Consider the following 56,178-nt stretch of genomic DNA (forward strand, 5'->3'; position numbering starts at 1 on the left):
TCAGCCACCGCATCAAGAAATGCGCCTGGAATGACGACTATCTCATCAATGCCATCACTCATATGCGATAGCCCTGCACAAGAAGGGGGAGATTGGCAACTTTAACGCTGGCTCAAATCCAGCGCCGCACCCGCTTGGCATAGTCGCGGTATTTCTTGCCGAATTTCGCCGCCAATATCTTTTCCTCGCCCTCGATCGCGACCTTCTGGGTGACGAAGGCGGCGACGAAGGCAAGCAGGAAAAACCAGGCGATGCCCGAGAGGAAGGCAACGCCGATCAACAGCAGCGTATTGGCCAGGTACATCGGGTTGCGGGTGATGCCAAAGGGGCCGGTCGTGACGAGATGATCAGGCACGGCGTTGGGATTGAGCGTTGTCCTGGCCCGCATCATGGTGCGGATCGCGGTGAACCAGAGTACGGCGACGGCGAACAACGCCACCCAACCAGCGGCGAACAGAATGTCGCCCAGGAGGTCTCCGATCCAGGGCAAGGGATAGAGCATGCCGAGGATGATGCTGATGGCGATCGCGGCAGCGTAGATCACCGGCGGCCACGGTATCATGCCAGGCTTCGGCTCGGTCATTGTGTTCCTCCCTCGGTCATCTTGTCGTCCGTCTTGGCGGTGCAGGTTGCGGCAAGATCGGACAGATGCGCCCTGAAGTCCGCAGTCTGGTCGTTGTTGAAGAGCCGATCAAGAGATCCTTCGCCTTGCAGCGTATCAAGCATGCAGCCGCAATAGCTCGAACAGAAGGTTGCGTTGCGCATCTGCTCGCACGAGCGCTGGCAGGTTTTCAGGAAATTGACCTGCGGGGGCTCGACTTGCGCCGGCATCAGTTGCGAGAACAGCCAGATGCAACCGATCAGCAGCGGCTGGTGGATCAGGTAGAAGGCCAGGCTGTGGCGGCCGATGAAGACCAGTGGATTGGCCCAGCGGCCCGGCACGAGGCTCGCCAGGCGTGCCCGTATGCCGGAAGCGGAAGCGAGTTTCGCCACTCCGAGGCCGAGAAGCACCGCGCCGAACCAGGGGAACAGCGGCACGTAGTCGTTGGAGCGCGGATTGACGGCGGAAAGGCCGATCCACCACAGCCAAGGGTGATCGAGTGCCTCGAAGCGCAGGTAGACGGGCGCCGCGATGACCAGCGCGGCGGCGACAAGCGTCAGCAGCGCCGGCAGGCGCAGGAAGGCGAGGCCAAGAAGGCTGGCGAGCCCGATCTCATGCAGGATGCCGAAAAAAATGAATCCGTCAGGCGTGGCGATGCGGGTGACGACCGAGATGGCGACCGCCGCACCGGCGACCATGGCGAACCGTTTCCAGAAGGAGTTCCAGCGGATCTGTCGGCCATGGGCGAGATAGAGGCTGACGCCGACAAGGAACAGGAAGGTCGAGGCGATGCAGCGGGCGTAGATCTTCCACCAGCCGAAGGCGGTGAGACCGGGGTCGGTGTAACCGAAGAATTCCAGGTCCCAGGTGAAATGGTAGCTTGCCATCGCGATCAGCGCGATGCCGCGCAAAATATCGATGGCAACGATGCGCTTCGATAGCTGCGGAACGGGTGCGGTCGGCGTGTGGATGCTCATGGTCTCGCGATCTGATTCAGCCCTCCAAGACGACTATCACGGTTGCACTGGATAGAAGAAGACCGGTCGCCTTGGCCTGACCGCGGGGCGGAGCCCGCGCCAGCCGCCGAATTGGGCCAGCGCGGGAAAGCCTTTGACCGGCTTCGCTTTTTGCCGGGTGTGCGTCGGTTTCCTCTTAATGGGCCTGAAATGTCCACGGCAGATTTGACGCCGCGATTCTGCTTTGGGGAAGCAATGTCCACGCATGTGCGCCATCCGATCTGGCTTCCGGCCCTCAAGGCCGCGGATGCGCGCACCTTCGCCTCGCTCTACGCGGTCGAGTCCTTCGCCCGCGCCATGGTGTCGAGCGTCATCCCGATCCAGGCCTACGAGATACTCCACAACGAGCAGATCGTCTCGATCCTCTACACCGTCGTATCCATGCTCGGCCTCTCGGTGACCTTGTTCATGCCGATGCTGATCCGCCGCTTCGCGCGGCGCTGGGTCTACACGGCAGGCGCCTGCCTGCTCGCCATCGGCTCGCTGTTCTTCGTCACCCACACGCTCGCTGGACAACTCGCCGGCATGCTGTGCCGCGTCATGGGCGCCAGTGCGCTGTCGATCACACTCAACCTCTACATCATGGACCACATCCGCAAGACCGACTTCATGCAGGCCGAATCGCTGCGCATGGCGTGGTCGATGGTTGCCTGGACGGGCGGGCCGACGCTTGGCATTTTCCTTTATGCGCATTTCGGCATCTATGCCGCGCATGGCGCGGTGGCGGTTTTCGCCATGGCTTTGCTGGCGCTGTTCTGGACCTACCGGCTGGGCGACAACCCGTCGATCCGCCCGGGCAAGACGCGGCCGGCAAATCCGCTCGCCAACATCGGCCGCTTCGTGGCGCAGCCAAGGCTCAGGCTCGCCTGGCTGATCGCCTTCGGCCGGTCGTGCTTCTGGACGACGTTCTTCGTCTATGGACCGCTGTTCATGGTGATCACCGGCGAGGGTGAACTGGCGGGCGGCCTGCTGGTCTCGGCCGGCAATGCGCTGCTGTTCATGGCGATCTTCTGGGGCAAGGCAGGAAAACGCTTTGGCGGCCGACGCACCATGACGTTTGCCTATTTCGCCATGTCGGCGTCGCTGCTGGCGGCGGGCACGGTCGGAGCGGCAGAGCCGTTGCTGACCGGCGCCTTCCTGTTGTGCGGCGCCTTCTTCACCATCGCGCTCGACGCGCTGGGCTCGACCGCCTTCATGCGCTCGGTGCGCTCCTATGAACGCGCGCAGATGGCGGCGGTCTACCGCACATATCTCGACTTTTCCGAATTGACGCCGCCGCTGGTCTATTCGGTGGTGCTGGCCTTCTTCGGATTGGGATCGGTGTTCGTCACGCTCGGCCTGCTGGCGGCGTTTTGTGGCCTCATGACCTGGCGCTACCTGCCTAAATCCCTCTAAAAAATCAGAGCGAAAGCTCAGCATGGCGCTCGCGCACCCAATTGTGGAAGCGGTGCAGCTCATATTCCTCGGGCATCAGCACGCCGGCTGTATGACGCATCGAGCGCAGGCCCTTCTGGTTGACCTCGCAGATCGCGGCATCCTCCTCCAGCACCTGTGTGCCGAAGGCGACGATGTTGTCGATATCGGTGGCGGCGAGCGCCTCGGGCGCGAACAGCCATTCGGCGGTCAATTCGGTCTGTTCGGGACCGAGCGGCACCAGCCGCACGGTCCTGACATAGTCGACATGGCCGACGATGAACATCGAGGGCAGGCTGGTGGCGTAGGTCTGGCCGGCGGTGCGTTCCGCCTGCGTCAAGCCGGGGAAAACCGGCCCATGCGTCTGCCCATCACGCGACCATGTTTCAGCCCCGGCGCGCAGGCCGCCGGAGAATTCCGGCGCATCATTGTCTGCATGGCGCGTCCATTCGGGATCGTCATGCCGGCTCATCAGGCCGCGGCCATAGATCGGCACCAGCCGCGACAGGTCCTTGTGGACGCCCGGGCAGTGCAGGCACTCGTTGAAGTTTTCCCAGAAAATCTTCCAGTTGCAGTTCATCACCTTGCGCAGCACATGGCCTGACACCAGCGTGTCCAGCGGCCAGTTGCCGAGGTCGCCGGAGGCCGGGTCGAAGGATGACTGCACTGAGCCGGCGGCATCTTCAGCAAGATTGACGAAGACGAAGCCCCGCCGCACCGAGAGTACAACGCGGTAAAGCGGGTGGTCGGCCTTGTCGAAGCCGTCAGGCAGCGATTTCGACGGTACACGCACCAGATCGCCACGCAGCGAATAGGACCAGGCATGGTACGGGCAGGTGATCAGCCGCGCCTTCAGGCGTCCTTCGCTTTCCTGGCAAAGCTGCGAACCGCGATGCCGGCACGTGTTGTGGAAGGCATGCAACTCGCCGGCGTCGTCGCGCAGCACAAGGATTTCCTGCGTGCCGACGCGGAAGGTGCGGAATGCCAAAGGCTGGGCAAGGTCGGTCTCGCGGCAGACGAGCAGCCAATTTCTGTACCAGATGGCATCGAGATCACGCTGATAGTTCTCCTGGTCCCAATAGGCCGATGACGGCAGCGTCTGCTCGGTTCGGGTCAGGCCGTTATAGGGCTCGCGCTCGCTGGCATTGGGCTGCATGGCTGGCTTCCTGTGAGGGTTGCGAACCGACACCCGACTAGAAAATTTGTCAATCAGGACGGGATGGAGCGGCTTCGCCGATACGACGCTCCTGCGCTGGCGACTGTCGGAATTTGGTTTGCCGCGCGCGGCGAATTTCCCTATAGTCACCAACGTCGTCGGTTCCTTTTTGGAGCCAAGAGGGAATGCGGTGCGGGCAGGAATTCCTGTCCAATGCCGTGGCTGCCCCCGCAACTGTGTGCGGTAGTCCTCTCCATATGCCACTGAGGGTTTTCCTCGGGAAGGTGGGGAAGGGCGCTTATCCGCGAGCCAGGAGACCTGCCGGCGACAGGAAACTGACTTCGATGCCCTCGGGTGGAGGGCGAAAGGACAAGACATGACTACCGCTTCCGTCTCCCTCGGCGCCTCCGTCTCCTCGCAGTCGCGCTTCATGCAGCTCGCGCTCGCGGCGCTGCTCGGCATGTTCGTCGTCGGCTTTGTCGGTTTCTCGCATATCGATGCGGTCCACAATGCCGCCCACGACTATCGCCACTCGATGGCGTTTCCCTGCCACTAACGAGGATCTGACATCATGAATCTGTTTCGCAACGTCGTGTTCGTCGCGGCGATCGCGGGGCTCGTGGCGGGTGTCGTTCTCGCCTGCATGCAGGCCTATGCGACAGTGCCGCTGATCCTCAAGGCGGAAGTCTACGAACAGGCCGGCGGCGGCCATCACCATGACCACGCGGCTGCACCGGCGGCGAGCAACGATGCGGTGAGCACGGTCGCGCCCGCTGGGAATGCGATGAGTTCTGCCGCGCCAGCACCCGCCGCAGTCACGGCACCGGCGGAGGAAGATGAAGGCTGGGCGCCGGCCGACGGTGTCGAGCGTTTTGCCTTCAGCGTGGTTGCCAATATCGTCACCGGCATCGGCTTCGCGCTGGTCCTGGTCGCGATTTCCGAGTTTGCCGGCGGCGTCGGCAATTGGCGCCAGGGCGTATTCTGGGGGCTGGCCGGCTTTGCCGTGTTCACGCTGGCACCAGGCCTCGGCCTGCAGCCGGAACTGCCGGCGATGCCGGCGGCCGATCTGCTTGCGCGCCAGATCTGGTGGACGGCAACGGCCGCGGCGACCGCTATCGGCCTTGGCCTGATCGTGTTTCGCAGATCGCTACCATTGACCATCTTCGCCGTCTTGCTGATCGTCGTCCCGCATATCGTCGGCGCGCCGCAGCCCGACAGTTTCGAGACGCCTATCCCGGAAGGCCTGCACCATCAGTTCGTGGTGGCGGTGACGGTGACCAATCTGGTGTTCTGGCTGGTGCTCGGCGCGGTCGTGGGCGTGGTGCGCAGGCGCTTCACCGGCACGGCGACCAGCTTGCGCGACAGCTTTGCCTGATCGCGGCAAGCTGACTTTCATCATCGGTGGCGCGCGCTCCGGAAAGAGCGCGCACGCCGAAACCCTGGTGACGGCATTCCCCCCGCCATGGGCGTATGTCGCCACGGCGCAAACCTATGACGATGAGATGCGCGAGCGCATCGCGGTGCACCGCTCGCGGCGCGGTGAGGGCTGGTCGACCATCGATGCGTCACTCGACCTTGCCGAAGCGCTGGAGGCCTTGCCGGATGATCGGCCGGTGCTTGTCGACTGCCTGACGCTATGGCTGACCAATCACATGCTGGCCGATTACGACGTCGAGGCGGAGTGCCGACGGCTGGCCGACTTGCTGTCGCGGCCGCGCGGACCGTGGTTCGTGGTGTCGAACGAGGTCGGGCAAGGCATCGTGCCCGACAATGCGCTGGCGCGGCGTTTTCGCGACGACGCCGGCCGGCTCAACCAGCGGGTCGCCGCGGTTGCCGACACGGTGCTGCTGATGGTGGCGGGGCTACCGCTCAAGGTGAAGTGAAATGACCGATATCGACGACAAGGATGAAGAGCGCCATCGCGCCAAGATGGCCAAGCGCAAGGCGGTGCAGGACGCCGAGGTTGCGAGCAAGACGGTCGAGAAGGGGTTGCTGATCGTCAACACCGGTCCCGGCAAGGGCAAGACCACGGCCGCCTTCGGGCTGGCGCTGCGGATGCTCGGCCACGGCAAGCGCGTCGGCGTCGTGCAATTCATCAAGGGCAAATGGCACACCGGCGAGAAGGATGCGTTTGCCGCCTTCGGCGACCGCGTGGTCTGGCATGCTATGGGCGAGGGTTTCACCTGGGAGACGCAGGACCTGAAGCGCGATATCGCCGCCGCCGAAGCCGCCTGGGCCAAGGCGCTGGAATTGATCGACGATCCCTCGATCAGCCTTGTCGTGCTCGACGAGCTCAACATTGCGTTGCGCTACGACTATCTCGATCTCGACAAGGTGGTTGCGGCGCTGAAGGGCCGGCGCGAGGGTCTGCATGTCGTCATCACCGGCCGCAACGCCAAGCCAGCGCTGGTCGAGGCTGCCGATCTGGTCACCGAGATGGGCGTCACCAAGCATCATTTCTCGGCGGGCGTGAAAGCTCAGCAGGGCATCGAGTTTTAAAAAACCAGAACAGCGATTACCGCGACCAGGCCGAACAAGCCAATCAGCAGGAAATCAGCGACACGGTAGAGTTGCAGCGCGCGCCTTATATCGCCGCTGTCGACATCGCTGCGGCCGCCTTCGCCCATGAAGATGTCGTCGACCATGACACCGCCATAGCTGCGTGGTCCGGCAAGCGCGAGCCCAAGCGCGCCGGCCATGGCCGCTTCGGGCCAGCCGGCATTGGGCGAGCGGTGTTTTTTCGCGTCGCGCCGTACCGCTTGCCAGCCGCAGTGGGGGTCGGCGCCCTCGACCAAGAAGGAAGCGAGCACGATCAGCAGCGCCGTCAGCCGCGATGCCGGCAGGTTGATCCAATCGTCGAAGCGCGCCGCCGCCCAGCCGAACGCCTCGTGGCGCGGGGTGTGGTGGCCGATCATCGAATCGGCGGTGTTGGCCGCCTTGTAGGCGGCGCCGCCGGCCAGCCCGCCAACGCCGGTCCAGAAGGCGGGGGCGACGATGCCATCGGAAAAATTCTCCGCCAGGCTTTCGATCGCCGCACGGCAGACGCCTGCCCGGTCCAGCGTTTCGGGATCGCGGCCGACGATCCGCGAGACGGCGGCGCGGCCCATGTCGAGGCCTCCACTGTCGAGCGCGTCGGCGACGGCTTCGACATGTTCATGCAGGCTCTTCTGCGACAGAAGCGATGTTGCCAGAAGGACGGCAATGATCCATCCCAAGGGGACGAACCAGAGCAGAACGAGCTGCACGCAAAGACCTGTCAGCGCCGGCACCAGCACGATGACCAAAAGCGCCTGGACACCACGTTGACGACGCAGTGCGTCGGGATCAGTGGCGCGGTTGAGCCTCAAGTCGAGAAAGGATATCAGCCTGCCGAACCACGTCACCGGATGGCCGATGGCGCGAAACAGCCAGTCGGGATAACCAAGGGCGAATTCGACAACCAATGACAGGAAAGCGATCAGGACAGACATGAAGCTTCTTGAAGGAGCGGTGGACCATGGTGGAAGTCTTGGCCGGGCAAGGGCGCTTTTCCCCAATGCCGTGCTGCCTTTCGTCGACCTCTCGACCGGTATCAATCCGCACTCCTACCCGCTTTTCGACCTGCCCGCCACCTCCCTGTGGCGGTTGCCGGAGGCCGCGCGTGGGCGCGAACTGATAGAGATCGCGGCCAACACCTATGGCGCGCCTTCCGCGGGAAACGTGGTGGCGGCGCCCGGGACCCAAATCCTGCTGCCGCGCGTGGCCTCGCTGGTGAGGCCCGGCCAGGCGATGGTGCTGGGGCCGACCTATGCCGAACACGCCCGGGCGGCGGCGATTGCCGGGCATGAGGTGGTGGAGGTCAGCGATTTCGCGGCGCTGGCGGACGCTGACCTCGCCATCATCGTCAATCCGAACAATCCGGATGGGCGCATCATCGAGCGCGACCGGCTGCTGATGCTGGCTGACGGACTTCGCGCCAAGGGCGGGCTGCTGGTCGTCGACGAGGCGTTCATGGATGTCGGTCCACGCGAACACAGCCTCGCCGCCGACGTCGGCCAGGCCGGCATTGTCGTGCTGCGTTCCTTTGGCAAGTTCTTTGGTCTGGCCGGCCTGCGGCTTGGGTTCGCACTTGCCGATGCGCCGACGGCTGAACGGTTGCACATGCAGTTCGGGCCGTGGGCCGTCGCCGGACCGGCGCTGGAATACGGCATCCGCGCGCTCGCCGATCTCGGCTGGCAAGATGCGATGCGGGCGTCGCTGGCGGATGAGGTGGTGCGGGTTGATGCGCTGTTTGGCCGGTTCGGCGTTCGCGTCGCGGGCGGCACCATATTGTTCCGCTATCTCAGCCTGCCCGATGCCGGCGGCCTGTTTTCCGCGCTTGGCGAGAGTGGCGTCCTGCTCCGGCATTTCTCCGACCGGCCGCATGCCCTGCGCGCCGGCCTGCCGGCAAACGAGGAGGAATGGCGCAGGCTTGAATCCGCCCTTGCCGAATGGGCGTCGCGGCGTGAGGATCGGTCGAAAGGTTCGAAACAATGATCCATGTCTGCTCGCTGGCGAAGATCGAGGAAACCGTTGCCAGGACCGGCGCCGACCGCATGCTGTCGCTGCTTGCCGCCGGAACGGACGTAATTCGACCAGCCTCGATCCCCCGGGAAAACCATCTGCATCTGGTCATGCACGACATCGCCATGGCGCAGGAGGGGATGACCATGCCGGGCGAGGAGCATGTGCGCGACCTGCTCGATTTCGCGCGCCGCTGGGACCGCGCAAAGCCGATGGTCGTGCACTGCTATGCCGGCATCAGCCGCTCGACCGCCTCGGCCTATATTATCGCCGCGGCTTTGGCGCCGAAACGCGACGAGGTGGAACTGGCGCAGACGCTGCGCGCGCTGTCGCCTTCGGCGACGCCCAATCCACGGCTGATCGCTGTGGCCGACACGCTGCTCGAGCGCAATGGCCGCATGATCGAGGCGATCGAAGCGATCGGGCGCGGCGCCGACGCCTTCGAAGGCACGCCGTTCGCCCTCAAGATCGACGGTTAGCTATCTCAGCCACTCCGCGAGCTTGGCCTTGCGCACATCGCGCACCAGGTTGATGAATCCGTCAGCCTGATATTCCGCGGTCAACCGGCCTTTCTCGGCTGTCGCGATGCTGGCGTCGCCGACCACGCCGTTTGCGTTGAGATCGCTAGCGATCCAGGCGAAGGCATGCGTGCCGGTCTGGCGCAGAAGCGCGAATTCCTTCTCCGCGTCGGCGACGTTGGAAACGAAACTGTCGGCCTTGCCCATGTCGACGAGGTCCGGCCGGAAATGCAGCATCAGCGAAGTCTCGACGTCGCCCCCATGGATGCCGTGGCGGTCCTCAAGTTCGGTGTACATGCCGGCCGGACGGCCAAAGCGCTGCCAACTGGTCTTCACCGCCAGCATCTTTTCGCGCACGCGCAGTTCGCGCGTGACGATACCCATGATCTCTTCATTGCCGCCATGGGAATTGACGACGATGAGCTTGCGCACGCCGGCGCGCGCTATCGACAGGCCAAGCTCGGTCCACGCCTCGATCAGCGTCGTTGCCGGCAGGGTCAATGTGCCCGGCGCGTGCAGATGCTCGTTCGACTTGCCCACCGCCTGGACCGGCAGGATGCGGATATCGAGGTCCTCGGGCAGGCGTGCGATCACCGTGTCGAGCATGCCGTTCATGATCGACGTGTCGGTCGAGACGGGCAGATGCGGCCCATGCTGCTCGATCGCCGCGACCGGCAGCACCGCGATCGTCATCTCGGGATCGATCGAGGCATACTCGGTTGTCCGGTAATCGCCCCACCAGACGCGTCTTTTTGCTACGGTCATGTCACGCCTCTTCAAATGATCAGGGCAGACCTAGCGCGGTGTGCCCGGCCTGTCGATCACCCGGCCGCGATCGCCTCGACCTCGACCTTGAATTCGGGCCGGGCAAAGCCGGAAACGATCATCAGCGTCGAGGCCGGCGCCGGGCTCGAAAACAGCCGGTCGCGGACCTCCATATAGGGCCGCAGATGCGCACGGTCGGTGACATAGGCGTTGATGCGCACGATGTCGCCAAGCCCCAGCCCGGCCTCGCTCAGGATCGCCGCGATGTTCCTGAAGCAGAGTTCGGCCTGCGCGCCGGCGTCGTCCGGTATCTGGTCGTCCGCCGTGATGGCGACCTGACCGGAGCACAGCACCAGCCGCTTGCCGGCCGCCACCTCGACGCCGTGGCTGTAATGGGCAAAGGGCGGCTTGATCGACTTCGGGGTGAGGAACTTGAACATGGCAATCTCCTGGATATCGCCAGCCTAAGACCAGATGCATTGCACCATCAAGATGGCGGTGCATGTCGCCGGTGCGATTGTGGACAGGCGTTCAAAAAATAGGCACGATGCCCTTCGGTGCAGCACGACCTTTCCGGATTTCGCAGATGGCTGTGGTGCAGGCGGGCGGGTCCCGGCGCGCGACGCCGGTGGCATGTGTCTTGCTTCTCGAATCTTTGGTGTCAAGCACGGCGCGCAGCGCGCTGGTGCAAATAAAGGGTGGTGGTCAATGTACGTGAAACAGAAGATTTCGGTCGCGGTGGTGGCTCTCCTTGCGGCCAGCACATTGGGCGCGGCGGCGAATGAAAAAGTGACTTTCGGCACCAACTGGCTCGCCGAGCCGGAACATGGCGGCTATTACCAGGCCGTGGCGGATGGCACCTATGCCGCCTGCGGCCTCGATGTCACCATCATGCAGGGCGGCCCGCAGGTCAGCGGCCGGCCGATGCTCCTTGCCGGCAAGATCGATTTCTACATGGGCGGCAATTTGCTGTCGGCCTTCGATGCCGTCCAGCAGGGCATTCCGATGCGTGTCGTGGCCGCCGATTTCCAGAAGGATCCGCAGGTCATCATGTCCCACCCCGGTGAGGGGCTCGACAAATGGGAAGACCTGAAGAACGCCGAGCAGTACATTCTGGGCGATGAAGGTGCGCAGACCTTCTTCCAGTGGATGGTCATCGAACTCGGTTTCGACGCTTCAAAGCGCGCGCCCTACACCTACAACACCGCTCCTTTCCTCGCCAACAAGAAGTCGATCCAGCAGGGCTACGTCACTTCGGAGCCGTTCGCGGTCAAGAAGGAAGGCGGCTTCGTGCCGAACCAGTTCCTGCTCGCCGACTATGGTTGGGATACCTATTCGACCACGATCGAGGTGATGCAGGACACGATCGACAAGAAGCCCGAGGTGGTCCAGTGCTTCGTCGATGGCTCGGCCAAGGGCTGGTACAAGTACCTCTACGGCGACAACAAGGCCGCCAACGATCTGATCAAGAAAGACAATCCTGACATAAGCGACGAGCAGATCGCTTTCTCGATCGACCAGATGAAGAAGTTCGGCCTTGCCGATTCCGGTGACACCGAGAAGCTCGGCATCGGCGCCATGACCGATGCGCGGATCAAGAGTTTCTACGACAAGATGGTCAAGGCCAAGGTCACGCCTGCAGGCATCGACATCACGAAGGCCTACACGCTGGCCTTCGTCAACAAGGGCGTCGGGCTCGAGCTGAAGAAATAGGCCGGCCCGGCATGATGCGGGAAAAGGTGGCGCAAACGCCCGCCTCGGACATGGCTCCGATCTTGCTGGCGCTGCGTGGCGTCGGCAAGGTCTTTTCCAATGGCGTGACGGCGCTCAGCGATGTCGACCTGACGATCCGGGAAGGCGATTTCCTGAGCCTGCTCGGACCATCGGGCTGCGGCAAGTCGACGGCGCTGCGGCTGATTGCCGGCCTGTCGACGCCGACATCAGGTGTGCTCGACTGGCGTGGCGGCGGTTCGCTCGACCGCGCGAATATCGGCTTCGTTTTTCAGGAGCCGACGCTGCTGCCCTGGGCCAGCGTCTTCGACAATGTCTGGCTGCCGCTCAGGCTGAAAGGCATTTCCCGCGCCAAGGCAGCTCCAGCGATAACGGAGATGCTGGCGCGTGTGCACCTGACCGGTTTCGAAGACGCTGTGCCGCGCGAACTGTCGGGCGGCATGAAGATGCGCGTCTCGATCGCGCGCGCCATGGTGACCAAGCCGCGCGTGCTGTTGATGGACGAGCCGTTCGCGGCGCTCGACGAGATCACCCGCTTCAAGCTCAACAACGACCTGCTGGAACTGTGGCAAGACGAACGCTTCACCGTCGTCTTCGTCACCCACAGTGTGTTCGAAAGCGTGTTTCTGTCCAACCGCGTCGTCGTCATGGCGGCGCGGCCGGGCAGGGTGTTCGACGAACTCGCCATCGAGGCATCCTATCCGCGCGACGAGGCGTTTCGCACCTCGCCGGATTATGCGGCCCTTTGCCGGCAGGCCTCGGATGTGCTGGTCAATGCCATCAATTCAACTGCGGGCTCGCATCATGACGGTCATTGACGGCACGTTGAAACTCGACCCCGAGGAGGCGCGGCGCGTGCGCCAGGAGCGGCTGGAGCGGATCGGCCGCTGGGTGCTGCCGCTGGCAATCATGATCCTGGCGATCTGGCTGTGGGACCGTATCTGCGTGTGGAACGAGATTCCGCAATACATCCTGCCGCGCCCCGGCGTGGTGCTGACAACGCTCTACAACGATGCCGGCCTGCTGTTTTCCGCACTGCTGGTCACCTTGCGCATCACCTTCCTCAGCCTGCTCCTCGCGGTTGTCGGCGGCGTCGGCCTGGCGGTCTTGTTCGCGCAGTCGAAGTGGGTGGAGATGTCGTTCTTCCCGTTCGCCATCGTGCTGCAGGTGACGCCGATCGTGGCGATCTTTCCGCTGATCAACATCTATGTCGACAATCAGACGACCAAGCTTCTGCTGTGCGCCTGGATCGTCGCCTTCTTCCCGATCCTGTCAAACACCACGCTTGGCCTGAACTCGGTCGACCGCAATCTGCGCGACCTGTTCAAGCTCAACGGCGCGACGCGGTGGCAGCAGCTGCGCTATCTCAGACTGCCGGCGGCGATGCCGTATTTCCTCGGCGGGCTGAAGATCGCTGGCGGCCTGTCGCTGATCGGCGCCGTGGTGGCCGAGTTCGTCGCCGGCGCCACCGGCCAGTCGTCGGGGCTCGCCTCGCGCATTATCGAGGCCGGCTACCGGCTGAATGCACCCAGGCTTTTCGCGGCGCTATTTTTGATTTCACTTACCGGCATCCTGATCTTCCTCGTACTGTCGCTGATTTCGCATCTCATTCTGCGGCGCTGGCACGAGAGCGCACTGAAGCAGGAGCGTTAGTGCCTTGATACCAACCTCCGGTCCCTATCACCTCGCCAATGTCCGGCTTCACGCGTCGCTGACGCCGGGCCTTGCCGCGGCTTTCGACAGAGATGGTTTTGCGCTGACCGATATCACCGTCGCGGGCGGCAAGATTTCCAGCATCGCCGCTGCGCATGCCGCATCGAAGGTATCGGCCGGCGCCATCGACCTTGGCGGCCGTGTCGTGCTGCCGTGTTTCGTCGACTGCCACACGCATATCGACAAGGGCCATATCTGGCCGCGAAAGCCCAATCCTGACGGTACGTTCATGGGCGCTCTGAACGCTACGGGCGCCGACCGCACTGCCCGCTGGAGCGCCGAGGATGTGGCGCGCCGCATGGATTTCTCGCTGCGCTCGGCCTATGCGCATGGCACCCGGGCGCTCAGAACTCATATCGACAGCGTCGCGCCGCAGGAGGAAATCTCCTGGCCGGTGTTCGAGACGATGCGCGAGGCATGGCGTGGTCGCATCAAATTGCAGGGTGCCTGCCTGCTCGGCATCGAGGGCGTGCGCGACAAAAAATGGTTCGACAGGCTGGCGAAACGCGTGGCCGCCGCCAAGGGCGTGCTTGGCGTCGTCACCTATATGGTGCCAGACCTGGAAGAGCTGCTCGACCACGTTTTCGTGCAAGCGATCAAGCATGGGCTCGATCTCGATTTCCATGCCGACGAGACCGACGATGTCGCCGCAATCTCGCTGAAGAAGATCGCCGAGGCGGCACTGTGGAACGGCTTCGAGGGAAAAATCCTCGTCGGCCATTGCTGCTCGCTGGCGCGGCAGCCGGATCTCGAGGTGCTGGACACGCTGGACAAGGTGGCGAAGGCTGGGCTCGCAATCGTGTCGCTGCCGATGTGCAATCTCTATTTGCAAGATCGTCGCACTGATCAAACCACACCGCGCTGGCGTGGCGTGACGCTGCTGCACGAGATGAAGGCGAGGGGCATTCCGGTGGCCGTCGCTTCAGACAACACGCGCGATCCCTTCTATGCCTATGGCGATCTCGACATGCTGGAGGTCTACCGCATGGCGACACGTATCCTGCATTTCGATCATCCCGTCGCCGACTGGCCGCAGGCGGTCACCGCGACGCCGGCCAAGGTGATGCGGCTCGATGGCTTCGGCACGCTTGCCGCCGGAGGCGATGCCGACTTCGTGCTGTTTAAAGGTCGGAGCTGGACGGAATTGCTGTCGCGGCCCGAATCGGATCGCATCGTCGTACGCGCCGGACGCGCGATCGACCGGCAATTGCCCGACTATGCCGAACTCGACGAGTTGATGGTGGAATGATGGATGTTTCGGCGCTGAAACGCGATCTCGATGGGATGAAGCTCGATGACAATCCGGCCATCGTCCAGCAGAAGAGCCGCGACTTCTACTGGTACAGCCCGGTTCTGAAACAGCAGCTCGACCATGTGACCGGCGACCTGATCGTGACGCCGAAGACCGAAGCCGAGCTGATCCGCGTGCTTGCCGCCTGTCACCGCCATGGCGTGCCGGTGACGCCGCGCGGCAGCGGCACCGGCAATTACGGCCAGGCGATGCCCCTGTCGGGAGGCGTGGTGCTCAATCTTGCGGAGATGAACGAGATCAAGTCGATCGGCCCAGGCCGCGTGGTGACCGGACCCGGCGCGATCCTGGCCGACATCGACAAGGCGACACGGGCGCATTCCGGACAGGAATTGAGGCTGTCGCCCTCCACCTACAACACCGCTTCGATCGGCGGCTTCATCGCCGGCGGTTCTGGCGGCGTCGGCTCGATCAATTTCGGCGGATTGCGCGATTTCGGCAATGTGCTGCGCTTGCGCGTGGTGACGATGGAGGCCGAGCCGAGGGTGCTCGAACTGACAGGCGAAGACCTGCACAAGGTGACCCATGCCTATGGCACCAATGGCATCATATCAGAGGTCGAGATGCCGCTGACGGCAGCCTATGAGTGGATCGACGTCATCGTCGGCTTCGACGCATTCATGGATGCGGCCCGCTATGGCAATGCGCTGGCGTGCCAGGATGGCATCCTGACCAAGCTGATCACGCCGATCGCAGCACCCGTTCCGCAGCTTTACTTCAAGCGGCACCAGAAATTTTTCAGGGAAGGCCAAAGCATCTGCGTCGTCATGGTGGCGCGGCATGGGCTGGATGCCTTTCTTGCCTTCACGCGCCGCGCCGACGGTGAAGTGATCTTCAACGCCGCCCTTGCCGCGCCGGAGGAGAAAAAGGGCCTGCCGCCGGCCTATGAATTGGCCTGGAACCACACCACGCTCAGGGCGCTGCGCGTCGACCCAGCCATTACCTATCTGCAGTCGCTCTATCCCTTTCCCAACCAGCTGGCGCTGGTCGAGAAAATGGATGCGATGTTTCCCGGAGAAGTGTTCTCGCATCTCGAATTCGTGCGGCTGGACGGCAACATCACCTGCTTTGGCCTGCCACTGGTCAACTTCACCACCGAGGCGCGGCTCAACGAGATCATCCGTCTGCACGAGGACAATGGCTGCCCGATCTTCAACCCGCACCGCTACACGCTGGAAGAGGGCGGCATGAAGCAGACGGACGCGGTGCAACTCGCCTTCAAGCGTGAGACCGACCCGCAAGGCTTGCTCAACCCTGGCAAGATGATCGCCTGGGAAAACCCGGACTATGATTATCGTTCGGGCCGGACTTTTCTGTTCAAGGGGCTGCAAAAGGCAGGCTGATAACGATGAAGCGTTGGCGCCAAGCCACCCCCCTCTGCCCTGCCGGCCATCTCCCCCTCAAGGGAAATTGGATGTCGCCTGGGCTTTCGCCAATTGCCAACGCCGCAACGGATTGGGGACGTCGAAACTGCCAATCTCCCCCCTGGAGGGGGAGATGCCCGGCAGGGCAGAGGGGGGCGCCTCGCGCTGACCTGCGGGATGTCCTCCCATGAACATCCTCGTCCTCTACGCCCATCCGGTCGAGACCAGCTTCAATGCCGGCCTGCACCGGATGATCGTCGAGCGGCTGACGGTGGCGGGCCATACAGTCGATGACTGCGACCTCTATGCCGAGGACTTCGACCCGCGGCTGACGCGGGCCGAGCGGCTCGGCTATCACGACCAGCGTGGACCAGGCGATGCGGTTACCGGCTACATTCAGAGGCTACAGGCAGCCGAGGCTCTGGTGCTGTCGTTTCCGGTGTGGAACTACGGCTATCCGGCGATCCTGAAAGGGTTTTTCGACCGCGTCTTCCTGCCTGGCGTGTCGTTCAAGCTTGTCGACGGCAAAGTGCAGCCGACGCTACACAACATCCGCAAGCTGACGGCTGTCACCACCTATGGCGGCAGCCGATTCCGCGCCATGCTGATGGGCGACCCGCCGCGCAAGGTTGTGAAGCGCATGCTGCGCGCCACGATCAAGCCTGGCGCTCCGGTCTCCTATCTCGCCCACTATTCGATGAACCTGTCGACCGACGAGACGCGGAAGTCCTTCACGGCGAAGGTCGCGGCCAGCATGGATGCATTTTGATGCGTGCGCTTGTGGTCTATTGCCATCCGGTGCCGGAGAGTTTTTGCGCCGCGGTCCGCGATACCGCCGTGGATGTGCTGACGCGGCGAGGCTGGGACGTGCGGCTGCTCGACCTTTATGCGGAAAAGTTCGATCCGGTGATGAGCTGCGAGGAGCGGCGTTCCTACAACGATCAGGCGCCGCGGGATCCGGCGCTGAAACCCCATTTCGAACTGCTCAACTGGGCCGAGGCGATCCTGTTCGTCTATCCGACCTGGTGGTACGGGCTGCCGGCGATGTTGAAGGGCTGGCTCGACCGCGTGTGGGCGACCGACATCGCTTTCAAGCTGCCGGCTGGCAAGGGAGGGATCAAGTCGCTGATGACGCATGTGACCAAGGTCGGCGTCATCACCACCTGCGGTGCGCCGACCTGGTGGAGCGTCGTCGTCGGCCAACCCGGACGCAAGACCTTGCTGCGTGGCATGCGGGCGCTATGCGCCAGACGCTGCAAGACGTTCTTCCTGGCGCATTATTTGATGGACGCGTCGACGCCGGCGACGAGGGCGGCGTTTCTGGTGAAGGTGCGGGCGAAGCTGGAGCGGTTTTAAGCGCGGGACTTGCCTTCTCTCCTTGTGGTTAGAAGGTGGCCTCGCGAGGCGAGGTCGGATGAGAGGTGTTCCAGAGAACACCGACGTCTCACTCCGCTGGAACACCCCTCAACGGTTTCGGCGCTACGCGCCGATCCACCGCCCTGGGCGAGTCATGGGCCTCGCCCGCCCTTCGGGCCCCACAAGGGGAGAAGGAAGAGGGCGCTACATCTTCGTTCGTTCCGCCTTCGGATCATACATAGGCTTCAGCGATGCCTCCGCCGCAAACCGCTCGCCGGCGATTTCGATTTCGTAGGTCGAGGCCAGCACATCTGCCTCGCTCTCGCCCTGGCAAGGCACATAGCCCAGCCCGATCGCCCCGCCGAGATGGTGACCATAGTTGCCGGAGGTGATCGGACCGACGATCTTGCCGTCGCGCAGGATCGCCTCGTTATGGAAGAGCAGGGGCTGCGTATCCTTCAGGCGGAACTGGACCAGACGGCGGTCCAGTCCGGCTTCCTTCTTCTTCAGCACGGCATCTCGGCCGATGAAATCGCCCTTGGCCGTCTTCACCGCGAAGCCGAGGCCCGCCTCCAGCACGTTGTCTTCATCGGTGATGTCATGGCCGAAATGGCGGAAAGCTTTTTCGATGCGGCAGGAATCCAGCGTGTGCAACCCGCACAGCTTCAGCCCGACATCCGCGCCGGCATCGTCGATCGCCTCGAAAACGTGGGCGGCCTGGTCGCTCGAGACATAAAGCTCCCAGCCGAGTTCGCCGACATAGGTGACGCGATGCGCCCGGGCGAGGCCCATGCCGATTTCGATCTCCTGGAAGGTGCCGAACGGATTGTTCTCGTTGGAGAAGTCGTTGGGGCTGACCTTCTGGATCAGTTTTCGCGCATCCGGGCCCATCAGGCAAAGCACGCTTTCGGCGGCGGTAACATCGGTGATGACCACGAACTGCTCGCCGGCATGCCGGCGCAGCCAGGCGAGGTCGCGCTGCAGCGTGGCGCCCGGCACGACGAGGAAATAGGCAGTCTCCGAAAGCCGCGACACGGTGAGGTCGCTCTCGATCCCGCCGCGCTGGTTGAGCATCTGGGTATAGACGATCTTGCCCGGCGCCACGTCCATGTCGTTGGCGCAGAGCCTTTGCAGGAAGGCGCAGGCATCGCTGCCCTCGACGCGGATCTTGCCGAACGAGGTCATGTCGAACAGGCCGACCTTATTGCGGACGGCTAGATGTTCCTCGCGCTGGTTGTCGAACCAGTTCTGCCGCTTCCAGGAATAGCGATATTCGCGTTCCTGTCCTTCGCGCGCGAACCAGTTGGCGCGCTCCCAGCCGGCGACTTCGCCGAACACGGCGCCACGCGCCTTCAGATGCTCATGCAGGGGCGAGCGGCGCACACCACGCGATGTCGCCATCTGGCGGTAGGGGAAATGGTCGGCATAGAGCAGGCCGAGCGTTTCGGTAACGCGTTCCTTGAGATAGCGGCGGTTCTTCTGAAACGGCTGGGTGCGGCGGATGTCGACTTCCCAGAGGTCGAACGGCGCTTCGCCATCGTTGATCCACTGCGCCAGCGCCATGCCGGCGCCGCCGGACGAGACGATGCCGATCGAATTGTAGCCGGTCGCCATCCAGTAGCCGCGCAGCTCCGGCGCCTCGCCGAGATAGTAGCGGTCGTCGGGAGTGAAGCTTTCAGGGCCGTTGAAGAAAGTGTGGATGCCGGCGGTGGCCAGCACCGGCATGCGGTTGACGCCCATTTCGAGGATCGGCTCGAAATGGTCCATATCCTCGGGCAACTGATCGAAGCAGAAATCCTCGCGAATGCCCTCCATGCCCCATGGCTTTGCCACCGGTTCGAAGGCGCCGAGCATCATCTTGCCGGCGTCTTCCTTGTAGTAGGCGCACTCGTCCGGCACGCGCAGCACCGGCAGCCGGCCGAGGCCGGGGATCGGCTCGGTGACGAGATAAAAGTGCTCGCAGGCGTGCAGCGGGATGTTCACGCCGTTCCGGGCGCCGAGGTCGCGCGCCCACATGCCGGCGCAGTTGACGACGATGTCGGTTTCGATCGTGCCCTGGTCTTCGCCTTGCGCCCAGGACACGCCGGAGACGCGGCCATTTTTCGTATGGACTTTTGTGACCTTCACATTCTCGGCGATGGTGGCGCCGCGCTGACGCGCACCCTTGGCCAATGCCATGGCGATGTTGGCGGGGTCGCACTGGCCGTCGAGCGGCAGATGCACGGCGCCGACCACGTCGGAGACGTTGAGATGCGGGTACATCTCTTTGACTTCGTTGGGAGAAATCTCACGCACGTCGACATCGAAGGCGCGGGCGAGCGACGCCTGCCTGTAGATCTCGTGCTTGCGCTCTTCGGTCAGCGCCACGGTGATCGAGCCGACCTGGCGCATGCCGGTGCCAACCTCGGTCTCGGCTTCCAGCTTGACGTAGAGGTCGGCCGAATATTTCGCCAGCCGGGTCATGTTCTGCGAGCCGCGCAACTGTCCGATCAGCCCGGCGGCATGCCATGTCGTGCCCGAGGTCAGCTGCTTGCGCTCTAAAAGCACGATGTCGGTCCAGCCGAGCTTGGCCAGATGGTAGGCGACCGAACAGCCGGAGACGCCGCCGCCGATGATGACGGCCCGCGCTTTGGTGGGAAGGGTCCTGGCGGTCATGCGGCCTCACGGCGGTAGCTGGAAACGAAACGGCGCAGCCGGGCGGCTGCTTCCTGCAATACGGGCTCGGGCTGGCACAGGCTGATTCTGATATGGCCGGCTGCGGCTTCGCCGAAACTCGAGCCCGGCATGACGCCGACCTTCTCCTTGTCGAGGAAGGCGAAGGCGAATTTCTCGTCGTCGGGTTCGACAGCCGAAATGTCGAGCATGACATACATGCCGCCTTCGGAACCGCGCACGGTGACATCGTTCATGCCGCGCACCGCATCGAGCAGGACGGTGCGGCGTGCGGCGTAGCGTTCGGCGATGTCCTTGACGCCATAGTTCTGCTCCAGCGCCTCGGTGCAAGCGATCGAGATGAAGGCGGGCAAGCCGTAGGTCGTTACCAGGTTGAGGTTGATCAGCAATGTGATCATTTTCTCAGGACCGGTCAGCCAGCCCATGCGCCAGCCGGTCATGCCGTGGCTCTTGGACATGGAATTGATGACCAGCGTGCGCTCGGCCATGCCTGGCAGCGAGCGCGGCGAGATGTGCTCGCCGCCGCCCAGCGTCCAGTAGACCTCGTCGGACAGCAGCCACAGGTCATGCTCGCGGCAAACCTCGGCCAATTGTTCCAGCCGCTCGCGCGAATAGACCGCACCGGTCGGGTTGTTCGGCGTGTTGATCAATATGGCGCGCGTGTTGGGCTTGAGTGCCGCGCGGATCATGTCCGCGCGGGGTTGGAAACCATCCTCGGCCGGTGTCTCGACAACGGTGAAACTGGCACCCGCCGCACTGAAGGTGTTGGGATAGGTGGCATAATAAGGGGCGACGACGATGGCGTGGTCGCCCGGGTCGAGAACAGCCTGCACGGCCGCGTAAAGTGCGGCCTGGCCGCCTGGCGTGGCGATGACCTCTTCCGGCATCGTCTCGACGCCGGTGCAGGCGCTGGAGGCCGCCGCCATCGCCTTGCGCAGGCGTGGCAGGCCAGGCAGCGGCGTGTAGTGATGGTTGCTGCCACGGACCGCTACCACACAAGCTTCGATCGTTTCCGAAGGCGTGTCGAAATCATGGTCGCCGGCCGACAGCATGATGATGTCCTCGCCGGCTTCCTTGCGGTTCCAGGCGGCGAAATGAACCTCCCAGCCGTCCTTGCCCGATGGCACGATGCCGGTAATGCGCGATGATGGTCTAGGCATGTGAGACTCCCGAGATCGCGTAGCCGTTCCGTTGCAGCCGGTCGCGCAAGGCGGCGATATGGGCAGGACCGACCTCGCAGCAACCGCCGACGATGTCCGCACCCGCTTCCACCCAGCCGACAGCCTGTTCGGCATAAGCGTCCGGACCGAGGTCGTGGCGGGCATGCAGTACATCCACCGTGCCGCCATGCTTGAGCGCTTCGGTGGAGGTGAAGCCATTGGCATAGGCGCCGACTGGACCGCCCAGCTCGATCAGTTCCGGCAAGGCCGCCGCGATCGCTTCCGGGCGGCAGCAGTTGAGCAGCCGCGCCGCCACCGGCAGATTGCCAAGCGCCTCCGCCGCCGACGCAATCGTCTCGCCACTGCGCAAGCGTGGCGTGCCGTGATCGGCCAGTGTCCATGACACCCAGACAGGCTTGCCGCTTTCCGATGCCGCGGTGACCGCGGCCCGCGCTTCCTCTGATGACGCCATGGTCTCGCACAGGAACAGGTCGACACCGTCCGCCTGCTCGGCGACGATACGGCGGTAGATGTCGAGCGTGTCCTGGTAGGAGATGGTCAGCGCCGGCGCGTAGCTGCCGAAAAGCGGCGACAGGCAGCCGGCGATAGCCGCATCGCCCGCCTCGTCGCGCGCTTGCCTGGCCAGCTCGATGCCACGCTTCTGCAATGGCTTGAACAAGTCTTCCGCGCCTTCGCGCGCCAAGCGTTCGGGCGTCGCCGAATAGGTGTTTATGGTGATGACACGGGCGCCGGCGCGGATGAATTCGGCATGCAGGCCGCGCACGAGGTCCGGTTCGTCCATCAGCACCCTGGCCGACCACAGCGGCGTCGGCTCGGACTTGCTGCGCCGCACCAGCTCCTGACCCATGCCGCCATCGGTGAGGATAACGCTCTTCATGCCCGCAGCCTTTCGTTCCTGGGATCCCACAAGGGCTCGTCCTGCTGCACGACCGCCTTGAAGCGATCGCCGAAGATGTCGACCTCGACGGCGGTACCGGGTTCGGTCAGGTCGGCGCGCAGCATGCCGAGCGCGATCGACTTGTCGACGCGATGGCCCCAGCCCCCCGATGTCGTCTCGCCGACGATCTGGCCGTCATGCCAGAGCGTCGACATGTAAGGCGCGTCGCAATCGCCGGGACTTTCGACCACGAGCGTGACGAAGCGTTTCTTCACGCCTTGCTGTTTCTCGTTCTGGAGCGCCGACTTGCCACGGAAGTCGGGCTTTTCCCATTTGACGAAACGCTCCAGCCCGCCCTGCAGGATAGAGTAGTCCGTCGACAGGTCGCCCTTCCAGGTGCGGTAGCCCTTTTCCAGACGCAGCGAATCCAGCGCGTACATGCCGAACGGCTTCAACCCATGATTCTGCCCGGCGGCGCAGATCGCATCGAAGATCGCGGCGGTGTCGTCGACCCTGGTGTGGATCTCCCAGCCGAGCTCGCCGGCGAAGGAGACACGGACCAGCTTGGCCCAGCGGCCGGCAATCCTGGTCTCCTGGTGGGTCAGCCATGGCAGGGTCAGGTCGGCATCACAGACATCGGCAAGGATTTTTCGCGAATTGGGACCGGCCAGGATCTGCGTGGAGAATTCCTCCGTCCGGTCGATCAGCTTGAGCGCCGCATCACCGGGCATGTGCGATTTCAGCCATTCGAAGTCATGCCACTGCGCCACCGCCGCGGTGATCAGCGTCATGGATTCCTCGCCATGGCGTACCACCGACATTTCGGTGACGATGCGGCCCTTGTCGTCGGAGAAATAGACGAGGCCGATGCGGCCAGGCTTCGGCACCAGGCCGGTCACTTGCCGGCTCAACCACTCGGCGGCACCTGGGCCCTCGAGGTTGAAGCGCGAGAAGCCGGGCAGGTCGAGGATGCCCGCGGCGTCACGCACGGCCAGGCACTCTTCACGGACGCGATGCTGCCAGGGTCCGTCGCGGCGGAAGGTCAACGTGGCTTCCTCGGAGACGTCGTCGCCGTCCTGCGCGTACCAGATAGCGCGCTCCCAGCCATTATAGGCATCGAAGCGGGCACCGAACGCCTTGATGCGATCGTGGATCGGCGACAGTTTTCTGTCACGTCCTTCCGGCCAGGCGTGACGCGGGAACTGGATGGCATATTCATTGCCATAGATTTCCATGCCCTTGGCCACGCAATAGTCCGGCGCGGAAGCAAAGGAAGTAAAGCGGCGCGGATCGCACGACCACATGTCCCATTCGGTCTGGCCTTGCGTCACCCATTCGGCCAGCACCTTGCCGGCGCCACCGCCCTGGGCGATGCCGAAAGTGAAGACGCAAGCCTCGAAGGCGTTGGGAACGCCCGGCATCGGACCGATCAGCGGATTGCCGTCCGGCGCATAGGGGATCGGGCCGTTGATGACCTTGGAGAGGCCGGCGGTGCCGAGGATCGGCACGCGGGCGACCGCATCGGCCAGGTAATACTCCAGCCGGTCGAGATCGTCGGGGAAAAGCTGGAAGGAAAAATCCTCGGGCATGGGATCGTTGTGGGTGGCCCAATGCGCGCGGCAATTGCGCTCATAGGGGCCAAGATTCATGCCGGCCTTTTCCTGGCGCAAATAGTATGAGGTGTCGACGTCGCGCAGCAGCGGCAGCTTCTTGCCCTGTTCCTTCGACCAGGCGGCGAGTTCGGGGATTTCCTCGAACAATATGTACTGGTGGCTCATCACCATCATCGGCACGTCGCGGCCGAACATCCTGCCGACTTCGGCGGCACGGTAGCCGGCTGCATTGACGATGATCTCGCAGCGGATCTCGCCTTGCGCTGTTACGACCACCCATTCGTCCTTCTCGCGTCGCACGCCGGTGACGGGGCAGAAGCGGATGATCCTGGCGCCCATGTCGCGCGCGCCTTTAGCCAGCGCCTGCGTCAACTGTGCCGGGTCGATGTCGCCGTCGCTCGGATCGTAGAGCGCGCCCTTCAACTCGTGCGTTTCGAGGAAGGGGTAGCGGCGCTTGATCTCGTCGAGCCCGACCACGTCTATGTCCATGCCCTGGTGGCGGCCCATGCCCTTGGCGCGCTGGAATTCCTGCATGCGCTCGTTGGAGTGGGCGAGCCTCAGCGAGCCGGTGACATGGTAGTTCATGGGATAGTCGACTGCGTCGGCGAGCCCACGATAGAGCTCGGTCGAATAGCGCTGCATGTTCATCAGCGACCAGGAGGAGGAGAAGGTCGGCACATTGCCGGCAGCATGCCAGGTCGAGCCCGAGGTCAGCTCGTTCTTTTCCAGGAGCACGCAGTCGGTCCAGCCGGCCTTGGCCAGATGATAGAGCGAGGAGGTGCCGACAACGCCACCTCCGATGATCACCACGCGCGCCGAGCTCGGCAAACCCGCCATGTTCTTCTCCCAATCTTCAAGCGCGCCGCGCTTTATTTTTGTTTGATGCATGTCGTTATCCCAAAACCGCTCCACGGGTTTGGGGCGACATGCACTCAATAGACTGGTGGCGAAACCACCCAGATGACGACCGCCGGCTCGCTACCCGGATTGCGCCAGCGGTAAGGCTTGCCTTCGAAGCGGAAGGAGTCGCCTTCGCCAAGCCGGTGCCAGACCCCGGCTATTTCGATGTCGAACTGCCCGGACGAGATGTATCCGGCCTCCTCGGTCGGCCGGCGTGCCTCGCTCTTCAACTCCGCGCCCGGCGCGAAGACCGACCGCACCATCTCGAAGCTACCACCGAGGTCCGGTGACAGAAGCTCCTCCACCAGGCCGGATTCGCTGGTGCCAAGCGTGCGACGCTTGCCGGCGCGCACCACCACGCCGCGCTCGCTTTCCACGGGCACGTCATGGCTGAAGAACAGGCTGATCGGCACGCCGAACAACTCGGCGAAGGCCCTGAGGTCACTGAGCGATGGCGTCGACAGGCCGCGCTCGACCTGGCTGACCCAGCCGACCGACCGGCCGAGTTTCAGCGCGATCTCGGCCAGCGTCAGCCCGCGCACCCGGCGCAAGGCCCTGATATCGCCGGCCAGGACTCGTTCGTCAGCTCCCTGTAATGTTCGTGCGGTAGGGGAGGCCAAATCGCTCACTTCATGAAAAATTGCAGTCGAATTTCATGAGAAATGAAGCTCATGAAAAAATCAAGTAGATTTTCACCAATGCTCAAGATTTGCTTGCAGGATTTTGACGGTTCATGCAAAGGCTCCGCCGCGAGCGGCGAGTGGGGACGTCCGATCGACATAATGGCTAAGGGACGGCCCATGCTGGAAAAGAAGGCTCGAATCGCGGTTGATGCCGAGATCGTCGACGATGCGATCATGTCGCGCCGTTCGGTGCGCGCATTTCTGCCCGACATGGTCGACGACGAGACGATCCGAGACATACTGACTGTTGCTGCGCGGGCTCCCTCCGGCACCAACATGCAGCCGTGGCGGGTCTATGTCACCAAGGGCGGGACCAAGCAACGGATCACGGATGCCATCATGAATTCCGGCATCCGCGCGGAAAAAGCCGACTGGGACGAATACCGCTATTATCCCACCCAGTTCTTCGAGCCTTATCTCACCCGCCGCCGTGCCAACGGGTTCGGCCTCTACGGCGCGCTCGGCATCGGCCGCCGGGAAGTCGACAAGATGCGCGCCCAGCACGACCGCAACTTCGTCTTCTTCGACGCGCCGGTCGGCATGATCTTCACCATCGACCGCCGGCTCAACCAGGGTTCGTGGATCGATTACGGCATGTTCCTGCAGAACATCATGGTCGCGGCGCGCGGCAGGGGGCTGCATAGCTGTCCGCAAGCGGCCTTCGCGCCCTATCACCGGCAGATCCGGCCGGTGCTCGACATTCCCGACGAGGAGATCGTCGTCTGCGGCATCGCGCTCGGCTATGAAGACACGTCCAAGCCCGAGAACGCCTTCCGCACCGACCGTGAGCCGCTCGAGGAATGGGTGACGTTCAGCGAATAGGTTTCGTCCGGCGCAGCTCCGCTATTCCGTATTCATGTGCGCGCCGTGGCCGCTGACATGGGCGCCGTCCTGCGGCGTCAGTTTGAGATAGGCTGATAGCGCGCAGAGCGTGATGATGCCCTCGATCACGAACAGGATCCGGAAATCGCTGGTGGCGGCCGGCCCGCCGCCGGCGAGAAACGACAGCATCGCAGCCGCCAGGCCGACGCTGATCGCGACCGCCAGCTGCCAGAGAATATAGTAGAGCGCGCTGAAGCGGGCGAGTTGTTCGGGCGCGATGTCGGAATAGGCGAGGTTGCCGGTCGAAGCCCATTGCACCGAGCGAAAGACGCCAAAGACGAAGATGTAGGTGAGCGTGATCCAGACCGGAGTCGTTGCTTGCATCAAGGCGAAGCCCGCGACCATGGCGGCAACAACGGGTGTGTTGAAGACCAGCACGCGGCGAAAACCGAAACGGTTGAGGACGCGTGGCATGAAGACACGCATACCCACCGAACCGACCGCCGCCACGAAGGTCAGCGATCCCGCCTGCACCGCGCTCATGCCGAAGCCGAGCTGGAACATCAGCGGCAGCAGGAAGACGACGGAGCTGAGACCGATCGTGTCGAGCCCGCCGCCAGTAAGGAAGGAGATGCGGAAGGTGCGGATGCGCAGGAGCTTGAGATCGAGCAGGGGATTGCGCACACGCAGGCAGTAGAAGGAGGCGGCCGTCAGGATGATGAGCGCCAGCGCAAGCTCGGCGGCGATCATGCTGCCGGCGGCGTCTTTCGCCGCGAGCGAGTCCATGCCGAAGACCAGCAGGACCATGCCGCCGCCGACCAGCACAAAGCCTGGAAAATCGAACCGCGTGCGCACCGGCTTGGTCATTGTCGGAAACAATGAGGCGGCAAGAATAGCCGCCGCGAGCGCGAACGGCACGTTGATGAAGAAGATCCAGCGCCAGGAGATGTAGGTGGTCAATGCGCCGCCGACGAGCGGACCGACCAGCGGCCCGGACTGCCCGGCCAGTGAGATATACATGTTGATCTTCAAGGTCCGGCTGCGCGGGAAGGTCGACAGGATCACTACCTGGCCGAGCGTGCCCATCAGAGCGCCACCGAAGCCCTGCAGCGCGCGGGCGCCGACCAGCATCCAGATGTCGTTCGACAGCCCGCACAGGGCCGATGAAGCGGCAAACACCAGCAGGGCAAAGCAATAGACATTGCGCAGGCCGAAACGGTCGGCGGCCCAGCCGCCGAGCGGCATCGAGATGATCAGGCTGGCGACGTAGACGGTGATCAGCAGGCCGAGCTGGCTTGGCGGACGGCCAAGGCTTTCGCTGATGCCCGGCAGCGCCGTCACCACGACATTCTGGTCGAGGCTGGTCATGAACACGCCGCAGGCAACGGTCAGCGGCAGCAGGAGCAAGGCTCTGGCCGACACATCGGCGCGATCGGTGGCGCCGGCGGATAGTTCAGCGGTCATGGGGATGTTCGAACCAAATATGCCGACTCTGAGATGGGATTTTCATCCCCTTGGACCGGTTGAACGGGCCACGTTTCCATCATGGGCGCCCGCGGCGGGATTCTCTAGCGGCAGAACCAGCCGGCATTGAGGCCAGAGGCAGCCGCTCTAAGGCCACACCGCTTACTGTGCCTCGTAGCCGACCTCCTCGCTGGCGTGGCAGAGCGCCTTCCAGAACGAGCGGGCGAAGGAGCGGAAGACATAGATGTCGAACTGGTCGGTGCCGGTGCGCTGGATCTGGGCGAAGACATCGTGATGCGTTGTCGAGCGGCCGGCGCCGACCGGAAAGGCGGGCAGGGCGAAGTCGATGGCGAAGAATTTCGACAGCACCCATTCGGCTTTCGGCCCAGCGATGCGGATGGCGGTGCGGCCATGCGACAGGTCCGTCACCGTGCCGATGGCCGGCGTCACCGACTTGGCGAAGGCCGCGGCCAGTCCTTCGGCCTCATCGGTTACCGTGAATTTTCCCGGTGCGAAGCCGAACACCGATTTCACGCCGTCGCTCAAGCCGCCGCCAGCGCCGTCGGGCAGCGCAAGCCCGGTGACGCCGCGGATGGCCGCGATCAGTTTCTTCTCTTCGCCCGGCCATGCTGCGAGTTGCACGATCGAGCCCGGCCGGGTTTCGGTGAGCAGTATCTCGACGCCATGTTCGAAATTTCCATGCGAGCCGACATGGAACTCCGGCTCGAGGGGCGATTGACGCTCAGTCATGCATGCGGGTCCCTTCCGGATCGTAGAAGTGGTTGGAGACGATCTCCACGGGGCCGAAGCGGTTGCGCAAGGGATCGGAGACATGGGCGCGCGTGCCGTGCCTGGCCTTGCCGCCCTTGACCAGCGCCAGCGCGATATGCTTGCCGAGCGCCGGCGAATAGCAGGAGGCGGTGATGTGCCCGACCGAGCCGTGCGGATTGGCTTCGTCGACCTCCTCGACAATGTGCGCGCCGCCATTGAGCGGCCGGTTGTCGAGCGCGACCAGGCCGACCAGTTCCAGCCGCTCGGACGCAACGAGACCTTCGCGGTCCATCATCGCCGAGCCGATGAAGGGCTTCTTCTTCGACAGCATCCAGTCGAGATGCAGGTCGCGCGCCGTGGTGCGGCCGTCGATCTCGGCGCCGGTGACATGGCCCTTCTCGATGCGCATCGTGCCCAGCGCCTCCAGCCCGTAGGTGACCAGCCCGAACGGCTTGCCGGCTTCGATCAACGCTTCCCAGACATGGGTGCCGTGGCCGGCGCCGCAATAGACCTCGAACGCCATTTCACCGGAGAAGGATAGCCGGCAAATCATCACCGGCACAGCTGAAATCTCGCCGTGCACGATGCCCATGAAGGGCAGCGTCGCATTGTCGACAGCCGTGCCGGTGACACAGGCGGCCAGAATCTGCCTCGCTTTCGGCCCGCCGATCGCGGCTCCCGCCCATTCGTCGGTCACGGAGGTGACGTGGACCTTGAGTTCCGGCCAGATCACGTCGAGGAAATATTCCAAATGCTGCATCACCTTGCCGGCATTGGCCGTGGTGGTGGTCATCAGGAAATCCTGTTCGCCGAGCCGCCAGGTGGTGCCGTCGTCGAAAGCGAAACCATCCTCTCGCAGCATCAAACCGTAGCGCGCCTTGCCAACGGCGAGGGTCGAGAACATGTTGGTGTAGACACGGTCGAGGAACGTGGCGGCGTCGGGGCCCTGCACGGCGATCTTGCCCAGCGTCGAGACATCGACGATGCCCGCACTTTCGCGCGTCGCCTTGGCTTCGCGCACGTAGGCCTGTTCGATGGTTTCGCCTGAAAGCCCGTAGATCATCGGCCGGTACCAGAGGCCGGCCGAATACATGGTCGCGCCATTGGCGACATGCCAGTCATGCATCGGCGTCAGCCGTTCGGGCTTGAGGTCGCCGAAGCGCTCGGCTGCCAGCGAGCCGATCGACACCGGTGCGAAAGGTGGGCGGAAGCGCGTCGTGCCGACTTCCGGGATTGGCTTGCCGAGCGCTTCCGCCATGATGGCAAGACCGGGGACGTTGGAGCTCTTGCCCTGGTCGGTGGCCATGCCGAGCGTGGTGTAGCGCTTCAAGTGCTCGACAGAGACGAAGCCTTCGCGATGCGCCAGGCGGACATCCTCCGCCGTGACGTCGTGCTGGAAGTCGACAAAGCTCTTGCCGCTGCCCTTGATTTCGAACACGGGCGCGGGATCTGGATCTCCAGGGGTTGCCTCGACAGCGGGCAATGCTACAGCCGCGGCGGTTCCGCCAGCCGCGGCAGTGCCTGCGGCGCGCCCTTCGGCGATCGCCTCGACCGTCGAAAAGCTGCCGGTGAAGGCGCCCGCGCCGATCCAATTTTGCGTCGGCTTAGGCGGCAGGAAGGCCTGCCGGGCGGCGTTCCATTCCGCCTTGGCGCCGGCCTGGCTGGCCAGATGGATGGTCGGCGACCAGCCGCCCGACATCAGCAGGCAATCGGCATGGACGCTGCGCGCATCGCCGCTCAGCGCACCGGCGACCACGTCGAAACGCTGCACCTTGAGGCCGGACAACGACTTGCCGCCTTCCGTGGCGACCACCGCATGACCGGAAAGCAATTCCGCCTCGGCTTCGCCGGCCAGGGCGCTCATCTCGGCGGACGGTTGCGGGCGCACGTCGACGATGGCAACGATCGCCGCACCTGCCTGCTTCAGCGCCAGCGCCGACCGGTAGGCGCTGTCATTGTTGGTGAACACCACGACGCGCTGCCCCGGCAGCACGCCCAATTCGTTGGCGTAGCGCTCCGCCGCATGCGCCAGCATCACGCCGGGCCGGTCATTGCCGGGAAACACCAGCGGCCTTTCGAAGGCGCCGGTAGCCAGCACGACGGATCCCGCGCGGATCGCCCAGTAGCGATGGCGCGGCTCACCCTTGGCGGGCTGTGCCTTGTGGTCGCTGACCCGCTCGAGCGCGGCAAGCGTGTTGTTGTCGTAGTAGCCCCAGACCGTGGTGCGCGGCAGAAGCCGGACGTTGTCGCGCGCCTCGAGCTGAGCGACGGTGCGGTGCACCCAATCAGCCGCGGGTGCGCCATCGATGGTTTCGCCGGACCAGTTGGCCGAACCGCCGAAACGCGGCTCGAGATCGGTCAAAATGACGCGGGCGCCTTGGTCCGCGGCGGCCTTGGCGGCCATCAGGCCGGCTGGGCCGGAGCCGACCACAAGCACGTCGCAAAAGGCGTTCATGCGCTCGTAGCGGGCCGGGTCCTTTGCCGATCCGGCGCTGCCGAGGCCGGCGGCGCGGCGGATGAAATGCTCGCAGAACATCCAGAAGCGCGTGCCTTTCAGCGGGCCGATAACCGGCCCCATGAAGGTCTTGTAGTAGAAGCCGGCCGACAGCAGCTTGCCACCGAGCTGGTTGACGGCATGGATGTCCCAGGTGAGCGAGGGGAAACGGTTCTGGCTGACGGCAATCAGCCCGTCATGGATCTCGACCATGGTCGCCGGGATGTTGGGTTCCCGCACCTCGCCCTTCAGCACCGTTACCAGCGCGTTGGGCTCCTCGACGCCTGCGCTCAGCAGGCCGCGCGGGCGATGGTATTTGAAAGAACGCCCGAAAAGGGTGACGCCATTGGCCAGCAGCGCGGACGCCAGCGTGTCGCCGCCATGCCCGGTATAGGCAACGCCGTCGAACGTGAAGCGGATCGTCTTCAACCGGTCTATGCGGCCGCCGGTGACGGTGCGGCGCGGGCTCATGGCTTGTCCTCCGCCTTGCGGCGCGCGGCCGAGCTGTGATCGCCGCGCACGAAGGCGACACTGGAAATCTCATGCGTCAGCGTGTTGCGCACGACCCTCAGGTGAGCCCGGCAGCCGCCGGAATGCTGCCAGACCTCGTTGTGGTCGCCGGCCGGGTTCAGCCGGTCGTAGACGTAGGCGTTCCAGGCCTCGAAATTCTGCGAGGCAGGGTCGGGACGTTCGCGGTTGCCGTCACCCTGATAGGTGAACTCGATGACGTCGCGCGGGCCGCAATAGGGGCAAGTGATCAGCACTGAATGTTCCTAATGAAGCCGCGGGTTCGCGCCCTGGCCCTTGTCGTCGATCACCAGGCCGCGATGAAATCGGTCCAGCGTGAAAGGGGCGTTGAAATCGTGCGGCTGGTCCTTGGCGATTGTCCAGGCAAAGCACCACCCGGAAGCGGGCGTCGCCTTGAAGCCGCCATAGCACCAGCCGCAATTGAGATACATGCCGGGCAGGGGCCCGATGGTGATGATCGGCGAACCGTCCATCGACATGTCGCAGACGCCGCCCCAGGAGCGCAGCATGCGCACACGCGCTAGGCCCGGGAAAAGCGCCAGCATCTCGCTCATCACTTCGTCGACGATGGGCAGGTTGCCGCGCTGGGCGTAGCTGTTGTAGCCATCGATGTCGCCGCCATAGACAAGGCCGCCCTTGTCGGACTGCGACATGTAGAAATGGCCCATGCCGAACGTCACGACCGTGTCGATGAAGGGTTTCAGCGATTCGGTGACGAAGGCCTGCAGCACATGGCTCTCGATCGGCATTGTCTCGACGCCGGCCAGTTGCATGACGCGGCCGGTGCTGCCGGCCACCGCGACCGCTACCTTCTTGGCCCTGACATCGCCGCGCGATGTGGTAACGCCGGTGATGCGGTCGCCGTCGCGCAGGAAGCCGGTGACCTCGCAATTCTCGACGATGTCGACGCCGCGCCGGTCGGCGCCGCGTGCATAGCCCCAGGCGACCGCATCGTGCCGGGCGGTGCCGGCGCGCCGCTGCATCAGGCCGCCAACCACCGGAAAGCGTGCATCATTGGAGATATCGAGCGCCGGGATCAGGCGCTTGATCTCGGCTGGCGTCATCAGTTCCGCATCGACGCCGAGATGGCGCATGGCGTTGCCGCGTCTTGCGTAGTCGTCGAACTGAGCCGGCGTGTGCGCCAGGTTCAGGCAGCCGCGCTGCGAGAACATAACGTTGTAATTGAGTTCGTGCGACAGGTTCTCCCACAGCTTCATCGAATGTTCGTAGAAGCGGGTATTGGCGGGCAGGAGATAGTTCGAGCGAACGGCCGTCGTGTTGCGGCCGACATTGCCGGAGCCCAGCCAGCCTTTCTCCAGCACCGCGACATTGGTGATGCCATGTTCCTTGGCTAGATAGTAGGCGGTCGCCAGGCCGTGACCGCCGCCGCCGATGATGATGACGTCGTAGGATGCCTTCGGATCCGGCTTGCGCCAGGCCGGCTTCCAGTCCTTGTTTCCCTTGAACGCGTTCGCGAGCAGCGAAAGGGCTGAGTACTCTGCCATGTGTAAGGTGTCCGTTGCGGCGATGCGGCAGACTATAGAGCAGGGGGCTGATAGAAAGCCAATATTGCGCCATCGCCTTTCGACTGGCCGACGCTTGATGAGTGCGATCGTCGCGGTGACTTGCCCCATGATATGGCCGTCTTTATCAAGGACAGGCTTTTGAATGCCTTTGCCGCCCGCGAGTCGCCGATCCATCATGTTTTTTCGATTGCTTCGCCTCATTCTGGTCCTGGCGCTTGTCGTTGCGGCGCCGCTGTCGTTCGAGGCGGCGGCGCAAGGCGTTGGCCAGGCGCCCGCCGGACTGGTCGCCGACCAGCAAAAGATCATCCAGGGCCTGACGACCAAGGCCGACAATTTCGAGAAGCAGACACAGCAGGATGGCGAGGACGACAGCAACCTCGTCGATATCCGCCTGCAGCTCGAGGAATTGTCGCGGCAGTCGCTGACCAGCGCGCTGGCGTTCCGCACGCGCCTGGGCGAAATCAACAGCCGGCTCGAACAGCTAGGGCCGCCGCCTGCCGCGGGCCAACCGGCGGAGCCCGACGTCGTCAGCGGCGAGCGCCAGGCGCTGACGTCCGAAAAGGCGGAGATCAACGCGGTCATCGCACAAGCTCAGACCTTGTCGATCCGCATCAGCGGGCTGATCGACAAGATCGGCAACATGCGCAGCGCGCTGTTCCGGAATCTGTTGACCAAGCGCTACGTACTCTCGGACGCCTTGAGCCCGCAGGTGTTTTCCGATGCGCGCGACGAGTTCGGCAATTTCTACAAGGCGGTGTCGTCCTGGCTGAGCTTCGCCATCAAGTTCAAGTTCCAGGCCATCCTGGCGGCAACCTTCGTGGCGCTCGGCCTTGCGCTGGTGCTGCTGGTCGGCGGGCGGCGCCTGTTCGGGCGGGTGTTCGAGGCCGACTCCAGCAATGAGGACCCGTCCTATCTCAGCCGTCTTTCGGTGGCGTTCTGGTCGACCTTGCTGCCGACGGTGGCGGTTGCCGCCTTTCTCGGCTCGACGATCTTCTTCTTCAACTATTATAATGTTTTGCGCGGCGATATCGGGCTCTTCCTGAATGCGCTGGCGGCCGTCATCGGCGTGGTGTTTTGCGTCAATCGGCTGACCAACGCTGCGCTCGAGCCGCGCCTACCGAACTGGCGGCTCATTCCCGTCGAAACCGGCCCGGCGCGCTGGCTGGTGCGGCTAGCGACAGCCATGGCCGTGGTCATCGGCGCCAACTATTTCCTGTCGATCGTCAACGACAAGATGGGCTCGCCGCTGTCGCTGACCATCGCCCGCAGTTTCGGAGCCGCCATAACCGTCGGCGTCATCCTGATGCTGATGGCGATGCTGAGGCCGTTCAGGGCGCGTGACGGAAGCTGGCGACCATGGCCGGCATGGCTGCGCTATACATCGCTCGCCCTTGGCCTGTTCACCATCGTCGCGGCGCTGCTCGGTTATATCGGCCTTGCGCTGTTCGTCTCACAACAGGTCGTGGTCACCGGCACGGCGCTGATAACAGCCTATATCGGCTTCCTGTCGGCGCAGGCGATCGGCGAGGAGGACGCTTTCGCCAACACGTCGGTCGGGCGCTGGCTGTCGGCCAATTCCAGCTACGAGGACACCGCGCTTGACCAGCTCGGCCTTGTCGTCAGCATCGCCATCAACGTGATGATCGTGCTGGTGTTCCTGCCGCTGATCCTTTTGATGTGGGGCTTCCAGCCTGGCGATATCGAAGCGTGGGCGTACAAGCTCGCAACCGGGATCAATATCGGTTCGGTGACGATTTCGGTCACCGGCATCCTGTCGGGCATCGTCGTCTTCGTCATCGGCTATTTCCTGACGCGCTGGTTCCAGGGCTGGCTCGACGGCTCGGTCATGGCGCGTGGCAAGGTCGATACAGGAGTGCGCAACTCGATCCGGCTGGCGGTCGGCTATGCCGGCGTTGCTCTTGCGGCGCTGGTCGGTATTTCGGCGGCCGGCATCGATCTCTCCAGCCTGGCACTGGTCGCCGGCGCTCTCTCCCTCGGTATCGGCTTCGGCCTGCAGAATGTGGTGTCCAATTTCGTCTCCGGCCTGATCCTCTTGGCCGAGCGGCCGTTCAAGGTCGGCGACTGGATCGTGGCCGGCGACGTCAGCGGCACGGTCAAGAAGATCAGCGTGCGCGCCACCGAGATCGAGACTTTCCAGCGGCAGTCGGTGATCCTGCCCAATTCGAACCTGATCAACAATGCCGTCGGCAACTGGACGCACCGCAACAAGCTCGGCCGCATCGACATCAAGGTCGGCGTCGCCTATGGCAGCGACGTCAAGCATGTCCACGCCGTCCTGCTGGAGATCGCGCGCAGCCATCCGCTGGTGCTGAAGAACCCCGAGCCGTTCGTGCTGTTTTCCAATTTCGGACCCGCCGCGCTCGAATTCGAGATCCGTCTGTTCCTGGCCGATGTGATGAACGGAAACATCGTGCAGAACGACGTCCGCTTCACCGTGCTGGAGAAATTCGACGATCAGCACATCGAAATCCCTTCAACGCCTCGCGCGGTCGTCGAGGCCAAGAAGCACGTGGCATGGCCGACCGATGACGACAAGATCGAGGCCGATTTCGCCGAACAGCAAGAGGCTAAGGCGCAAGCCGAGGCCGAAGCGAAGCGTCAGGCCAAATCAGGCCGCAAGACACGCAAGCCCGATCCGGATTAGATTTGAGGCGTTGCACGTCGCCAAGACCAATTGCGGCATGAATGCGGCATTCAGTTGCGGTTCAGCTTCCATCTCATATAAGCTCCATGCAAAGGCGAAAATGCCTTGTGAAATGCAACAGAGGCGGTGGGAACACCGATATTGCAAATGTGGAAGTCTCTCGTCGCCGCCGTGGCTTTGCTCGCCGTGAGCGGCTCCGCCCATGCCGCAAGCGCGGTCAACAAGGACGCCGAGACGCGCACGCTGGTCGTGACCGAGGGCGGCAGCAAGACCGAGCTTGCGCTGGCCGGCGGCGAAACCGTCGAGTTCTGCCAGAACGGTTGCTTCGTCACCTTGCCCAATGGCGACCTCGAAGCCCTGACCGGTTCGGAAACCGTCGAGATTTCCGGCGGTGTCGCCCGCATCAAGTAATCTCGGTGGCATGATTGGAAAGGCCGGGCGTTTGCTCGGCCTTTTATCATTTCCGGTAGCTGTCTAACAATGACGCTGAAAATCCCCCCGCGTCAGCCGTTTGCATCGTGTTCGAGCAGCTCGACCTCAAGCGCTATCGTCCCGGCATGATCAAGGTCGAGGTCGGCGCGCCGCCCTGTAGATAGGCCAGGTCGTGGTCAAGCTGAAAACGGCGGGCTACCAGCTTGGCTTCCTGGCCCAGGACGTGTGGGCGTTTGCCTGATGGGTAGCTGTTTTCCCTGATTTGGGAAGGGTCGCGCCGCATCTTTGGCGTGTCGCAAACAGGCGGTAGCGCCGTGCCCGTCGCCTGCATATTGTGCGCCGATCAAGCGGGCGCCGACGCCGCCCGCAACAGCATTTCTGGAGTCGCGGGCAATGGCAGAGTTTCCGAAAAAGGCGAAGGTCGTCATCATTGGCCTTGGCGGCATTGTCGGCGCATCGATCGCCCATCATCTGATCGAACGCGGCTGGGACGACATTGTCGGCATCGACAAGTCGGGCATCCCGACCGATATCGGCTCGACCGCGCATGCGTCGGACTTCTGTTACACCACCAGCCATGATTTTCTGTCCTGCTGGACGACGCTCTATTCCATCGATTTCTACGAGAAGATGGGCCACTACGCGCGCGTCGGCGGCCTTGAGGTCGCCCGTGTGGGCGACGACGGCCGCATGGACGAGATCAAGCGCAAGATCGCTTCGGCCAAGGCTTTCGGCACGCGCGCCCGTTTGATCGAGCCCGCCGAGATCAAGGAAAAATTCCCGCTGATCGAACAGGACCTGGTGCAGGGCGGCCTGTGGGATCCGGACGCCGGTCTCGTCATTCCGCGCTCGCAGACCGTTGCCGGCAAGCTGGTCGACCAGGCCGAAGCGTCCGGCAAGCTCAAATCCTTCGCCAACACGCCGGCGAAGTCGCTTGTCGTCAAGGATGGCCGCATCAGTTCCGTGGTGACGGACCGCGGCACGATCGAGGCCGACTACGTCATCGTCTGCGCCGGCATCTGGGGCCGGCTGATCGCCGAGATGGTCGGCGAGGACCTGCCTGTCATGCCGATCGACCATCCGCTGACCTTCTTTGGCCCGTACACCGAGTTCGCCGGCACCGGCAAGGAGATCGGCTGGCCGCTGCTGCGCGACCAGGGCAACTCGGCCTATATGCGTGACACTGGCGATCCCAAGACCGCCGAGGGCGGCCAGATCGAATGGGGCTATTACGAAGAGACCAATCCGCGCCTCTGCCACCCGCGCGACCTGCTGGAGAAGGACCAGGCGCGGCTGTCGCCGTCGCAGCGCGATCTCGACATGGAGCAGATCCTGGCGCCGCTCGAACGCGCCATGGAACTGACGCCGATCCTGGGTGAACTCGGCTATAACGAAAGCCATTCGTTCAATGGCCTGCTGCAGGTGACGGCCGATGGCGGCCCATCGATGGGCGAAAGCCAGAAGGTGAGGGGGCTTTGGTATGCCGTCGCCATCTGGGTCAAGGACGGCCCGGGCATGGGCAAGCTGATCGCCGATTGGATGACCGACGGCCGGACCGAGATCGACCACCACGCGATCGACTATGCGCGCTTCTATCCGCACCAGACCAAGGAACAGTTCATCTGGGATCGCTGCACCGAGACGGCGATGAAGGTCTACAATCCGGCGGTGCATCCGCGCGAACCCTTCTCCAAGGCCCGCAACATCAGGCGTTCGCCGTTCTGGGAGCGCGAGAAGGAACTCGGCGGCTATTTCATGGAACTCGGCGGCTGGGAGCGCGCCCACGGCTACGCCGCCAACGAGCATCTGCTTGAAAAGTATGGAAACCGGGTGCCGGTGCGCGAGAACGAATGGGACAACCGCCATTTCTGGCGCGTCTCCAACGCCGAGCATCTGGCGATGAGCGAGGATTGCGGCATCGTCAACCTCTCGCATTTCTCCATGTATGATATCGAAGGACCCGACCATGTCGCGCTGCTGGAATGGCTGTGCGCGGCCAAGATCGGCGGCGACAACAACATCGGCAAGGGCATCTACACCCACTTCCTCGACGAGGAAGGCATGGTGCGCGCCGACTTCACCGTGATCCGCATGGCCGACCGCTGCCGGCTGATCGACGGCGCCGACGCGGGGCCGCGCGACTTCCAGTACATGCGCCGCACGGCTCAGGACAAAGGTTTTGATGTTACCATCACCGATGTGACCGAGAAGTACGTCACCATCGGCATCTGGGGGCCGAACGCGCGGGCGACCTTGCAAAAGGTGGTCGAGAACCCGGATGGGCTTTCGCCGGAGAATTTTCCATTCGCGGCGATCAAGCCGGTCAGGATCGGCGGCAAGGACGTCACCGCGTTCCGCATCTCCTATGTCGGCGAGCAGGGCTGGGAACTGCATATGCGCTACGAGGACGGTCTGGCCGTCTGGGACGCGCTGCGCTCGACAGGCGTCATGCCATTCGGCGTCGAGACCTACGCCAATACGCGCCGCATGGAGAAGAGCCTGCGGCTGCAGAACGCCGACCTCTTGACCGAGTATAATCTGCTCGAGGCCGATCTTGCCCGGCCGAAGGTCAAGGAGAACGATTTCTGCGGCAAGGCGAAGCATGTGGAGTATCGCGAACGCGCGCACCAGCCCGCCATGCTGTGCACGCTGGTGATGACCGAGAATACGGACTCCAAGGGAGTTGTCCGTTATCCCGTCGGCATCATGCCGGTGATGGACCCCGAAAGCGGGGAAACACTGGTCGACGAATTCGGCCGCCGCTCCTTCACAACATCGGTCGCCTATGGCCCGACCATCGGCAAGAACATCGCGCTCGCCTATCTGCCCTGGGCCTATGCCCAGGAGGGCCGCAAGCTCACGGTCGAGTATTTCGGCGAGACTTATCCGGTCGAAGTCGCCAGCGTTGGCTACAAGCCGCTTTACGACCCGGAGAATCTCAAGCCGCGGAGCTGATCGCCCGCGGCCGGGCTCGCTATTGGATCAGCGCGGCCACGGCCGGGCTTTTCTCTTTTTCGGTGGGCGATTCTGGCTTAACCTTGCGCAATGTCTGGTTTGCTCTGCGCGAGACATCTGCTTTCGGTCACTGCCGCACTGGCGCTGACGCTCTGGCTGGCGCCGAGATCCCACGCCGACGAGCCGGTCGATGTCGAGCTGGTGCTTGCGGTGGACGTTTCGCTGTCCATGTCGGCGGAGGAACTTGAGATCCAGCGCCATGGCTACGCGGCGGCGCTGACGCATGACAATGTGCTGCAGGCGATCGCCGATGGCGCCTATGGCAAGATCGCCGTCACCTATGTCGAATGGGCTGGCACCGGCTGGCAACACGTCATCGTACCGTGGACGGTGATCGCAAGCCGCGCCGACGCCGAGCGGGTGGTGGCGCAATTGTCGGCCCAGCCGCCCAACAGCGCACGGCGCACCTCGATCTCCGGTGCATTGGAGTTCGGCAGCGACCTTTTCGCCGAAAGCGGCTACCAGGGAACCAAGCGCGTCATCGACATTTCGGGCGACGGGCCGAACAACCAGGGCGCGCCGGTCAATCTCGTCCGCGACGGGGTGGTCAGCCAAGGCATCGTCATCAACGGCCTGCCGCTGATGACCCGGGGCGGCTTTTCCGGCGTCTATGACATGAACGATCTCGACCGCTACTACAGCGACTGCGTCATCGGCGGCGCCGGTGCCTTCATGATCCCGGTCAATGACTGGACACAATTTCCCGAAGCCATCCGCCGCAAGCTTGTGCTTGAGCTTGCCGGTCCGGCGTCACCCTATTGGGTGGCGGAGGAGGCGGACTATCCGCCAGTGGAGCTGGCGCAGGACAAGCCCGCCGCCGACTGCCAGGTCGGCGAGAAAATGTGGCGCAACCGCAACTGGATGCCCGACAGCAGGTAGAGCAATTCCAAACCGGGTTGCCGGCTGCTTTGCGCGCAAACACGTTCCTGTTGATTGACAAGCCCATCGGCCTCTGTGAACAATTTCCTCCAGAAAAACAAAAGGGGAACTGACATGAACAGGATAACCGTCTTTGCCGCGACATTGACGCTTGCCGCGGGGTTGACCGCGCCGGCGATGGCCGCCACGTCACTCACCATCGGCATCAGCGGCTGGACCGGATTCGCGCCGCTGACGCTCGCCAAGCAGGCAGGGCTGTTCGAGAAGCATGGCCTCGACGTGACCTTGAAGAAGGTGCCGCAGGCCAGCCGGCCGCTCGCCATCGCCAGCGGCGACCTGCAATGCGCCGCCACCACGGTCGAGACCTGGCTGGTCTGGAACGCCAGCGGGGTGACCACCAAGCAAATCTTCCAGCTCGACAAATCTTACGGCGCCGACGGCATCGTCGTGCGCAACGACATCAAGACCGTCGCCGACCTCAAGGGCAAGAATGTAGCGTCCTCCGCGCCGGGAACGTCGCCCTATTTCATGCTGGCCTGGGTGCTGAACAAGAACGGCATGTCGACCAAGGACGTGACGGTCGTCAATCTCGAGCCTGACGCGGCGGCGCAAGCCTTCCTCGCCGGCCAGAATGACGCGGCCGTCACCTACGAGCCCTTCATCTCGGCCGTGCGCGACAAGGCCGACCAGGGTCATATCCTGGCGACCACGCTCGACTATCCGATGGTTCTCGACACGGTCGGCTGCACGCCCGAATTCCTCAAGGCCAATCCCGACGCCGCCAAGGCGCTTGCCGACAGCTATTTCGATGCCCTCGACATGATCAAGAAGGATCCGCAGAAATCCTACGAGATCATGGGCGCCGACGTGAAACAGTCGGCCAAGGAATTCGAGGATTCGGCGAAGTACCTGAAATGGGCCGACAAGGCCGCGAACAAGCAGTTCTTCACCAAGGAATTCCAGGACTTTTCCAAGACCGCCGGCGACCTGCTGCTGCAGATGGGGCTGATCAAGGAGGCGCCCGACGTCGCCACGCTGGCCGACACCAGCGCCGTGGCGAATTGACGGTTCAACCCTTGGATACCGTGCGGCGGCGCAGTGCGCCGCCACTTTCCCGCTGACAAAGGATGAAGATGCGCCCCTTGCATCCTGTCTCACCGAGCCTGCGAACAGTGCTCGGTATCTCCTTCTTCGTGCTGTTCGTGGCCTTCTGGGCCTGGATCACACTTGGCGGCCACGTCAACCGCATCTTCCTCGCCGACCCGCTGTCGATGCTGCGGGACGGCTGGCGGCTGCTGGTCGAGGACCGTTTCTGGCTCGACATACTGATCACCATCTGGCGGGTCTTCGGCGGTTTTGTGCTGGCCTCGGTCGTCGCCGTGCCGCTCGGCATCGCCATGGGCGCCTGGAAACCGGTGGAAGCGTTTCTGGAACCCTTCGTCTCCTTCGCCCGCTACCTGCCGGCCTCGGCTTTCATTCCGCTGCTCATCCTGTGGGCCGGCATTGGCGAGCTGGAAAAGCTGCTCGTCATCTTCGTCGGCTCGGTGTTCCAGGTCATCCTGATCATTGCGGTCAAGGTCGGTTCCACACGGCGCGATCTGGTCGAGGCCGCCTATACGCTGGGATCGACCAACAATGGCATCGTCAGGCGGGTGATCATGCCGGCCAACGCGCCCGAGATCGCCGAGACGCTGCGGCTGGTGCTCGGCTGGGCCTGGACCTATGTCATCGTTGCCGAACTGATCGGCTCGTCGTCGGGCATCGGCTATATGATCATCAACAGCCAGTCGCGGCTGGCGACCGGGCAGATCATCTTCGGCATCATCGTCATCGGCCTGATCGGGCTGTTGTCCGATTTCGCTTTCAAGGCGTTCAACCGCTGGCTCTTTCCATGGAGCCTGGCGTGAGCAAGCTTCTCATCGAGGGCGTTGCGCGCACCTTTGCCGGCGTGCGCGGCGGAGAGCCGGTCAGGGCGCTGATGCCGGTGGATCTCGCGGTCGCGGCAAATGATTTCATCACCATACTGGGGCCGTCCGGTTGCGGAAAGTCGACGCTGTTGAGGATCGTCGCCGGCCTGGAAGCGCCAAGCGAAGGTCGCGTTCTGCTCGACGGCAAGGCGGTGACGAGACCCGGGCCGGACCGCGGCATGGTCTTCCAGTCCTACACGCTTTTCCCATGGCTGACGGTCGCCGAAAACATCGCTTTCGGCCTGCGCGAACGCGGCATGGCCGAGGAGGAGAGGGACGGGATCGTTGCCTCCTATGTCGATCTCGTCGGGCTGAAGGGGTTCGAGAATCATTGGCCGAAGCAGCTTTCCGGCGGCATGCAGCAGCGCACGGCGATAGCGCGGGCACTGGCCAACGATCCGGAAATCCTGCTGCTGGACGAGCCGTTCGGAGCCCTCGACAACCAGACGCGCGGGCTGATGCAGGAATTGCTGCTCGGCATATGGGAACGGCGCAAGAAAACGGTGCTGTTCGTCACCCACGACATCGAGGAGGCGATCTTCATGGCCTCGCGGGTTATCGTGATGACGGCGCGGCCCGGCCGCATCAAGTCGGATGTCGCCATCGACCTGCCGCATCCGCGCCACTACACGCTGAAGACCAGTCCGGAATTCTCGGCGTTGAAGGCACGGCTGACCGAGGACATCCGCGTCGAGGCGATGCGGACCGCAGAGGTGCACTAACCGTTCACGGCTCGGTCGTCTGCGGTTTGGCGTCAAGCCGCCAGCAACTGCTTGCGGTCTACGCGCTCCTGCTGCGGCGAGCGGGCGTAGAGCTCGCGGTAGCATTTCGAGAAATGCGAGGCCGAGACGAAGCCGCAGGCGACCGCCACCTCGACCACCGGGAGCGACGACTGGATCAAGAGATGCCGGGCGCGGTCGAGGCGGATTTCGAGATAGTAGCGGGCTGGGGAGCGGCCCATCTCGGTGCGGAACAGGCGCTCGATCTGGCGGCGCGACAGGTCGACATGGTCGGCGATCTCGATCAGCGACAGCGGCTCGGACAAATTGGCCTCCATCAGTTCGATGATGGTCAGCACTTTCGAGTTCTGCACGCCAAGGCGGGCGCGCAGCGGCAGGCGCTGGCGGTCGGTGGGGCTGCGCACACGGTCGGTCAGCACCTGCTCGCACACGCGGTTGACGAGGTTCTCGTCGAAATCGTCGCCGATCAGCTTCAGCATCATGTCGAGCGCGGCGGTGCCGCCGGCGCAGGTGTAGATGTTCTGGTCGATCTCGAACAGGTCGGCAAAGACATTGGCCTTCGGGAAGGCCTCGGAAAAGCCCGGCAGGTTTTCCCAATGGATGGCGCAGCGCTTGTTCGACAACAGCCCGGCGGCGGCCAGGATATGCGCACCGGTGCACAGACCGCCGACGGCGACGCCGCGGTTATATTCCTCGCGCAGCCAGGCAAAAGCCGACTTGTTCTGATAGCGCTCGACATTGGTGCCGCTGCAGACGATGGCCATGTTCGGGCGGTCCGGCCCGGCCATCTTCTTGCGTTCCTCCTCCAGCGAGGTGTTGACCGCACACTCCACGCCGTTGGAGGCGCGCACCGGCTTGCCGTCAATGCTGGCAAGGCGCCAGCGATAGGCCTCGTAGCCGAGCATCCGATTGGCGGAGCGCAACGGGTCCAGCGCGGTCGCAAAAGCGATCATGGTGAAATCGGGAACAAGGAAGAACACAAACGACCGCTTGATCGGATGCTTGACGGCGTTCACGGGGAACCTCATCTGGCCATGACGCGAACAGGATGTCGCGAATAGCATAGCGTCATCAGGAAAAACCATTCCTGTCAATCGGCTAGGCGGCTTTGGCAAGATTAAATTTGCGACATGGGTCGCAAATGGGCAATCGCAGCGCGGTGCTGCTCAAACCAGGCCACCGTCAGGTTGTGAAAAGGTGATGGAAGCGCAACAGATAAACGCCGCCTCGGCGGAGCCGAAGCGGCGGCTGTCAACTCTGAAGCCGTGGCAGGGAGCGCGGCTGTGGAGGTATCAGGCGACGAAGCCGAGACGCGCCGCGGCCATGGCGCCGGTCTGGCCGGGCATGGTGTTGGCAAGACGCTGACGCTCGAGAGCGGTGGTCAGGTTCATTTCGCGGCGGGCGAAGAGGCGGGCAAAAAGCTTCATGATCATCTCCAATCGGTTGCTCAGACGGGTCGCCTTCGCTTGATGGAGTGGGGCAGCTCGTTTGCTGACGGTGATATAGGCTTGTGTGAGCAGGAACTAAATCGCAAAAGCGAAGCGCTTGATATGAAAAGCGACACCGGATGCGACAAATTTTGGCAGGCTGCGAGCAATATGCCTAGGATTCATGAATATTTGCAGCGAGTTAATCTGAAAATCGAGCTGCTATGCGGCTTGCTCATATGCGCCATGCAGCGGCGGCATGGCTCCTGAATTCGTTTGAATACAAATGAAATAGAGAAGGCCTGCCGGGCGGGTTGCGCGGCAGGCCTTCAGCACGGGGTACACACGATCTACTTTGCTCCAGCCCAGGATCCGACGCCATTGCGAATGCCGGTCTTGGTGTCGGAAGCTTCCGGCCAGCCGATATCCTTCTGCAACTCGATCGGCAGGGAACGGATGGCGCGTTCGGTCTGGTAGCGGGCGCGGGCCGCGTTGAATTCGGTCGCGATGCGGCCGAGGGATGAGAGGATAGACATTTCGATCTCCTTTGCTGCGGCGCGGAGGCGCCGGCAATGCATTACGTCAGGTCTGTTTCAGCTACATTACACGTCGAATGCAGGTCTGCGCCGTAGTCGTTTCGTGGCCGCTTTGGCAGCATGCTGCTTCGATGGAGTTGACTATGCTCCTGATCTGATGTTCAATCAAACGAAATGGAATGATGTTTTGTATCAGAAAAATTGAAGGTCGATCGTCATGAACGCCCCACTCAATCATCCGCTGCCGCTGCTCGACCTCGACGTTTTGCGCACCTTCGTGGCGATTGCCGAGACCGGCAGCTTCACCACCGCGGCCAATGCGGTGTTCCGGACCCCGTCGGCCGTCTCCATGCAGATCAAGAAGCTGGAGGATATTCTCGGCCGCTCGGTGTTCGCGCGCGATGCACGTTCGGTGACGCTGACCACGGACGGCGAAATGCTGCTCGGCTATGCCCGGCGGCTGTTGTCGATCAACCGCGAGGTGGTGTCGAAGTTCATTATCCCCGATATTGTGGGCGTGGTGCGGCTTGGCTCCCCGGATGATTATGGCGAGCGCGTGCTGCCGCATGTGCTGAAGCGTTTCGCGCAGTCGCATCCCTCGATTGCCGTCGACGTCACCATCGACCAGAGCAGCAATCTGCGCCGGCGCATGGACGACCGCGCGCTCGACATCACGCTGTTGACGAACTCCTATAAGACCAGCGCGCTTGGCGCCGAGGTGCTTTTGACCGAGCCCATCGTGTGGGCCGGCGCCAAGGGCGGCTGCGCGCATCTACGCGAACCGCTGCCGGTCTCATTGTGGGAAGAAGGCTGTGCCTGGCGGGCCGGTGCGCTCGAGGCATTAGGCCGCGAGGGCCGCAACTATCGCGTCGCTTACATGAGCGCCCATACCGCAGGCCAGCGAGCCGCGATCATGGCAGACCTTGCGGTCGCGCCGCTGCCGCGATCGTTCCTCGGCAACGACATGGTCGAACTCTGCCCAAAGGACGGCATGCCCGATATCGGCACTTACAATCTTGCCATGGTGGTGGCGCCGGACGCCAGTGCGCCGGTCAAGGCCGTCGCCGACCACATCCGCGCGACTTTCGAAGTATTTAGGGAAACCGGCAAGTTCTGATCATCCGGGATAGTCGGACCGAAGGCGCTGCTCCGCCGCCTCTGCGGAGGCGGCGATCGGCGAAGGGCTCTGGCTCAGGAAAGCAACGATGTGTTGGCGCGCGCGCCGCGCTTCCGGCATGTCAATCAGCGGCCAGACGTGGAACATGCCTTCCTCGTAAACCAACTCCACCTCGACACCGGCGGTGCGGGCTTTTTGTGCAAAGATCAGATTGTCGGGCGTGAGAAGATCGCGGGAGCCCGTCAGGAGCAATGTCTTCGGCAGCACCGACAGATCGCCATAGACCGGGCTGATGCGCCAGTCGGTCGGATCCATACCGGCACTATAGAGCCGGATCGCCTCCCGCCCACCGGCAATGCCCAACCATGGATCGTTCCGCTCCGCCTCGAATACTTCGGGGTTTGCGAGCGAGACGTCGAGGCCGGGTGAAATCAGCACATGGCGCGAGGGCAGGGGCAGGCCCGCTTCCGCGGCCATCATGGTCAGCACCACGGCCATGTTGCCGCCGGCGGAATCGCCCATGAAGATGATGTCTTCCGCCTCTGTCTCCTCGAGCATCCGGCGATAGACAGCGCCGACCATGCCGAACATGGCGTGGAAGTTGTGCTCGGGGGCGATTGGATAGATCGGCACGGTGATGCCGTAGCCCAGCCGGTCGGCCATGTCGGCGATCAGATACCAGTGATAAGGCGTGATCTCAAAGACATAGGCGCCGCCATGCAGGTAGAGTATCTGCTTGTGCTCTCCGGCCCTGGGCGCGATTTCGTAGACCGGAAACCCGTCAACGCTGCGCGTCTGGATATCGTAACGCTGCTGCAGCAAGGCCGGCGGACGGTGATCCTCGGTCTTGCGCGCGGCCGCTATCCAGCGCTGCAGGTTTTCCGGGCTGGAAAAGGCCTGCTTGCGGCTGTGCCTGAGCACGAAGGACACGACGTGACTTTTCAAACTTGGCATGCGGATACACGGACTTCGGCGGCAGCCGACTAAGAGAATTCCCCTTCATTCTTGAAGATCGTGCCCTGGCCAAAGATGTCAAGATCAGCGCCTTGTCCACACGCTGGTGTGATCAGTGGCGCGGCAGAAGTGCCGCGCGCAGCCTGTTGCGGGCCGTCGGGGACGTACGAGGTCCCCGGCGAAGGCCGAGCAATTTGCATTTGTCGGTGAAGGTCATCAGCGCGTCGTACCCAGAAGCAGCGAGGCGAGCGTGGCCTGCGGATCGTTCGGCGGCGATGCCGGCCACCCGATGTCCTTCTGGACATGCGCCGGCAAGCTGTTCAGCGCGCGGATCGCCTTATTCCTGGCATGAGCTTGCCTGACGGTCACACCGAAGCGGCCGAGACTTTCGAACATCGACATTTTCATCTCCCTTGAAGAACGGCAGTGGCCAAGGACTTCTCGGCCGCCGTTCGATGCGGGGTAAATGCGCCTGCCATGTATCGGATGGATTTCGCGGAAATAGCGCGTTCGTTTCCAGATCGGCCTAATCTGGAAACATTGCATACAAATGAGTTTTCGAGGCGCCGAAGTCGTTTTCAGGTCCCAATAAATTGGACGTCCTCGGGCGGTGGTGCGCTGCGAATCGAATAGAAAATAGTTGACAAGTCGCCCCGCAACTGCCTGTAATTGTGCAGCGCAGCAGCAGAAGTGTGCGTTGCAGCACAACGCGGAAACCATGACTGGGGTCATCGTGCCGAGTATCCACAGCATTCAGTATCTGCGGGCGCTAGCTGCGAGTGCTGTGGTCTGCTTCCACGTCAGCGAGCAGTTCGACGGCCCGTTCTCTGTCGGTGCCGCCGGGGTCGACGTCTTCTTTGTGATCAGCGGTTTCATCATGTGGGTGACGACGGCGAGCCGCCCGGCGGATCCAGTGGGCTTCATCGGCCGCCGGATCACCCGCATCGTGCCGCTCTACTGGATCGTCACCTTCATGACTGCCGCAGCCATGCTGATCAAGCCACAGTTTTTTTACGATCAGTTGCTCAGCCCGCTGAGTCTCGGCCGTTCGCTGTTCTTCTTGCCGCTTCTGCAAGACGGCGCATTGCATCCCGTCGTCCTCCAGGGTTGGACGCTGAGCTACGAGATGATGTTCTATCTCGTTTTCGCCCTGACTCTTTTTCTGGGCGAACGATGGCGTCTGGGCGTGCTCGTCGGCAGTCTCACCATCATCGTCGCGCTGCATTTTGTCTTGCCCGACGGATATGCGCGTTCCTTCACCAGCCCAATCGTGCTTGAATTCGCTGCCGGCGTCATTCTCGCACGCCTGTGGCTCCAGGACGTTAGGCTCTCGTTTGGGCTGGCCCTGACGCTGCTTAGTGGTGGGTTTCTTCTGCTCGCCGTCATCCCGTTGGTCGACGCCGATATGCCGCGCGTATTGCGCTGGGGCATCCCGGCCATGCTGATCGTGGCGGGTGCGGTCTTTGCCGAACGCGCTCGGCCGTTCAGGCCTGTGGCCTTGTTCAGTTTCCTCGGCGAAGCCTCCTATTCGATCTATCTTTGGCACGCCCTGGTCGCCGTCGCGGTGACGGGCATCACCTTGCGGCTCGGCGTGCTGCCGGCATTGCAGCCGGCGCTGATCGTCGTTCTCAGCCTGGTGTTCTCGGCGATGCTTTATCCGGTCGTTGAAAAGCCGCTCATCCGGGCGCTGCACCCCTCACGCGCCAAAGGCGTCAAGCGCGGAAAAGAGACCCCGCTTACCCAGGCTGCAGACACATGAATCCGATCGCAACGGCCTGAAGCGGTTCGTCAGTCGCGGCTGCGCCGTGCGGCGTGGCCTTCGCGCGAGCGCCTTCGCGGTGCTGAATCTCCGGCGATGCCATCCTCGCTGACCGTCTTGCGTGGCGGCAGTTTCACCGCCGCCGACAGTTTCGGGAAGGGATCGACCTTGTTGGGCAACGCCATGGCATAGACGAAATGCTCCTGGAATTTCGGCTCCAGCGCGGTCTCGATCTTCTCGATCTGGCTCACCGTCTCCTCAATCTCGCGACGATAGCCGCGATTGAGCAGCGCCATACGGGCACCGGCGCCGGCGGCGTTGCCGACGGCCGAGACCTTGTCGAGATCGCAATCGGGGATAAGGCCGAGCACCATGGCGTATTTCGGATCGATGAAGGAACCGAAGGCACCGGCGAAATGGATGCGGTCGACATGCTCGGTGTTCTGCTTTTCCATCAACAGCTTGGTGCCGGCATAGAGCGCCGCCTTGGCAAGCTGGATGGCGCGTACGTCGGTCTGGGTGATGGTGATCTTGGGTTCGCCTTCCTTCAGCACGTAGGAGAAGGTGCGGCCGTTGGCGACGACGCGCGGCGAGCGCGCGGCCAGCGAACCGTCGACGACACCATCCTCCGAGATGATGCCGGCGAGATACATTTCGGCGACGATCTCGATGATGCCGGAGCCGCAGATGCCGGTGACGCCGGTCGCCTGCACGCTGTCGAGGAAGCCCGGTTCGTCGGACCACAATTCCGAGCCGATGACGCGGTATTTCGGCTCCAGTGTGTCGGGATCGATGCGCACGCGCTCGATGGCGCCGGGCGCGGCCCGCTGGCCACCGGAGATTTCGGCACCTTCGAAGGCCGGACCGGTGGGCGAGGAGGCAGCCACGACACGCGCGCGATTGCCGAGTACGATCTCGGCATTGGTGCCGACATCGACGATCAACATCATCTCGTCCTGGCGATGCGGGCCTTCCGACAGCGTCACCGCCGCCGCGTCGGCGCCGACATGGCCGGCAATACAAGGCAGCATATAGAGGCGCGCGCCCTGGTTGAGCTTCAGCCCGATATCGGATGCCTTGATGCGCACGGCGCCCGAGACGGCAAGCGCAAAGGGGGCTCCGCCGAGTTCGGTCGGATCGATGCCGAGGAACAGGTGATGCATGATCGGATTGCCGACGAAGACGGAATCCAGGATGTCGTTGCGCTGGACATTGCCTTCCGCGCAGACCTTGTCGACGAGGCCGGAGATCGCCTCGCGCACGGCCACCGTCATGCCTTCGCGGCCATCCGGGTTCATCATCACATAGGAGACGCGGCTCATCAAATCCTCGCCAAAGCGGATCTGCGGGTTCGACGTTCCGGACGAGGCGGCGACGCGGCCCGACAGCAGCGATACCAGATGCATGGCGATGGTGGTCGAGCCGATGTCGCAGGCCAGCCCATAAGCCTCGTTCTTGAGGCCCGGCCACAGCGCGATGACGCGCGCGATGTCACTGTCGGCATCCTTTTGGATGGCAGCGGTAGCGGTCCAGTTGCCCTTGCGCAATATGCCTTGCACCTGCGGCAGCAGGTAAAAGTCGAATTCGAGGTTTTTAAAGCCCCAGTCCTTCATCAGCGCGTTCTTGAGCCGGTCCAGGTCGCCTGATGGGTTGTGCATGTCGGGCTCTTCGATCTCGACATAGCACATGCGGATCGCCGTATCGCGGGCGATCACCCTGGTGTCGGCATCCTTGCGGATGGTCTGCGCGTTGATGACGGTGTCCTGCGGCACGTCGATGACGAGATCACCGAGAATCTGCGCCGAGCAGGAGAGGCGGCGCCTTTCGGGCAGGCCGCGCACGCGTTCGTAGCGCTCTTCCTTGGGACCTTTGGGCGAGATGTGGTCGTTTGAGGAGGTGATCTTGTGCTTGGCGAAATTGCCTTCCTGCACCTCGATCTGGCAGCGCCCGCAAGTGGCGCGTCCGCCGCACACGCTCTCGACATAGACGCCGAGCTGGCGCGCGGCGTCGAGCACCGGCGTGCCGACAGGGAACCGCCCGCGCTTGCCTGACGGCATGAACAGCACGAGCGGATCGGTAATGTTTGCAGGTGAATTCACGATTGCGCGCTTATCCCCGGCCCATCCGGGCTTCACGACCGCCGCGCCGGCGGCTGCCATTGCCGCCGCCTTCGCCCGGTGCATTGACCGCTGTCGGCGCCGCCACCGCGTGGCCGCCTTCGGCCGGCTTGTAATCCTTGTAGGTCTTGATCCATTTGGTGCAGTTCTCGTCGGTGCCGTTCAGCACGTTGGCGCCGCGCACGGCTTCCATTTCCTGCGGCCGCACCGGGTTCATGATCGCCGAAGTCATGCCGGCGCCGATCACCATCGGGATGAAGGCGGCGTTGATGCCGTGGCGGTGCGGCAGGCCAAACGAGATATTCGACAGGCCGCACGTGGTGTTGACCTTGAGCTCTTCGCGCAGGCGGCGCAGCAGCGCGAACACCTGGCGACCGGCATCGCCAAGCGCCCCGATCGGCATGACCAGCGGGTCCACGACGACGTCGTGCGCCGGGATGCCGAAATCGGCGCAGCGCTGCACGATCTTCTTGGCGACGGCGAAGCGCACGTCCGGGTCCATCGAAATGCCGGTCTCGTCGTTGGAGATGGCGACGACGGGCACGTTGTATTTTTTGACCAGCGGCAGGATGGCTTCGAGTTTTTCCTCCTCGCCGGTGACGGAGTTGACCAGCGGCCGGCCCTTGGCGACCTTCAGCGCGGCCTCGATCGCGGCGCTGACGGAACTATCGATCGACAGCGGCAGGTCGACCAGGCCCTGGACGATTTCCAGCGTCTGCACCAAAAGACCAGGTTCGGTTTCGTTCGGGTTGACCGAAGTGACGCCGGCATTGACGTCGAGCATGGTGGCGCCGCAGGCGGCCTGCTCCAGCGCGTCCTTGATGACGGTCTCGAAATTGCCAACCACCATCTCGGCGGCGAGCTTCTTGCGGCCGGTCGGGTTGATGCGTTCGCCGATCACGCAGAAGGGCTGGTCGAAGCCGATGATGATTTCTCGTGTCGCCGAGGCAACGATGGTCCGGGTCATGAAATCTCTCCGTCGTGATATAAAGAGTTCTTTATATCGTTATCTCTTGTCGATCAAGCGAATGGTGGTCGTTCCGCACGGGTCAATGCGCGGTCTTCACCATATCCACCTGGGTTTCGGTAATCTCGTCGTGCAGGATGTGGTCCAGCCGGTCGGCGACCATCTGGTCGTCGCGGCGGATCTCACGCTTCCATGGCTGGCGGCCCTTCAGCACACCCGATTCATCGACGATCTCGGCGACATATTCCTCCTGGCGATAGGCCATCACGTGGATGCCAGAGACGCCGGGAATTTCCTTCACCTCGTTGATGATGTCGGTGCAGAGCTGCTTGCCTTCCTTCTTCTGGTCCTGGGCGCCTTCCAGCCGCTTGATGATGGCGTCAGGGATATGGATGCCGGGCACGTTGGAGCGGATCCATTTTGCCGTCTTGGCTGAAGCGAGCGGGCCGACGCCGCACAGGATGAACACCTTTTCAGTGTGGCCGAGATCGCGGGCCTTCTGCATGAAGGTCTTGAACATCGGCACGTCGAAGCAATACTGCGTCTGCACGAACTGCGCACCGGCGGCGATCTTCTTGCCGAGATGGATCGGGCGAAAGTCGAAGGGCGGCGCGAACGGATTGACGGCAGCGCCCAGGAACAGCTGCGGGGGCGTCGTCAGCTTGCGGCCGGACAGAAACTTGCCGTTGTCACGCATGATGCGGCAGGTCTCCAGCAGAGACATGGAATCGAGATCGAACACCGGCTTGGCGCCCGGCTGGTCGCCGGCCTGCACGCCGTCGCCGGTCAGGCACAGCATGTTGGCGACGCCCATCGCAGCACCGCCCAGCACATCGCCCTGGATGGCGATACGGTTCTTGTCGCGGCAGGCGATCTGCATGATCGGGGCGTAGCCCATGCGGGTCAGCAGTGCGCAGATGCCGACCGACGACATATGGCAATTGGCGCCGGACGCGTCGACCGCGTTGATGGCATCGACCCATCCGTCGAATATCTTCGCCCTGTTATAGACATCCTCGGGATCGGCGCTGTCGGGTGGGTTGAGCTCGGTGGTCACCGCGAATTCGCCGCGCCTGAGCACGCGCTCCAGCCGGCCGCGCGAGGTGTGGCCGGGCAGGGGATCGAGCGGCAAATGGATGCCGGCCGGATTTTCATCGAGCTGGCGGCCGATCATGCGGAGGCTCCGGTCTTCGCGGCAGCGGCGGCTTCACGGGCTGCCGCGGCCTGCGCGGTCACCCGCAGCCAGGCTGAAGTTTCGCGCAAGGACTGGTCGACCGGCTTCTGCACGGTGAGGATCCTGTCGGAATTGACCATGTTCTGCGAACCTTCCCAGGCCTTGACCCAGACGCAGGGCATATCGGGCTCGACCTCGCAATTGCCGTTGGCGCGCACGCCTCCGCAGGGGCCGTTGCGCAACTGCTTGGGGCAATTCATCGGGCACGACATGCCGGTCGAGGACAGGATGCACTGGCCGCACATGCGGCAGTCGAACATGAAGCCCTTGACGCGCTTTTCAACGAATTTGATTGGAGCCTCGACGCGGCCGTAGCCGATGCCCTTCCACAAGGGATGCAGCAGCAGGAACGTGTCGGCAAAACGGGCATAAAACCATTCGAGCAATCGCGAGTGCCGAACAGACCATAGTCTCACCGCGAACGAGCGCTGCACGCGGCGCTGTGGCGACACGTCGGCTGGCTTGTAGTCGGATTTCGGCGCGGCCTTCTTGACCAGCGTGGCCTGGGTAACCGCCGGGTTCTCGTCAGACATTTTCTTTTCCGCCCGCCTTGACCAGAGCGACCAGCCGCTCGCGATCGTATTTCGTGTCGAGCTCGTGGAATGCCTTTTCGACCTCGGCTTCGAGATCGTCACCGACCGGAACCGGTTCGGCCTTGCGCCATTCGGCGAGATAGTCGTCAGTGCCACCGGCGCCGGTGCGCATGGCGCACATGTCGATCGCCTCGGTGAAGCGCAACGGCAATTCGCGCTTGGCGTTCTGCCGGCCTTTCCTGACGATGACCTGGGCAGGGATGTCGCGCCAGTAGACGACGATAAGATCGGCCATGAATTCTCGCTCCTCGATATTCCGAGCATTGCCGAAAGCGTCGTAAGGCTGCTTGTTATGGGACGACGCGCGCGCATTCAAAAGCGACGCATTTGGATGTCGTAAAATGAAAGGCGGGTTTATTCGTTTGCGACCTATGTCGCGACGGGGTCAATGCAGCAGGAATGGCGGCGAAGTTTACGCTGTTCCCGACGCTGGATGCGTTATCAGATGCCGGTTCTCAGCCCTCCAGACGTAGAACAAGATCGTTGGGTGGTACCATTGTTTCGATAGCGGCCCTGGATCGAACGTCGCGACGCCGCCATTGATCTTGCCATGCTCCAAGGACCGGCTGATGTGGCCGGACCTTAGGGCAGGCGGGTTAATCCTTGGTATGCCGGAAGCCTACCACGGCATGAAGACCCCGGTCAGCGCTTGAACTCCATGATGTCGAGCTTCGATTCGTAGTAGGGCGCGGGGAATTCGATGCGCCATTCCTTGGCGCTGTTGCGGAAGGCGTAACCGACCTGGTCGGTTTGCGGGCCGCTGCCATAGGGCTTTGCCAGGTCGTCGTTGACGGAGCCGGAGCCAAGATAGATCGAGCGCTTGTCGCCGTCGTCGAAGAAGCGGCCCTGGGTGCGCTGCGAACCGCTGATCTTTTCCAGCCGCCAGCCGGAGCCATCATCAGTGACCCTGCATTTGAACCAGCCATAGATCACGAGCGGGCTCGGTCCGCCGATCTTGATCGTGCGGCACCGCCAATTGCCGGTGAGATCCTTGTCGGAGAAGGCGACCAGCGGCTTGCCCAGCAGCGTGTCGAGTTGCTTGAGCTCGGCGGGTTTGCCCGCCTTTGCCTCGGCGAGCGCCGCCTTGCGGGTGTCGCCATATTTGTCGAGCCGCGCCTTGTCGGCGGCGGTGATCAGTTTCTGCACCTGACCGTCGGCAAAGGCGGGCAAAGCGCAGCAGAGCAGGCCGACAACGGCAAGCAAGGGGCGGAGGTTCATCAAAGGATTCCCTGTTTTTGTCTGGGGCTAACTTACCGGGTCGCTGGCGCCTGTCATCCGTGCTTAACAGCGTCACGGTCGAAATTCATGGTGTGACGAATGCGAATCTTGCTCACGGGGTCGTCGGGTTGGCTGGGTGGTGGTGCTGCGCGCACGGCACGTTTCTTCCCCCGAGGCCGACGACATGGCGCATGCGATCGAGGAGTCGGACGCCAACACCAAGGCGAACGAACTGCTGTTTCGGCGGCTGACGGTGGACGACGCGGCGCAGGCGCATGTCGCGGCATTGGAGAAGGCACCGGAACTCGGCTTCGACATCTTCATCGTCTGTGCGCCAACGCCGTTCCAACCCGACGATTGCGCCGACTTGATCGCCGACGCTCCATCGGTCGTGGCGCGTTATTTTCCCGAATTTCCGGCACTTTATGCGCGCAAAGGCTGGACGATGTTTCCCTCGATCGACCGGGTCTATGACGCGTCACGGACGAGGGACAGGCTGGGCTTTGCCTGCAGGACAAGTTTGCCGACGTGCTGGCGGCGCTGGCGGCCGAAGACGGGACCTGAGCCGTCAGGCGTTCGCGGCCGCCCGCGCCAGGCCTGGCGTCAGGTCGCCAAAACCGGTGGAGCGGCGCTCATAGGCAAGGCCAAGGAGGGCAGCGGCCTTTTCCGCGACCTTGTCGAGCTCGGGGTCATCGGTCTGCGCGAGATAGATCAGCTTCTGGTAGTTGCCGAAATAGTCCTTGATCAGCTCCGGGTGCTTGTCCAGGCCGAGCGGCTTCATGAAGAAGGCATCGAATTGACGGCACAGGAAATCCGTCATGTAGAACGACATCATGTCGTCGTCGCCGACCTTGTCGTAGGCCTCCATGCCTTGATAGAAGGCGAAGCAATGCGGGCCGGCCATGCGCTCGACGCCATGCTTCTCCAACACGCGGTCAAGCAGGCCGCCAGTGCCGCAATCGGCATAGCCGACGAAGATGTGCTCGTAACCTTCCGCCTTGGCCCTCTCGATCGCCTTATCCATGGCTGGCGCGATGCGGTCGGGATAGAAATGAAATTCCGCCGGCAAACACGTCAATTCGAGGTGATCCAGCCCGAGCCGTTCCTTGACGGCCAACACCTCGCGCGCAATCATCCCGCAGGCGATGACGAGCAGCCTGTCGCTTTGATTCGGTTTCGTTTTCTGTGTTTTGGCCATGGGATCAGTCAAGCCGAGCTTCGTTGCTGTAAGCTAATTTATCTATTGAGGGAGACACCGTCCATGAAACTGCTACGCATCGGACCGATTGCCATTCTTGCCAGCGTCCTGGCCCTTACGGCTTGCGCGAACACCGTCCGCGGCGTCGGCAAGGACGTCAAATCGACGGCCAGGGCGGTCAAGGACACCGTCACGAAGCCCTGATCCGCGAGCGGCCTTCCCATCATCTGGGAACAAAAAAGCCGCGCTGCAAGGCGCGGCTTTTTCTATTGTCCATGCCGGATTGTCCAATCAGGCCGAAGCACGCACGTTGTGCTTGCGCTTCATAAAGTCCTTCGCGGTCT

General features: G+C 63.2%; 54 protein-coding genes, 1 pseudogene and 1 riboswitch (1 of these 56 only partly in view). Of the genes and pseudogenes, 26 read left to right on the plus strand and 29 right to left on the minus strand.

Annotated features, from left to right (window positions below; genetic code table 11):
- Positions 1–112: 112 nt before the first annotated feature.
- Positions 113–583: an isoprenylcysteine carboxylmethyltransferase family protein gene (locus FJ434_RS24270; RefSeq protein ID WP_140751893.1), complete on the minus strand. Its 471-nt coding sequence runs from the start codon at positions 581–583 to the stop codon at positions 113–115.
- Positions 580–1,578: a DUF1624 domain-containing protein gene (locus FJ434_RS24275; protein WP_140751891.1), complete on the minus strand. Its 999-nt coding sequence runs from the start codon at positions 1,576–1,578 to the stop codon at positions 580–582. Before FJ434_RS24275 ends, FJ434_RS24270 begins: the two co-directional genes overlap by 4 nt.
- Before the next feature lie 234 nt (positions 1,579–1,812).
- Here FJ434_RS24275 and FJ434_RS24280 point away from each other — a divergent pair, with 234 nt between their 5' ends.
- On the plus strand, positions 1,813–3,012 hold the full coding sequence (locus FJ434_RS24280; RefSeq protein ID WP_140751889.1) for an MFS transporter: 1,200 nt from the start codon (positions 1,813–1,815) through the stop codon (positions 3,010–3,012).
- 4 nt (positions 3,013–3,016) lie between these two features.
- Here FJ434_RS24280 and FJ434_RS24285 read toward each other — a convergent pair whose 3' ends face one another.
- A complete protein-coding gene (locus FJ434_RS24285; RefSeq protein ID WP_140751887.1) occupies positions 3,017–4,186 on the minus strand; it encodes an aromatic ring-hydroxylating dioxygenase subunit alpha in 1,170 nt (389 codons plus the stop codon).
- A gap of 142 nt (positions 4,187–4,328) precedes the next feature.
- Positions 4,329–4,527: riboswitch (cobalamin riboswitch) on the plus strand.
- Positions 4,528–4,562: 35 nt separating this feature from the next.
- On the opposite strand from FJ434_RS24285, the gene FJ434_RS24290 reads away from it, so the two are divergent.
- Genes FJ434_RS24290 through cobO form a run of 4 tightly spaced genes read left to right on the plus strand, consistent with a single transcriptional unit; the run spans position 4,563 to position 6,685 of the window.
- Positions 4,563–4,742, plus strand: a complete 180-nt coding sequence (locus tag FJ434_RS24290; protein ID WP_140502595.1) for a CbtB domain-containing protein — start codon at positions 4,563–4,565, stop codon at positions 4,740–4,742.
- 15 nt (positions 4,743–4,757) lie between these two features.
- A complete protein-coding gene (locus tag FJ434_RS24295; protein WP_140751885.1) occupies positions 4,758–5,561 on the plus strand; it encodes a CbtA family protein in 804 nt (267 codons plus the stop codon).
- Positions 5,554–6,069: a bifunctional adenosylcobinamide kinase/adenosylcobinamide-phosphate guanylyltransferase gene (gene cobU, locus FJ434_RS24300; protein ID WP_140751883.1), complete on the plus strand. Its 516-nt coding sequence runs from the start codon at positions 5,554–5,556 to the stop codon at positions 6,067–6,069. Before FJ434_RS24295 ends, cobU begins: the two co-directional genes overlap by 8 nt.
- A 1-nt stretch (position 6,070) precedes the next feature.
- Positions 6,071–6,685: a cob(I)yrinic acid a,c-diamide adenosyltransferase gene (cobO, locus tag FJ434_RS24305; RefSeq protein ID WP_140502599.1), complete on the plus strand. Its 615-nt coding sequence runs from the start codon at positions 6,071–6,073 to the stop codon at positions 6,683–6,685.
- Here cobO and cbiB read toward each other — a convergent pair.
- On the minus strand, positions 6,682–7,656 hold the full coding sequence (gene cbiB / locus FJ434_RS24310) for an adenosylcobinamide-phosphate synthase CbiB (protein WP_140502600.1): 975 nt from the start codon (positions 7,654–7,656) through the stop codon (positions 6,682–6,684). The two genes, cobO and cbiB, sit on opposite strands and share 4 nt — an antisense overlap.
- Here cbiB and cobD point away from each other — a divergent pair.
- Both cobD and FJ434_RS24320 read left to right on the plus strand, forming a co-directional pair.
- Positions 7,655–8,701: a threonine-phosphate decarboxylase CobD gene (cobD, locus tag FJ434_RS24315; RefSeq protein ID WP_140751882.1), complete on the plus strand. Its 1,047-nt coding sequence runs from the start codon at positions 7,655–7,657 to the stop codon at positions 8,699–8,701. The genes cbiB and cobD overlap by 2 nt on opposite strands.
- Entirely contained in the window at positions 8,698–9,207 is a 510-nt protein-coding gene (locus FJ434_RS24320; RefSeq protein WP_140751881.1) for a tyrosine phosphatase family protein, read from the plus strand. The genes cobD and FJ434_RS24320 overlap by 4 nt, the downstream gene beginning before the upstream one ends.
- On the opposite strand, the gene FJ434_RS24325 is transcribed toward FJ434_RS24320, so the two are convergent.
- The gene (locus FJ434_RS24325; RefSeq protein ID WP_140751880.1) at positions 9,208–10,011 is read right to left on the minus strand and encodes a creatininase family protein; all 804 of its coding nucleotides are present in this window, start codon (positions 10,009–10,011) and stop codon (positions 9,208–9,210) included.
- A 56-nt stretch (positions 10,012–10,067) separates the two neighbouring features.
- On the minus strand, positions 10,068–10,451 hold the full coding sequence (locus FJ434_RS24330) for a RidA family protein (protein ID WP_140718063.1): 384 nt from the start codon (positions 10,449–10,451) through the stop codon (positions 10,068–10,070).
- Between the two features lie 268 nt (positions 10,452–10,719).
- Here FJ434_RS24330 and FJ434_RS24335 point away from each other — a divergent pair, with 268 nt between their 5' ends.
- The 7 genes from FJ434_RS24335 to FJ434_RS24370 all read left to right on the plus strand — a co-directional run bounded on the left by FJ434_RS24335 (position 10,720) and on the right by FJ434_RS24370 (position 17,484).
- Positions 10,720–11,724: an ABC transporter substrate-binding protein gene (locus FJ434_RS24335; RefSeq protein ID WP_140502606.1), complete on the plus strand. Its 1,005-nt coding sequence runs from the start codon at positions 10,720–10,722 to the stop codon at positions 11,722–11,724.
- Positions 11,725–11,735: 11 nt separating this feature from the next.
- Entirely contained in the window at positions 11,736–12,560 is an 825-nt protein-coding gene (locus tag FJ434_RS24340; RefSeq protein ID WP_140502607.1) for an ABC transporter ATP-binding protein, read from the plus strand.
- Positions 12,547–13,395, plus strand: a complete 849-nt coding sequence (locus FJ434_RS24345; RefSeq protein WP_140751879.1) for an ABC transporter permease — start codon at positions 12,547–12,549, stop codon at positions 13,393–13,395. Before FJ434_RS24340 ends, FJ434_RS24345 begins: the two co-directional genes overlap by 14 nt.
- Positions 13,396–13,399: 4 nt before the next feature.
- The gene (locus tag FJ434_RS24350) at positions 13,400–14,704 is read left to right on the plus strand and encodes a cytosine deaminase (RefSeq protein ID WP_140751878.1); all 1,305 of its coding nucleotides are present in this window, start codon (positions 13,400–13,402) and stop codon (positions 14,702–14,704) included.
- Entirely contained in the window at positions 14,704–16,107 is a 1,404-nt protein-coding gene (locus tag FJ434_RS24355; protein ID WP_140751903.1) for an FAD-binding oxidoreductase, read from the plus strand. The genes FJ434_RS24350 and FJ434_RS24355 overlap by 1 nt, the downstream gene beginning before the upstream one ends.
- A 208-nt stretch (positions 16,108–16,315) precedes the next feature.
- Positions 16,316–16,897 (plus strand): NAD(P)H-dependent oxidoreductase, encoded by a 582-nt coding sequence (locus FJ434_RS24365; RefSeq protein ID WP_140751877.1) that lies wholly within the window; start codon positions 16,316–16,318, stop codon positions 16,895–16,897.
- Positions 16,897–17,484 carry an NAD(P)H-dependent oxidoreductase gene (locus FJ434_RS24370; RefSeq protein ID WP_140502613.1) on the plus strand — a complete coding sequence of 196 codons (588 nt, stop codon included), beginning with the start codon at positions 16,897–16,899 and terminating at the stop codon, positions 17,482–17,484. Before FJ434_RS24365 ends, FJ434_RS24370 begins: the two co-directional genes overlap by 1 nt.
- 204 nt (positions 17,485–17,688) lie before the next feature.
- Here FJ434_RS24370 and FJ434_RS24375 read toward each other — a convergent pair whose 3' ends face one another.
- From FJ434_RS24375 to FJ434_RS24395, 5 genes are all read right to left on the minus strand, one after another.
- A complete protein-coding gene (locus tag FJ434_RS24375) occupies positions 17,689–20,139 on the minus strand; it encodes an FAD-dependent oxidoreductase (RefSeq protein WP_140751876.1) in 2,451 nt (816 codons plus the stop codon).
- On the minus strand, positions 20,136–21,317 hold the full coding sequence (locus FJ434_RS24380) for a pyridoxal phosphate-dependent aminotransferase (protein WP_140751875.1): 1,182 nt from the start codon (positions 21,315–21,317) through the stop codon (positions 20,136–20,138). Before FJ434_RS24380 ends, FJ434_RS24375 begins: the two co-directional genes overlap by 4 nt.
- A complete protein-coding gene (locus FJ434_RS24385; protein WP_140751874.1) occupies positions 21,310–22,215 on the minus strand; it encodes a homocysteine S-methyltransferase family protein in 906 nt (301 codons plus the stop codon). The genes FJ434_RS24380 and FJ434_RS24385 overlap by 8 nt, the downstream gene beginning before the upstream one ends.
- Positions 22,212–24,665: an FAD-dependent oxidoreductase gene (locus FJ434_RS24390; protein ID WP_140751899.1), complete on the minus strand. Its 2,454-nt coding sequence runs from the start codon at positions 24,663–24,665 to the stop codon at positions 22,212–22,214. The genes FJ434_RS24385 and FJ434_RS24390 overlap by 4 nt, the downstream gene beginning before the upstream one ends.
- A gap of 95 nt (positions 24,666–24,760) precedes the next feature.
- Positions 24,761–25,357 (minus strand): XRE family transcriptional regulator, encoded by a 597-nt coding sequence (locus FJ434_RS24395; protein WP_181166095.1) that lies wholly within the window; start codon positions 25,355–25,357, stop codon positions 24,761–24,763.
- A gap of 171 nt (positions 25,358–25,528) precedes the next feature.
- Here FJ434_RS24395 and FJ434_RS24400 point away from each other — a divergent pair, with 171 nt between their 5' ends.
- Positions 25,529–26,233, plus strand: coding sequence for a nitroreductase (locus tag FJ434_RS24400; RefSeq protein ID WP_181166094.1), 705 nt, complete (start codon positions 25,529–25,531; stop codon positions 26,231–26,233).
- A 21-nt stretch (positions 26,234–26,254) separates the two neighbouring features.
- Here FJ434_RS24400 and FJ434_RS24405 read toward each other — a convergent pair whose 3' ends face one another.
- From FJ434_RS24405 to FJ434_RS24425, 5 genes are all read right to left on the minus strand, one after another.
- Positions 26,255–27,697 (minus strand): MFS transporter, encoded by a 1,443-nt coding sequence (locus FJ434_RS24405; protein ID WP_140751872.1) that lies wholly within the window; start codon positions 27,695–27,697, stop codon positions 26,255–26,257.
- Between the two features lie 162 nt (positions 27,698–27,859).
- Positions 27,860–28,447: a sarcosine oxidase subunit gamma gene (locus tag FJ434_RS24410; protein WP_140751871.1), complete on the minus strand. Its 588-nt coding sequence runs from the start codon at positions 28,445–28,447 to the stop codon at positions 27,860–27,862.
- On the minus strand, positions 28,440–31,433 hold the full coding sequence (locus FJ434_RS24415) for a sarcosine oxidase subunit alpha (RefSeq protein ID WP_140751870.1): 2,994 nt from the start codon (positions 31,431–31,433) through the stop codon (positions 28,440–28,442). Before FJ434_RS24415 ends, FJ434_RS24410 begins: the two co-directional genes overlap by 8 nt.
- Positions 31,430–31,726: a sarcosine oxidase subunit delta gene (locus tag FJ434_RS24420; RefSeq protein ID WP_140751869.1), complete on the minus strand. Its 297-nt coding sequence runs from the start codon at positions 31,724–31,726 to the stop codon at positions 31,430–31,432. The genes FJ434_RS24415 and FJ434_RS24420 overlap by 4 nt, the downstream gene beginning before the upstream one ends.
- A gap of 9 nt (positions 31,727–31,735) precedes the next feature.
- Positions 31,736–32,995, minus strand: coding sequence for a sarcosine oxidase subunit beta (locus tag FJ434_RS24425; protein WP_140718090.1), 1,260 nt, complete (start codon positions 32,993–32,995; stop codon positions 31,736–31,738).
- Between the two features lie 196 nt (positions 32,996–33,191).
- Here FJ434_RS24425 and FJ434_RS24430 point away from each other — a divergent pair, with 196 nt between their 5' ends.
- The 8 genes and pseudogenes from FJ434_RS24430 to FJ434_RS24465 all read left to right on the plus strand — a co-directional run bounded on the left by FJ434_RS24430 (position 33,192) and on the right by FJ434_RS24465 (position 42,696).
- On the plus strand, positions 33,192–35,681 hold the full coding sequence (locus FJ434_RS24430) for a mechanosensitive ion channel family protein (RefSeq protein WP_140751868.1): 2,490 nt from the start codon (positions 33,192–33,194) through the stop codon (positions 35,679–35,681).
- A gap of 147 nt (positions 35,682–35,828) precedes the next feature.
- Complete coding sequence (locus FJ434_RS24435; protein ID WP_027145877.1) at positions 35,829–36,092, plus strand: hypothetical protein; 264 nt, start codon at positions 35,829–35,831, stop codon at positions 36,090–36,092.
- A gap of 104 nt (positions 36,093–36,196) precedes the next feature.
- Positions 36,197–36,354 (plus strand): annotated as a pseudogene (locus tag FJ434_RS30635) (FkbM family methyltransferase); the annotation flags it as partial.
- A 152-nt stretch (positions 36,355–36,506) separates the two neighbouring features.
- Positions 36,507–39,068, plus strand: a complete 2,562-nt coding sequence (locus FJ434_RS24445; protein WP_140751867.1) for an FAD-dependent oxidoreductase — start codon at positions 36,507–36,509, stop codon at positions 39,066–39,068.
- A gap of 90 nt (positions 39,069–39,158) precedes the next feature.
- Positions 39,159–40,007, plus strand: coding sequence for a DUF1194 domain-containing protein (locus FJ434_RS24450; RefSeq protein ID WP_140751866.1), 849 nt, complete (start codon positions 39,159–39,161; stop codon positions 40,005–40,007).
- Between the two features lie 114 nt (positions 40,008–40,121).
- Entirely contained in the window at positions 40,122–41,072 is a 951-nt protein-coding gene (locus FJ434_RS24455) for an ABC transporter substrate-binding protein (protein ID WP_140718098.1), read from the plus strand.
- A gap of 68 nt (positions 41,073–41,140) precedes the next feature.
- The gene (locus FJ434_RS24460; protein ID WP_140502780.1) at positions 41,141–41,914 is read left to right on the plus strand and encodes an ABC transporter permease; all 774 of its coding nucleotides are present in this window, start codon (positions 41,141–41,143) and stop codon (positions 41,912–41,914) included.
- Positions 41,911–42,696, plus strand: coding sequence for an ABC transporter ATP-binding protein (locus FJ434_RS24465; RefSeq protein WP_140502631.1), 786 nt, complete (start codon positions 41,911–41,913; stop codon positions 42,694–42,696). The genes FJ434_RS24460 and FJ434_RS24465 overlap by 4 nt, the downstream gene beginning before the upstream one ends.
- A gap of 32 nt (positions 42,697–42,728) precedes the next feature.
- Here FJ434_RS24465 and FJ434_RS24470 read toward each other — a convergent pair whose 3' ends face one another.
- From FJ434_RS24470 to FJ434_RS24480, 3 genes are all read right to left on the minus strand, one after another.
- Positions 42,729–43,667, minus strand: coding sequence for a GlxA family transcriptional regulator (locus tag FJ434_RS24470; RefSeq protein ID WP_263485819.1), 939 nt, complete (start codon positions 43,665–43,667; stop codon positions 42,729–42,731).
- A 339-nt stretch (positions 43,668–44,006) separates the two neighbouring features.
- Positions 44,007–44,141: a hypothetical protein gene (locus FJ434_RS30525; RefSeq protein ID WP_013894968.1), complete on the minus strand. Its 135-nt coding sequence runs from the start codon at positions 44,139–44,141 to the stop codon at positions 44,007–44,009.
- Between the two features lie 350 nt (positions 44,142–44,491).
- On the minus strand, positions 44,492–44,677 hold the full coding sequence (locus FJ434_RS24480) for a hypothetical protein (protein ID WP_027145885.1): 186 nt from the start codon (positions 44,675–44,677) through the stop codon (positions 44,492–44,494).
- Positions 44,678–44,894: 217 nt separating this feature from the next.
- Here FJ434_RS24480 and FJ434_RS24485 point away from each other — a divergent pair, with 217 nt between their 5' ends.
- Positions 44,895–45,794 carry a LysR substrate-binding domain-containing protein gene (locus tag FJ434_RS24485; protein ID WP_015317416.1) on the plus strand — a complete coding sequence of 300 codons (900 nt, stop codon included), beginning with the start codon at positions 44,895–44,897 and terminating at the stop codon, positions 45,792–45,794.
- Here the strand turns inward: FJ434_RS24485 and FJ434_RS24490 are convergent, their stop codons facing one another.
- Positions 45,795–46,748, minus strand: a complete 954-nt coding sequence (locus FJ434_RS24490; protein WP_140718102.1) for an alpha/beta hydrolase — start codon at positions 46,746–46,748, stop codon at positions 45,795–45,797.
- 216 nt (positions 46,749–46,964) lie between these two features.
- Positions 46,965–47,150, minus strand: coding sequence for a hypothetical protein (locus tag FJ434_RS24495; protein WP_140502635.1), 186 nt, complete (start codon positions 47,148–47,150; stop codon positions 46,965–46,967).
- 295 nt (positions 47,151–47,445) lie between these two features.
- Here FJ434_RS24495 and FJ434_RS24500 point away from each other — a divergent pair, with 295 nt between their 5' ends.
- A complete protein-coding gene (locus FJ434_RS24500; protein ID WP_246678389.1) occupies positions 47,446–48,507 on the plus strand; it encodes an acyltransferase in 1,062 nt (353 codons plus the stop codon).
- A 29-nt stretch (positions 48,508–48,536) separates the two neighbouring features.
- On the opposite strand, the gene FJ434_RS24505 is transcribed toward FJ434_RS24500, so the two are convergent.
- The 7 genes from FJ434_RS24505 to FJ434_RS24545 form a co-directional block, all read right to left on the minus strand.
- A complete protein-coding gene (locus FJ434_RS24505; protein ID WP_140751865.1) occupies positions 48,537–50,666 on the minus strand; it encodes an ASKHA domain-containing protein in 2,130 nt (709 codons plus the stop codon).
- Positions 50,617–51,591: a methyltetrahydrofolate cobalamin methyltransferase gene (locus tag FJ434_RS24510; RefSeq protein WP_027145888.1), complete on the minus strand. Its 975-nt coding sequence runs from the start codon at positions 51,589–51,591 to the stop codon at positions 50,617–50,619. The genes FJ434_RS24505 and FJ434_RS24510 overlap by 50 nt, the downstream gene beginning before the upstream one ends.
- A gap of 82 nt (positions 51,592–51,673) precedes the next feature.
- Positions 51,674–52,765 (minus strand): methylenetetrahydrofolate reductase, encoded by a 1,092-nt coding sequence (locus tag FJ434_RS24515; protein WP_027145889.1) that lies wholly within the window; start codon positions 52,763–52,765, stop codon positions 51,674–51,676.
- Complete coding sequence (locus tag FJ434_RS24520; RefSeq protein ID WP_140751864.1) at positions 52,762–53,358, minus strand: methylenetetrahydrofolate reductase C-terminal domain-containing protein; 597 nt, start codon at positions 53,356–53,358, stop codon at positions 52,762–52,764. Before FJ434_RS24520 ends, FJ434_RS24515 begins: the two co-directional genes overlap by 4 nt.
- Positions 53,351–53,653 (minus strand): virulence factor, encoded by a 303-nt coding sequence (locus FJ434_RS24525; RefSeq protein WP_027145891.1) that lies wholly within the window; start codon positions 53,651–53,653, stop codon positions 53,351–53,353. The genes FJ434_RS24520 and FJ434_RS24525 overlap by 8 nt, the downstream gene beginning before the upstream one ends.
- A 407-nt stretch (positions 53,654–54,060) precedes the next feature.
- Positions 54,061–54,636 carry a DUF4893 domain-containing protein gene (locus FJ434_RS24535; RefSeq protein ID WP_140718104.1) on the minus strand — a complete coding sequence of 192 codons (576 nt, stop codon included), beginning with the start codon at positions 54,634–54,636 and terminating at the stop codon, positions 54,061–54,063.
- 568 nt (positions 54,637–55,204) lie between these two features.
- A complete protein-coding gene (locus FJ434_RS24545; protein ID WP_140502782.1) occupies positions 55,205–55,834 on the minus strand; it encodes a DUF1638 domain-containing protein in 630 nt (209 codons plus the stop codon).
- Positions 55,835–55,897: 63 nt separating this feature from the next.
- Here FJ434_RS24545 and FJ434_RS24550 point away from each other — a divergent pair, with 63 nt between their 5' ends.
- Complete coding sequence (locus tag FJ434_RS24550; protein WP_140718106.1) at positions 55,898–56,038, plus strand: entericidin A/B family lipoprotein; 141 nt, start codon at positions 55,898–55,900, stop codon at positions 56,036–56,038.
- Between the two features lie 87 nt (positions 56,039–56,125).
- Here the strand turns inward: FJ434_RS24550 and FJ434_RS24555 are convergent, their stop codons facing one another.
- On the minus strand, positions 56,126–56,178 hold the end of the coding sequence (locus tag FJ434_RS24555) for a B12-binding domain-containing protein (protein ID WP_140502640.1). Its footprint extends 646 nt past the window's final position; the window shows 53 of its 699 coding nt (coding positions 647–699); the start codon falls outside the window, past its right edge; its stop codon occupies positions 56,126–56,128.

This window comes from Mesorhizobium sp. B2-5-13 (genome assembly GCF_006440535.1).
In the GTDB taxonomy this organism is placed as follows: Bacteria; Pseudomonadota; Alphaproteobacteria; order Rhizobiales; family Rhizobiaceae; genus Mesorhizobium; species Mesorhizobium salmacidum.

Excerpts from the sequence above, each read along its gene's own strand:
- FJ434_RS24325 (WP_140751880.1), bottom strand. The coding sequence starts at position 10,011 with ATGACCGTAGCAAAAAGACGCGTCTGGTGGGGCGATTACCGGACAACC.
- FJ434_RS24320 (WP_140751881.1), top strand. The coding sequence starts at position 8,698 with ATGATCCATGTCTGCTCGCTGGCGAAGATCGAGGAAACCGTTGCCAGG.
- FJ434_RS24370 (WP_140502613.1), top strand. The coding sequence starts at position 16,897 with ATGCGTGCGCTTGTGGTCTATTGCCATCCGGTGCCGGAGAGTTTTTGC.
- FJ434_RS24355 (WP_140751903.1), top strand. The coding sequence starts at position 14,704 with ATGGATGTTTCGGCGCTGAAACGCGATCTCGATGGGATGAAGCTCGAT.
- FJ434_RS24510 (WP_027145888.1), bottom strand. The coding sequence starts at position 51,591 with ATGACCCGGACCATCGTTGCCTCGGCGACACGAGAAATCATCATCGGC.
- FJ434_RS24365 (WP_140751877.1), top strand. The coding sequence starts at position 16,316 with ATGAACATCCTCGTCCTCTACGCCCATCCGGTCGAGACCAGCTTCAAT.
- FJ434_RS24400 (WP_181166094.1), top strand. The coding sequence starts at position 25,529 with ATGCTGGAAAAGAAGGCTCGAATCGCGGTTGATGCCGAGATCGTCGAC.
- FJ434_RS24470 (WP_263485819.1), bottom strand. The coding sequence starts at position 43,667 with ATGATCGCTTTTGCGACCGCGCTGGACCCGTTGCGCTCCGCCAATCGG.
- FJ434_RS24490 (WP_140718102.1), bottom strand. The coding sequence starts at position 46,748 with ATGCCAAGTTTGAAAAGTCACGTCGTGTCCTTCGTGCTCAGGCACAGC.
- FJ434_RS24480 (WP_027145885.1), bottom strand. The coding sequence starts at position 44,677 with ATGTCTATCCTCTCATCCCTCGGCCGCATCGCGACCGAATTCAACGCG.
- FJ434_RS30525 (WP_013894968.1), bottom strand. The coding sequence starts at position 44,141 with ATGAAGCTTTTTGCCCGCCTCTTCGCCCGCCGCGAAATGAACCTGACC.
- FJ434_RS24380 (WP_140751875.1), bottom strand. The coding sequence starts at position 21,317 with ATGCCTAGACCATCATCGCGCATTACCGGCATCGTGCCATCGGGCAAG.
- FJ434_RS24425 (WP_140718090.1), bottom strand. The coding sequence starts at position 32,995 with ATGGCAGAGTACTCAGCCCTTTCGCTGCTCGCGAACGCGTTCAAGGGA.
- FJ434_RS24385 (WP_140751874.1), bottom strand. The coding sequence starts at position 22,215 with ATGAAGAGCGTTATCCTCACCGATGGCGGCATGGGTCAGGAGCTGGTG.
- cbiB (WP_140502600.1), bottom strand. The coding sequence starts at position 7,656 with ATGTCTGTCCTGATCGCTTTCCTGTCATTGGTTGTCGAATTCGCCCTT.
- FJ434_RS24330 (WP_140718063.1), bottom strand. The coding sequence starts at position 10,451 with ATGTTCAAGTTCCTCACCCCGAAGTCGATCAAGCCGCCCTTTGCCCAT.
- cobO (WP_140502599.1), top strand. The coding sequence starts at position 6,071 with ATGACCGATATCGACGACAAGGATGAAGAGCGCCATCGCGCCAAGATG.
- FJ434_RS24435 (WP_027145877.1), top strand. The coding sequence starts at position 35,829 with ATGTGGAAGTCTCTCGTCGCCGCCGTGGCTTTGCTCGCCGTGAGCGGC.
- FJ434_RS24290 (WP_140502595.1), top strand. The coding sequence starts at position 4,563 with ATGACTACCGCTTCCGTCTCCCTCGGCGCCTCCGTCTCCTCGCAGTCG.
- FJ434_RS24430 (WP_140751868.1), top strand. The coding sequence starts at position 33,192 with ATGTTTTTTCGATTGCTTCGCCTCATTCTGGTCCTGGCGCTTGTCGTT.
- FJ434_RS24525 (WP_027145891.1), bottom strand. The coding sequence starts at position 53,653 with ATGGCCGATCTTATCGTCGTCTACTGGCGCGACATCCCTGCCCAGGTC.
- FJ434_RS24450 (WP_140751866.1), top strand. The coding sequence starts at position 39,159 with ATGTCTGGTTTGCTCTGCGCGAGACATCTGCTTTCGGTCACTGCCGCA.
- FJ434_RS24455 (WP_140718098.1), top strand. The coding sequence starts at position 40,122 with ATGAACAGGATAACCGTCTTTGCCGCGACATTGACGCTTGCCGCGGGG.
- FJ434_RS24545 (WP_140502782.1), bottom strand. The coding sequence starts at position 55,834 with ATGGCCAAAACACAGAAAACGAAACCGAATCAAAGCGACAGGCTGCTC.
- cobD (WP_140751882.1), top strand. The coding sequence starts at position 7,655 with ATGAAGCTTCTTGAAGGAGCGGTGGACCATGGTGGAAGTCTTGGCCGG.
- FJ434_RS24505 (WP_140751865.1), bottom strand. The coding sequence starts at position 50,666 with ATGGCAGCCGCCGGCGCGGCGGTCGTGAAGCCCGGATGGGCCGGGGAT.
- FJ434_RS24410 (WP_140751871.1), bottom strand. The coding sequence starts at position 28,447 with ATGACTGAGCGTCAATCGCCCCTCGAGCCGGAGTTCCATGTCGGCTCG.
- FJ434_RS24340 (WP_140502607.1), top strand. The coding sequence starts at position 11,736 with ATGATGCGGGAAAAGGTGGCGCAAACGCCCGCCTCGGACATGGCTCCG.
- FJ434_RS24295 (WP_140751885.1), top strand. The coding sequence starts at position 4,758 with ATGAATCTGTTTCGCAACGTCGTGTTCGTCGCGGCGATCGCGGGGCTC.
- FJ434_RS24390 (WP_140751899.1), bottom strand. The coding sequence starts at position 24,665 with ATGGCGGGTTTGCCGAGCTCGGCGCGCGTGGTGATCATCGGAGGTGGC.
- FJ434_RS24270 (WP_140751893.1), bottom strand. The coding sequence starts at position 583 with ATGACCGAGCCGAAGCCTGGCATGATACCGTGGCCGCCGGTGATCTAC.
- FJ434_RS24535 (WP_140718104.1), bottom strand. The coding sequence starts at position 54,636 with ATGAACCTCCGCCCCTTGCTTGCCGTTGTCGGCCTGCTCTGCTGCGCT.
- FJ434_RS24460 (WP_140502780.1), top strand. The coding sequence starts at position 41,141 with ATGCGCCCCTTGCATCCTGTCTCACCGAGCCTGCGAACAGTGCTCGGT.
- FJ434_RS24515 (WP_027145889.1), bottom strand. The coding sequence starts at position 52,765 with ATGATCGGCCGCCAGCTCGATGAAAATCCGGCCGGCATCCATTTGCCG.
- FJ434_RS24280 (WP_140751889.1), top strand. The coding sequence starts at position 1,813 with ATGTCCACGCATGTGCGCCATCCGATCTGGCTTCCGGCCCTCAAGGCC.
- FJ434_RS24405 (WP_140751872.1), bottom strand. The coding sequence starts at position 27,697 with ATGACCGCTGAACTATCCGCCGGCGCCACCGATCGCGCCGATGTGTCG.
- FJ434_RS24495 (WP_140502635.1), bottom strand. The coding sequence starts at position 47,150 with ATGTCGATGTTCGAAAGTCTCGGCCGCTTCGGTGTGACCGTCAGGCAA.
- FJ434_RS24345 (WP_140751879.1), top strand. The coding sequence starts at position 12,547 with ATGACGGTCATTGACGGCACGTTGAAACTCGACCCCGAGGAGGCGCGG.
- FJ434_RS24415 (WP_140751870.1), bottom strand. The coding sequence starts at position 31,433 with ATGAGCCCGCGCCGCACCGTCACCGGCGGCCGCATAGACCGGTTGAAG.
- FJ434_RS24520 (WP_140751864.1), bottom strand. The coding sequence starts at position 53,358 with ATGTCTGACGAGAACCCGGCGGTTACCCAGGCCACGCTGGTCAAGAAG.
- FJ434_RS24550 (WP_140718106.1), top strand. The coding sequence starts at position 55,898 with ATGAAACTGCTACGCATCGGACCGATTGCCATTCTTGCCAGCGTCCTG.
- FJ434_RS24375 (WP_140751876.1), bottom strand. The coding sequence starts at position 20,139 with ATGACCGCCAGGACCCTTCCCACCAAAGCGCGGGCCGTCATCATCGGC.
- FJ434_RS24335 (WP_140502606.1), top strand. The coding sequence starts at position 10,720 with ATGTACGTGAAACAGAAGATTTCGGTCGCGGTGGTGGCTCTCCTTGCG.
- FJ434_RS24275 (WP_140751891.1), bottom strand. The coding sequence starts at position 1,578 with ATGAGCATCCACACGCCGACCGCACCCGTTCCGCAGCTATCGAAGCGC.
- FJ434_RS24485 (WP_015317416.1), top strand. The coding sequence starts at position 44,895 with ATGAACGCCCCACTCAATCATCCGCTGCCGCTGCTCGACCTCGACGTT.
- FJ434_RS24445 (WP_140751867.1), top strand. The coding sequence starts at position 36,507 with ATGGCAGAGTTTCCGAAAAAGGCGAAGGTCGTCATCATTGGCCTTGGC.
- FJ434_RS24285 (WP_140751887.1), bottom strand. The coding sequence starts at position 4,186 with ATGCAGCCCAATGCCAGCGAGCGCGAGCCCTATAACGGCCTGACCCGA.